Source organism: Kitasatospora sp. NPDC101108, assembly GCF_055584725.1.
Window position 1 is genome coordinate 1 of record NZ_JBVJLM010000016.1, and the last position, 45,340, is coordinate 45,340.

The following is a 45,340-nucleotide window of genomic DNA, read 5'->3' on the forward strand; positions in this document are numbered from 1 at the left end:
AGATCGGGCTCGGTCTCGACGAGCGCGGCCAGGACCTCGCGCTCGTCGACCTTCGGACTGGCCAGGGCCCAGGTGATGGGCAGCCCGGCCGGAGTACAGACCAGGTGCAGCTTCAGGCCCCAGAACCAGCGCGAGTGCGAGCGGCTGTAGCCGTAGCCGGCCCAGCCTGCCAGGGCCGAGCGCCGGACGGTGTCGCGGGAGCGGCCGCACTCCACCGGTGTCGAGTCGGTGATCCACACCGGGTCGGCCCACAGGTCGGTCGCCTTCGCCAGGTCGCGGATGGCCTGCTGGAGCAGTGGCCGGGCCGCACGCAGACGCTTGTTGTAGGCCGGCCGTTCGGGCAGGCCCGGGAACATGCCGCGCAGGTGGGCGTGGGCGAAGCGGATCCAGCGGGCCTCGGAGTGGAAGCCCAGCAGCACCTGGGCCACCGCCAGGCAGACCAGCTCGGAGTCCGTCAGCCGCGGCGGTCGGCCCAACCATCGCGTTCGGGGCAGGTGATCATCGATCTGCACGTAGAGTGCGGTCAGGAGGGTGTCCAGCTCTTCGGTCGTCACAACCCGAATGCTGGACACCCTCCCTGCATGCCCGGAGCAGAACCGGCAAACCCAGCCGACTTCGGAACTACTCGTCTAGGCCTGTCCGGCGGGGGTGTCGGACGGCGAAGAGCGCCGGGCCCCCGTCCGAGGCAGTGGACGGGGGCCCGGCGCCGGTCCGGTGCGCCGGACGGCCCGCGGAACCCTTGCACGGTGGGCGGGCCGGCCCGCGTACCGGGGTCGGACGGGTCCTACGAGCTGCTCTCCAGCGTGCCGAGCGTGACGTCGGCGGTCTTGCTGTTGCCGTCCCGGGTGTAGGTGACGGTCACCTTGCTGCCCGGGGTGAGCGAGGCGAGCGCGGTGGTGAGCGCGTTCAGCGAGTCGACCGGGGTGTCGCCGATCTTGGTGATGACGTCACCGGGCTGGAGCCCCGCCGAGGCGGCCGGACCGCCCTGGCTGACCGCCACGATCACCGCGCCGGCCGGCTGGAACTGCTGGTTGAAGCTGGTCCGGGCGGTGATGCCGAGCGCGGCCCGGCCGGAGTTGGTGACCTTGCCCTGGTTGATCAGCTGGTCGGTGATGTTGGTGATGGTGGACGCCGGGATGGCGAAGCCGATGCCGGGGGCGGCCGCGCCGTTGGTCTGCGGCTCGGTCGCGGCGAGGGTGTTGATGCCGATCACCTGGCTGTCCAGGTTGACCAGCGCGCCGCCGCTGTTGCCCGGGTTGATGGCGGCCGAGGTCTGCACCATGTTGCCGATGGTGGCGCCGGGCGAGCCGCCGCCGCGGGGCTCGGAGACGGTCCGTCCGGTGGCCGAGACGATGCCCTGGGTGACGCTGCTGGAGAGCCCGAGCGGGCTGCCCATGGCGAGGGTGATCTGACCGATCTGGACCTTGCCGGAGTCGCCGAAGGTGGCCGGTTTGAGGTTGCTCGGCGGACTGCTGAGCTTGATCACGGCGAGGTCGGAGTCGGGGTAGCTGCCGACCAGGCCGGCGTCCAGCGCCTTGGTGCTGTTGGCCAGGGTGACGGTGAAGGTGGTCGCGGAGCCCACCACGTGGGCGTTGGTGACGATGTCGCCCTTGTCGTCGTAGACGATCCCGGAGCCGAGGCTGTCGCCGGTGATGATCTGGACCACCGAGGGCAGCACGTCGGCGATCACCCTCTGGTACGCGTCCTGCAGCTGGTTGGCACCGCCCGGCTGGGCGCCGGGGGCGGAGGAGGCCTGCTTGGTGGTGCCGGACGGGGAGCCGGCCGCCGACGATGCGGCCGAGGAGGAGGAAGAGGTGGAGCCGCTGCACCCGGCCAGCGCCAGCGCGAGCGCCGCCATGACCGCGACCGCGCCCGGCGCGAGCAGCCGTCCCCGCGCCGCCCTGGGGCCGGTCGGCCGGGGGCCGGCCGGCAGCGGGCGGGTGTGTTCCTTCGTTCGGCTCACCTGGCTGCCTCCGATTCGTCACCACGCCGAGGGCGCGGGCATGAGAGCACGGGAATCTTTGTCAGCATTTCACCGATTTGTCCGAATTGCTTACCGACTCGCCCGAACCCGGTGGCCTGAATTCGAACGCCTAGGATTGCCCCATGACTTGGTTGATCACCGGCGGAGCCGGTTACATCGGTGGGCACGTCGTCCGCCAGCTGCTCGACGCCGGTGAGCGCGTCGCCGTCCTGGACGACCTGAGCACCGGCGACGCCTCCCGGGTGCCGGCCGGCGTCCCGCTGATCGAGGGCTCCACCCTGGACCGCGCCGTCCTGGACGCCGCGATCCGCGAGCACGGCATCGAGGGCGTCCTGCACTTCGCCGCCAAGAAGCAGGTCGGCGAGTCGGTCGAGCAGCCGTTCCTGTACTACCGCGAGAACGTGATCGGCCTGCAGACGGTGCTGGAGGCCGCGGCCGAGGGCGGCGTCAAGCGCTTCCTGTTCTCCTCCTCCGCCGCCGTCTACGGCATGCCGGACGTCGACCTGGTCACCGAGTCCACCCCCTGCGCGCCGATGAGCCCGTACGGCGAGACCAAGCTCGCCGGCGAGTGGCTGGTCGCCGCGGCCGGCAAGGCGTACGGGATGTCCACCGTGGCCCTGCGCTACTTCAACGTGGCCGGCGCCGCCTCGCCCGAGCTCTCCGACGCCGGGGTGTTCAACCTGATCCCGATGGTCTTCGAGCGGCTGACCGCCGGCGAGGCGCCGCGGATCTTCGGCGACGACTACGCGACCCCGGACGGCACCTGCGTCCGCGACTTCATCCACGTCTCCGACATCGCCTCGGCCCACGTGGCCGCCGCCAAGCGGCTGGCCGCCGACCCGGCCGGCGAGACCGCGCTGGTGCTCAACATCGGCCGCGGCGAGGGCGTCAGCGTCAGGGAGATGATCGAGGTGATCGGCAAGGTCACCGGCTACGACACCACCGCCGCGGTGACCCCGCGCCGCCCCGGCGACCCGGCCCGGGTGGTGGCCTCCGCCGACCTGATCCAGCGCGAGCTGGGCTGGAGCGCGAGCCACGACGTGGCCGACATGGTCTCCTCCGCCTGGGAGGGCTGGTGCAGCCGCCACCCCGGGGCCCGCAGGGCCTGACCCGACAGCACCACCGGACCGGCGGTGCCCGCCCCGCTCAACGGGCGGGCACCGCCGTGCCGTAGTAGGCGTCCAGCGCGTACACGCAGCGGTCCTTGGAGCCGACGAAGACCCGGCCGCCGACGGCCACCGGGGAGCCGGTGAGCTCGCCCTTGGTGCCGAGCTCCCAGCGCAGCTGACCGGTCGCCAGGTCCAGGGTGTGCAGGGAGTGGTCCCGGCTGCCCAGGTGCACCAGCCCGTCGGCCACCGCCGGGGAGCCCACGATCTCGCCGCGCGCCGTGTAGCGCCAGCGCTCCCGGCCGGTCGCCGCCTCGAAGGCGTACAGCACCTCGCCGCTGCCCACCAGCACCATGCCGTCCCCGACCACCACCGGCTCGGCGCCCTGGCGGCTGCCGGTGACCCCGCGCCAGCGGTCCAGGCCGGTGGCCGCGTCCAGCGCGTAGACGGTGCCCAGGTAGTCGGCCACGTAGACCGCGTCGCCGTCCAGCGCCGGCGGGGTGAACAGCACCACCGGCGCGTCGAAGCGCCAGCGCTCGGCGCCGCTGGCCGCGTCCAGCGCGTACACCCGGGTGCCCGCCGTCACGTACAGCACGCCGCCGCGCTCGACCGGGTGCGAGGGCACGTCCTCGCCGACCTGGAAGGACCAGCGCAGGCCCGTGCCGCGCGGGTCCACGCAGCGCAGCCGCCCGGCGCCGTAGTAGTAGGCGGAGCCGCCCACCAGGACCGGCCCGGACTGCGGGTTCTCGTAGTCCTGCTGGGCGTCGTCCGCGCGCCACAGCTCCGCGCCGGTGGCGGCCGCGCGCAACTGGACGCCGCCGCCGCGCACGCCGCAGCAGAGCACGCCGTCGGCGGCGGACAGCGAGTAGACCCAGCCGTCCAGCGAGGTGCGCCAGCGCTCGGTGCCGTCCGCGACGTCCACGGTGTACAGGTGCGGGCCGTCGGCGGCGTGCACCCGGCCGGCGTCCACCGCGAGTGCCCAGGCGACGTCCCGGGTCTTGTAGCGGCGCTCGCCGGAACCGATGTCCAGCGCGTGCACCTCGAAGCTGGAGACGAAGAGCGTGCCGTCGGCGACCACCGGGGTGCCCCAGACGTCGTTGGACATCCGGAACCGCCACGGGCGCCAGCGGGCGGCCGGAGCCGGGGAGGGCTGCGGGGCCGGGGCCAGCGGGGGCGCCGGCGGCGGGGTCGGGGCCGCCCGGCGGACCCAGTCGGTGGCGGCCGGGGCGGTGCTCGGACCGGGCTGCTCGTGCTCGGCCCGCGGCCCCGGGCCTATCCGCACCGAGGCACCGGACAGCTGCACCTCGACGGCCACGCCGCCGGTGGGCGCCCGGTGCTTGTTCTTGGAGGGGATCTTCGCGGTGGGGATCTCGCCGTCCCCGGCCCCGGGGTGCGACCCGGCGTGCACCGGCCCGGCCGGCGGCGCGTGGCCGGCGCCCGGGTAGGTGCGCGGGTCGTCCGTGCCGACGGGCTGCGGCGGCGCGGGCGGCTGCGGCGGCGGGGCCTGGAGCGGCGGCTGCCGCGGCGGCTCGGCCGGTCCGGAGTACGGGCGGGGCGCCGGCGCGCTCGGGCGGCGGCCGCGCTTGCGCTCGATCAGCTCCAGCGCGTGGGCGGGCAGCCAGTCGCCGGCCTCGCCGGAGGCGTCGTCCCGGGAGAACAGGTGCGGGGCCAGTTCGGCCTGGATCTGCGCCGGGGTGGGCCGGCGCTCGGGCGCCTGCTGCATGCAGGCGCGGACCAGGTCCATCAGCTCGGGCGCCATGCCGGTCAGGTCCGGCTCCTCGCGCAGCAGCTGGAACACCGTCTCGACCGGGTTGGAGCCCCGGTACGGCGGGTGCCCGGTGGCGCAGAAGACCATCAGCGAGCCGAGCGAGAAGACGTCGCTGGCGCCCCGGACCGTCCGGCTGTCCCGGGCCTGCTCCGGGGACATGTAGGCGGGGGTGCCGACCGCGACGTTGGTCATGGTCAGCCGGGTGCTGGAGACCCCGGACGCGATGCCGAAGTCGATCACCTTGGGGCCGTCCTCGACCACCAGGACGTTGGAGGGCTTGAGGTCCCGGTGGATCAGCCCGGCCGCGTGGATGGACTGCAGCGCCTCGGCGATGCCGGCGACCAGCCAGCGGGTGGCCTCCACCGGCAGCGGGCCGCACTCCTCGACCAGGTCCTCCAGCGAGGGCGCGGGGATGTACGCGGTTGCCAGCCAGGGCACCCGGGCGTCCGCGTCGGCGTCCACCACGGCCGCGGTGTAGAAGCCGCCGACCGTCTTGGCCGCCGCGATCTCGCGCGCGAAGCGGACCCGGAACAGCTCGTCCTCGGCCAGCTCCCCCCGGACGGTCTTGATGGCCACCCGGCGCCCGGAGGCGGAGCGCGCCAGGTAGACCAGCCCCATCCCACCCGCGCCGAGCCGCCCCAGCACCTCGAAGGGCCCGATCCGCCTCGGATCGTGCGCCGTCAGCTGGTCCACTCCGCAGCCACCTCCCCGTTGTCCGCACCCGCCGCGTGGTGCCGGACCCGATTCTCCAATGCCGCCCGGCGCAACTCCAACCTCCCCCACCGGGAGACGGGCGCCGGACGGCCCGCCGGCCAGCGAGGACGGAACGGCCGGATTCTGACACCCGTTCCGGCCGCGGCTTGCGCTCCGTGGCCCGGACCGTCGACTCGTCACCCCGTGCAGCCGGTCACGCTCTGTCACCCGATCACCCCTCAGCGGACTCGCCGTCACGCTATGGGGTCAAAAGCACACGGGGGGGCTTCAAGAGCGGCTTCGAGACCGGTGAATATCCGTCCGAAGTGCTTCGGAGCCCTATAGCAGCCCCCCGTGCGGAGTAATAGTCGCATCACCGAATCGCGCCAAGATCTTGCCACGGTAAGCTGACGGCATGACAGGACAAGTTCGCACCGTCGACGGTCGCGTCGCCGGGCGACGCGGACAGGAGACGCGGCAGAAGCTGCTCGACTGCCTCCGCGAGATGCTCAGCACGTCGCCCTATCGGGACGTCAAGGTCATCGACGTCGCCCGTATGGCGGGTACCTCCCCCGCGACCTTCTACCAGTACTTCCCGGATGTCGAGGGCGCAGTCCTCGAAATCGCCGAGGAAATGGCCAAGGACTCCGACACCCTCAAAGAGCTGGTGGCCGGAAAGTCCTGGGCAGGGAAGTCCGGACCGACCACTTCGGAAGAACTGGTCGACGGATTCCTCGCCTTCTGGCGCAAGAACGACGCCATTCTCCGAGTGGTCACGCTCGGTGCCGCGGAAGGGGACAAGCGGTTCTTCAAGATCCGCATGACCGTCCTCAACTCGGTCGCCAAGCCGCTCGCCGAGGCCGTCAAGGAACTCCAGGCGAAGGGTCAGGCCGACAAGTCGCTCGATCCGAACGCCGTCTCCGGGGCCCTGGTCTCGCTGCTCGCCTCGGCGGCCGAGCACCAGAAGGCCTTCACCTCGTGGGGCGTCAAGGTCAAGGACCTCAAGCCCAACCTCGCTCCCCTGGTGTACCTGGGCGTCACCGGCAAGAAGGCGCCCAAGTAGCACCGTCCGTTCGATCCACCATCCGCTCCGCGCGCAGCCCCGGCCTCCTGTCCGGGGAACGACGGACGGCGGCCGTGTCCTCGGGGGAGGTCCGCCGACGTACCGCACGCGCGCCAGACATGCCGGTGGGCGGGCACCCTGTGTGAGGGGTGCCCGCCCACCGGCATGTCCCGCCCCGGCGGCCGGGTCAGGGGCAGCGGAGGTCAGGGGCAGCGGACGACCTGGCCGGCGTAGGCGAGGCCGCCGCCGAAGCCGAAGAGCAGGACCGGGTCGCCCGGGGAGAGCTCGCCGCGCTCGACCAGCTTGGAGAAGGCGAGCGGGATGGAGGCGGCCGAGGTGTTGCCGGAGTCGATCACGTCCCGGGCCACCACCGCGTCGCCGAGGCCCAGCTTGGCGGCGATCGTGTCGATGATCCGCAGGTTGGCCTGGTGCGGGACGAAGCCCTTCAGCTCCGACGGGTCCAGCCCGGCCCGCTCGCAGGCCTCGCGGGCCAGCGGGGCGAGCTGGGTGGTGGCCCAGCGGAACACCGACTGGCCCTGCTGGCTGATCACCGGGTCCCAGCCGGTGATCACCACGGCGTCGCCCCGTTCCGGCTCGGAGCCCCAGACCACCGGCCCGATGCCCGGCTCGGCGCCCTCCTCCTGGGCCTCGACCACCGCGGCGCCCGCGCCGTCGCCGAAGATCACGCAGGTGGAGCGGTCGGTCCAGTCGAGCGTGTCGGACATCCGCTCGGCGCCGATCACCAGGGCGCGCCGGGCCGCGCCGGCCCGGATCGCGTGGTCGGCGGTGGCCAGCGCGTAGGAGAACCCGGAGCACACCGTGTTGATGTCGTACGCGGCGGGCGTGCGGACGCCCAGCCGGGCGGCCACCGCGGCGGCGGTGTTGGGGCTGCGCTCGATCGCGGTGCAGGTGGCGACGACGACCAGGTCGATCTCCGCCGCCGTCCGGCCGCTCCTGGCCAGGGCCTTCTGGGCGGCCTCGGTGGCGAGGTCGACCAGGGTCTCGCCCTCGGCGATGTGCCGGGTACGGATGCCGACGCGGGTGCGGATCCACTCGTCGTCGGTGTCGACGAGTGCCGCCAGGTCGTCGTTGGAGAGGACCTTGGGGGGCTGGTAGTGGCCGAGTGCCACAATGCGCGAACCGCTCATGCTGCCATGGAACCGGGTTACCCGCTGGTCAGCCGGGCATGACCGGCTACAGGATCCGCACCGCCGATCTGTAGGGGCTCCACAAGGGCCTTGCGGCGCCTGGGGTCAGGCGTCCGCCGAGGTCAGGCGGCCAGCGAGGCCGCGTCGCCCATCACGATCACCGGGTGGGCGGCCGGGTCCAGGGTACGGATCAGCTGGGCCATCTTGTCCTCGGGTATCGACACGCAGCCGTGGGTGGGGCCGTCGTGGTCGACGTGCAGCCAGATGCCGCCGCCCTTCTTGGCGCCCATCGGGCGGCGCATGTCGAGCGGGGAGCTGCCGGCGACCCGGTTGTAGTTGATCGCGACCACGTAGTCGAAGGAGCCGGCCAGCTGGTCGCCGAAGAAGCCCGTCCCGGAGACCACGAAGCTCGGGTCCTTGTCGTACGGGAGCTTGCTGCCGGGGTTGGCGTTGCGGCCGCCGGCGTCGGTGAGCTCGAAGACGCCGATCGGGCTGCGCAGGTCGCCCTCGTTGTGGTCGGTGGTCCAGCCGTTCTTGCCGTTGTGGCCCTGCCAGGTCTCCCCGGCGAGCCAGCGGCCCTCGGGGGTGCGGGTCCACAGCGTGACGCTGTTCTTGTCGGTGTCCTTGCCCTGGCCGCTGGCGACCACGACCTGGGTGGTGGCGGCGGGGATCTTCGCGGTGAAGGCGGCACCGAGGCCGGGTATCGCGGTCAGCGAGCCGTCCGGGCGGGTCTCGCCCCGGCCGGCGGCCGGGGCCGCGGACTGCCGGTCGGTGGCGGCCTGGACGGCGGCGGGGGCGGGCGGTGCGGGGTGGTCGGGCTTGCTGACGCCCTCCGGCCCGGGGCCGTCGGCCGCGGTGGCGACGGACTTGGCGCCGTCCTGGCCGACGGTGTACCAGCCGGCGGCGGCCGCGACCAGCAGCGCGGTGCCGGCCATCACCGCCTTGCCGTGACGTTTCTGCTTGGCCTTGCGCCGTCGGCCCCGGGCGGCGGCCCGGCCACCCGGCGCGGGGGTCGCGGCGGGGGTCACCGAGGCGAGGGGCACCGGGGCGTCGGGCACCACGGGCGCGAACTCCTCGTGGACCGGCTCCTGGAACTCGTGGACCGGCTCCTGGAACTCCTGGAACTCCTGATACGCCTGGTACGCCGGCTGGGGCTCGACGGGGTACTCCTGGAACGGCTGGTCGTACGCCTCGAAGTACCCGTCAGCGGCCCGCCCGTACTCGCCGGGGTGGCCCTGCTGGTCCTGCTGGTAGGGCTCGTACGCGCTGTACGGCGCCTCGTTCAACTGCTGCGGCACTCCGTACACCGGCTCCTGCATCGGCTCGTACGGCGGGTACTCGGTGGCGCGATGAGAACCGGACATGCCGTCGATCCTGCCAAACGCCGTACCCGTTGGTAAACCCGGGTCGCGTGGGGGGCCCGTGAAGACGCCGCCGCCCGGGCCGCGGCTGCGGTCCGGGCGGCGGGGAGTGCGCAGGTCAGAGGCGCATCGCCTGCGGCGTCTCGCGACGCGTCAGGTCCGGGCCGTCGTACTCGCGGATGACCTCGTAGCGGGTGTTGCGCTCCACCGGGCGGAAGCCGGCGTCCCGGATCAGGTCGAGCAGGTCCTCGCGGCCGAGCTTGTTCGGGGTGCCGAAGTTGTCCGCGTCGTGGGTGATCTTGTACTCGACCACCGAGCCGTCCATGTCGTCCGCGCCGTGGCTGAGCGCCAGCTGTGCGGTGGTCACTCCGTGCATCACCCAGAAGACCTTGACGTGCGGGACGTTGTCGAAGAGCAGCCGGGAGACCGCGAAGGTCTTCAGCGCCTCGGCGCCGGTCGCCATCTCGGTACGGGCCATCAGCTTGTTGCGCACGACGCCGTCCTTGGAGTCGTGGAAGTCGTGCTGGTAGCGCAGCGGGATGAAGACCTGGAAGCCGCCGGTCTCGTCCTGCAGTTCGCGCAGCCGCAGCACGTGGTCGACCCGGTGGCGGGGCTCCTCGATGTGGCCGTACAGCATCGTGCAGGGCGTCTTGAGGCCCTTGCTGTGGGCGAGGCGGTGGATCCGCGACCAGTCCTCCCAGTGGGTGTCGTGGTCGACGATGTGCTGGCGGACCTCCCAGTCGAAGATCTCCGCGCCGCCGCCGGTCAGTGACTCCAGGCCGGCGTCGATCAGCTCGTCGAGGATCTCGTCCGCGGACAGGCCGCTGATCTTCTCGAACCAGTGGATCTCGGTGGCGGTGAAGGCCTTCAGCGAGACGTTCGGCAGAGCCGCCTTCAGCTCCCGCAGCGAGCGCGGGTAGTAGCGCCACGGCAGGGTCGGGTGCAGGCCGTTGACGATGTGCAGCTCGGTGAGGGACTCGCTCTCCATCGCCTTGGCGAGGCGGACGGCCTCCTCGATGCGCATCGTGTAGGCGTCCTTCTCGCCCGGCTTGCGCTGGAACGAGCAGTACGCGCAGGAGGCGCTGCACACGTTGGTCATGTTGAGGTGGCGGTTGACGTTGAAGTGGACGACGTCGCCGTTCTTCCGCGTCCGCACGTGGTGGGCCAGTCCGCCCAGCCAGGCCAGGTCGTCGCTCTCGTAGAGCGCGATCCCGTCCTCGCGGGTCAGTCGCTCACCCGCGTAGACCTTCGCCTCCAGCTCGCGCTTGAGCCCTGCGTCCATGCGGTGACCCGCCTCCTCCGACATTCGATTCCTTGCCGGAGACGAGGTTACGCCTATGCGGAGAGCAGCTCCGCGAGCAGACCCGGGTCGATGTTGCCGCCGCTGACCACGGCCGCCACGGTCTGGCCCCCGGTCTCGGCGGCCCGGTGGAAGTAGGCGGCCGGGGCGACCGCGCCGGAGGGCTCGGCGACCAGCCGGCCGCGGCGGGCCAGCAGGGCGACGGTGGCGCGGATCTCGTCCTCGGTGACGGTGACGATGTCGTCCACGTAGGTGGTGATGTGCTCGTACGGCAGCACGCCGACCGAGGGGGTGCGCAGCCCGTCCGCGATGGTCCGGTAGGTGTCCGCGACCGGCCACTCCACCCGGCGCCCCGAGCGCAGGCTCTCCCGGGCGTCGGCGGCCAGCTCCGGCTCCACGCCGATCACCCGGACGCCCGGGCGGGTGAGCTTGAGCGCGGCCGCCGTCCCGCCGATCAGTCCGCCGCCGCTGACCGGCACCAGGACGGTGTCCAGTTCGGCCGGGGCGTCCTCGGCGATCTCCAGGCCGACGGTGCCCTGGCCCGCGACGATGAACGGGTCGTCGTACGGCGGCACCCAGACGTAGCCGTGCCGGTCGGCCAGCTCGCCGGGCAGGGCGTCCCGCTCCGCGGGCGGCACCAGGACCACCTCGGCGCCGTACGAGCGGGTGGCCTCCACCTTCACCGCGGGCGAGGTGTCCGGCATCACGATCACGGCCTTGATGCCGAGCAGCTGAGCCGCGTACGCGACCGCCTGCGCGTGGTTGCCGCTGGACTGGGCGACCACGCCGCGGGAGCGCTCGTCCGCGGTCAGCGCGGCCAGCCGGTTGTAGGCGCCGCGGGTCTTGAAGGCCCCGGTCGGCTGGAGGTTCTCGGGCTTGAGCCAGAGCCGCCGCTCGCCCTCGGACGCCCAGGGCGCGGGAACCAGCGGGGTGCGTACCGCCACCCCCGCGATCCGCTGCCGGGCAGCGCGCAGCTCCTCCAGACCGACCAGTGCCATGCGTCACTCTCCTACAGGAGGAAGCTCACTCACCCGGTTCTCCCACTTCGTGGAGAGTACGACGGTGGTGCGCGTCCTGGCCACGCCTTTCGTGCCCGAGATCCGCTTGACCACCGACTCCAGGCCGGCCACGTCGGCCACCCTGACCTTGAGCATGTAGGAGTCGTCACCCGCGATGAACCAGCAGTCCTCGACCTCGTTGAGGTCCTTCAGCCGGAACGCGACGTCCTCGTGGTCGGCCGCGTCGGTGAGCTGAAGGCCGATCAGGGCCGTGACGCCGAAGCCGAGCGAGGCCGGGTTGACCGTCGCGCGGTAGCCGGTGATCACACCGGCCTGCTCCAGGCGGTTGATGCGGTCCGTGACGCTCGGGCCGGAGAGTCCGACCAGTCGGCCCAGCTCGGCGTAGGACGCGCGGCCGTTCTCCCGGAGCGCCTGGATGAGCTGCCTGTCCACCGTGTCCATATACCGTCCGCGTCCTTCCGAACCTCACCAGACCCACAGATCATTATCCGGATTCAAAGGCGCTGTGCGCTGACCGACCCGGATATCGCAGAGAACATACTCTCCCTCCCTCGGTCTGCTTACTCCCCCTCAGCCCGATCGCCGTCCCCGCCCTCCGGCTTGCGGGCGGCCGCGCCCAACTCGCCCTCCCAGCGCAGGTACAGGGAATGCGGCACGTCGACGGCGTCCAGCACCCGGCCGGCCACGAAATCCACGAGTTCGCGCACGGTGGAGCCGCCGGCGTAGAAACCGGGTGAGGCGGGCAGCACGACCGCACCCTGCGCGTCCAGTTCCACCAAGTGCTTCAACGTCACCCCGTTGAGTGGTGTCTCGCGCACGCACACGACCAGCGGACGGCGCTCCTTGAGGGTGACGCTGGCCACCCGCTGCAGCAGGTCCTTGCTCAGGCCGAGCGCGATCCCGGCCACCGCGCCGGTGGTCGCGGGGACCACCAGCATTCCCTTGGCGGGGTACGAGCCGCTGGACGGGCCGGCCGCGAAGTCCCCGGCCGGCCAGTAGCGGACGTCGTCCAGGCCGTCCTCCGTCCCGAGCCAGCGTGCGAGGTCGGCGCGCCAGTGGGCGTCCCGGAAGGAGATGCCGGTCTCGTCCAGGATGGTGAGCCGGGCGGCCCGGCTGACGATCAGGTCCACCGCCTCACCGGCGGCGAGCAGCGCCCGGATCACCGAGGCCGCGTACGGCGTCCCCGACGCTCCCGAGACCCCGACCACCCACGGCTGACGCTTCGCAGTTCCCATGGGGCAATTCTGTCCCGCCCCACCTGCGGCTTCGGCCCGGGGACGGCCGAGCGGCCCCGCGGCGGCGCGCCCCCTGGGAGGATGGGCGCATGGCAGCGACCCTCGTCGACCTCACCCATCAGGTGACCACCGCGATGCCGGTCTATCCCGGCGATCCGGCCGTCCTGCTGGAGCCCGCGCTCACCACCGCCACCGCCGGGGTGAACGTGCTGGCCCTGCACCTCGGCTCGCAGTCCGGGACCCACGTGGACGCGCCGTACCACGTGGACGTCACCTGGCCGACCCTGGACGGGCTGCCGCTGGAGCGGTTCACCGGCCCGGCCGTGGTGGCCGACCTGCGCGGACTGGAACCCCGTACGGCCGTCACCCCCGAGCTGCTGGCGCCCGCGCTGGAGCGCTGCGGGGAGGGCTCCGTCCTGCTGCTGGCCACCGGCTGGGTCCGGCACTGGGGCACCGACGCCTACCTGGCCCACCCCAGCCTGACCCCGGCGGCCGCCGAGGCGATCGTGGCCACCGGGGTGCGGACGGTCGGCGTGGACGCGCTGAGCGTGGATCCCACCCCCGACCCGGGGCCGGACGACCGGGCGGTGGCCGCGCTGCTCGCCGACCTCACCGACGAGCACGACGGGCCCGACCCGGCGGCGGAGGAGGCGACGCTGGCGGCCCACCGGGTGCTGCTGGGGGCGGAGGGCGGCGGGGTGATCGCCGAGAACCTGACCGACCTGCGGGCGCTGCTGGAGGCGCAGGAGGCCGGCCGGCCGGTCGAGGTGTCGCTGTTCCCGTTGCGGCTGGTGGCGGCGGACGGGGCGCCGGTACGGGCGGTGGCGCGGCTGGGCTGAGGGCCGGTCCGGGCCCGCTCGGCAGCCTGCCCGCGCAAGGGACTTGGTCTAGACCATCCTCGGGTGGCGCCACTAGGCTGTCCGGCCATGGCTGAGATCATCGGAGTGGTCGAGCGGCTCTGGCGCTACCCCGTGAAGTCCACCGGCGGTGAACGGCTGGACGCCGTGGACGTCGACCTGCGCGGCCTCGCCGGCGACCGCCTCTACGCCGTCCGCGGCGCCTCCGGCAGACTCGGCTCGGGCAAGAACACCCGCCGCCTCCGCCGGATGGACGGCCTGCTCCGGCTCTCCGCCCGCCTCGGCCACCGGATCGACGGCCCCGAGCTGTTCGACCCGCTCGGCCATCCGGTCGACCACCCGACCGCCTTCCTGCGCGCCTACCTCCAGCGCGGGGACGTCGAACTCGCCCGCGAGGACGCCGTCTCGCACTTCGACCGACTGCCGGTCAGCCTGCTCACCACCGCCACCCTGGACTGGGTCCGCGAGGCCGTCCCGTTCGCCGTGGTGGACGAACGCCGCTTCCGCCCCAACATCGTGCTGCGCACCCCGCCGGGCACCCCGCCCTTCGTCGAGGACACCTGGTTCGGCCGCCGGGCCGGCGGCGAGGCCCGGGACAGCGCCCGGTTCGCCTTCGTCACCTCCAGCGAGCGCTGCGCGATGTCCGGCGCCGCGCAACCCGGGCTGCCGCACGCCCCCGAGATCCTCAAGGCGATCGTGCACGCCCACGACGGCCGGCTCGACGCCCTCGCCGAGGTCGCCGCTCCGGGGCGGCTCCGGCTCGGCGACCGCCTGGTGCTGGACTGAGCCTCCGAGTGGACTTCGGCACGAATCCGCAGGTCAGAGCTGTTTCTGAGATTCTCCCAAAAAACTTTGAACCCACCTGCAACCCCCGTGCCCCTCGCACGTCTATCTGAGTGAGCGGCGGGGAAACCCGCCGGAGCGGCCCGCAGGCGACACCGGGGCACCACCCCGGACCTCGGGTCCGACCATGACCGCGCTGATCAATCGGCAGCAGAACGCTGCCGGCGTAACACCCTGGGGGGTATTCACCATGGCCGTCGTGCGTGCACGTCGTTCCCGCTCCACCGTCCTCACCGCCGCCACCCTGGGCGTGCTGGTGGCCACCGGCGCCGTAGTGGCCTCCCCGGCCGCCTACGCCGCCGACGCCCCGACCCCGGCCGCCACCGCCACCGCCACCGCCACCGCGGAGCCGACCGCCAAGGCCACGGCCACCGCGGAGCCGACCGCCACCGCCACCGCCACCGCCACCGCCACCGCGGAGCCGACCGCCAAGGCCACGGCCGACAAGCTGTCGCTGCAGGTCGACGCGCCCGCGTCGGTCGGCCGCGGCGGGGAGCCGGTCGAGTTCACCGAGACCGTCACCAACTCCGGCACCGCCGACGCCTCGTTCAAGCTGCGGGTCAAGGCCACGACCGACGCCAGCCCCCTCGCGTACCAGGCCATCAAGGTCGACTACCGCGACGCGGACGGCACCTGGAAGCCCGTCACCGACACGGTGCCCGGTCTGACCGTCGCCGCCGGCGCCACCAGGACCGTCCAGCTGCGTCTCACCACCGGGCTCCACTCCTACTGGACCGACCGGGTGTCCACCGTGAAGCTCAGCTCCGCCGTCCTCGACGCGACCGGCAGCACCGTCCTCGCCGAGAGCACCAAGGACGTCTCGGCCGAGTACGTGACCCTGGAGGTCGGGAACGCCCCGACCACCGCCGTCATCGGCGGCGCGCCGGTCGAGTTCGACGTCACCATCAAGAACCCCAGCGCCTCCCGCTTCACCAACGTCTCCAAGGTCCTGCAGGCCGACAAGTCCAGCACGCTCCAGATGCAGAAGGCCGACGGCAGCTGGCAGACCCTCACCGGGACCTCCCTCCCCCACGCCGACGGAGACCTCCGCTACCAGCTCGCGGACGACCAGAACCTGGCGCCCGGCGAGACCTTCACCCGGCACCTGCGCCTCGGCTTCACCGGCGACGCCAAGGTCGGCACGACGTACGTCCACCCGCAGGCGCTGCTCGACCAGGGCAGCAACTACTCGCCCGTCTCGGTCGGCCCCCAGTACATCGCGATCAACCTCACCGGCTCGCCCCTGAGCCTGTCGGTGCAGGAGCCGGCGTCGATCGGCAACGGCGGCAAGCCGGTCGAGTTCACCGAGACCGTCACCAACACGGGCGGCGCCGACGCGCCGTTCAACCTGAACCTCGACGCGAGCAACCCGGCCGCCCGCAGCGACGGCCGCATCACCCTGGAGTCCCGCGACGCCGACGGCACCTGGAAGCCGGTCGGGCTCACCTTCAAGCAGCAGGCCGACGGCTTCCACTTCGTCGGCTCGCTCGGCGGCGTGACCGTCCCGGCCCACGGCACCAAGACCGTCCAGCTGCGCATCGCCGCGCCGCTCAACAACGACTGGGCCGGCCAGAGCGGCACCGTCAAGCTCTCCTCGGCCGTTCTCGACCAGGCCGGGCAGAACGTCCTCGCCGACAGCACCAAGGACATCGCGCTCAAGGCCCTCGACGTGCAGACCAAGGGCGCGCCCACCACCGCCGTCCCCGGCGGGGCCCCGGCCGAGTTCGACATCAGCTTCACCAACTCCAGCGCCTCGGCCTACGACAACGTGTCGCCCATCGTCCAGACCGACCGGCGCAGCACCCTCCAGGTGCAGAAGGCCGACGGCAGCTGGGAGGACATCACGGGCGTCCCGACCCCTCAGCCGGGCGCCGACCAGGTCGTCTACCACCTCACCGCGGACAAGAACCTGCCCGCCGACACCACCGTCACCAAGCACGTCCGCCTCGGCTTCACCGACGGCGCGCCGCTCGGCCGGACCTACGTCAACGCCGTGGCCGTCCTCGGCGAGGGCACCGACCACCCCGCCTCCGTCGGCCCCCAGGGCTTCGCCGTCGACGTCAGCACCACCCCGGCCACCGGCACCGACAAGGGCGCCACCGACGGCGGCACCAACGCCGTCAAGGCCGGCCTCACCACCACCTCCGGTGGCGGCGCCGACGCCACCGGAGCCACCACCGGCACCACCGACGACACCCAGCTGGCGGGCGGCTCGCTCGCCCACACCGGCTCGGACGGCATGCTGGCGGCCGCCGCGGCCGCGGCCGGCCTGCTCGCCAGCGGCATCGGCGCGATCTTCTTCGCGCGTCGCCGCCGCAACGCCTGATCCCCGCTCCGAAGAGCACCGAGCCCCGGCTCCCCGGCACTGTCCGGGGGCCGGGGCTCGTCGTCTCTCAGCTCCGGACGAGGCAGAAGGGATGCCCGGCCGGGTCGGCGTAGATCCGCCAGCCGCCGGCGTCGTGGAGGCGTACGGCGCCGAGGGCGAGGACTTCGGGCTCGGCGGCGTCGAGATCCGCCACGTCGATGTCCAGGTGCGCCTGCTGGGGGTGGTCCGGGGCGGGCCAGCGGGGCGGGCGGTGGTCGGCGACGGCCTGGAAGCAGAACACCGTGCCGTCGTCGAGGTGGAGCGTGGACCAGCCGGGGCCCAGGGACCACCGCCGGTCCGGGCGGTCGACCTCGCCGCCGAGGACGGCGGCGTAGAACCGGGCGAGCGCCGCCGGGTCCGGGCAGTCGAGCACCAGGCACTGCAGTCTGCCGATCACGCTTCTCCTCGGGGTGTGTCCCGGTCGGGGCCGGGCAGGGCGACCGCCCGCAGGTAGGCCTCGGTGAAGAGGTCGATGGACTCGTCCAGCGAGGGCAGGGCTGCGCCGAGGGCGGTTTCGAGCACCGGGCGCATCAGGACGCGGCTGAGCAGCGGGCCCAGCAGCAGCTGCGCCAGCACCGGGAGCGGCAGCGGCCGGATCCGGCCGGCCTCGACGTGGGGCAGCAGCAGACGGCCGAGGCCGTCGATGATCCGCGGCATGTGGACCGCCATCATCCGGGCGGCGGGCCCGTCGGGGCGGCTGAGCAGGTCGGCGAAGACCGCCGGAATGATCCGCGGCTCGTCGGAGAGGCTGGCGAGGAAGGTCCGGTGGAGCGCCCGGACGGTGTCCTCCAGGCACTCGGGCGGGTCGGCTGCCAGCGCCTCCAGGTCGGGCAGCGGGCCGTACTGCAGGAAGACGGCGGCGAGCAGGCCGTCCCGACCCTCGAAGACGGCGTGCAGGCTGGGCAGCGAGCACTCGGCGCGGTCGGCGACCGCGTCCAGGGTGATCGCGCCGAGGCCGCGTTCGGCCACCAGGTGGGCCGCCGCCTCGATCGCGCGCTCCCGTACCGGCCGTCGCCCGCCCGGGTCGACGCCGGCCCGCCGGACCGCTTCGTCCAGCGCGGCCCGGGAGCCGCCGAGCCGGCGCAGCAGCGTGCTGCGCGAGACGCCGGCCGCCGTCGCGATCGCGGTCAGCGGGACGTCCGCGACGTCCTGGCCCCGCTCCTTCGCCGCCCTGAGAGCGGCCGCCACCAGATCCTCCATGTGGAGCATCGTACTACTTGACACCTGAGACGGTTCCACAGATTCTGTATATAGGAGTTCCAAACGGAACCGGCAAGGGACCGAGGGGAGAAAGCCATGAGCGTCGTCGTCTCCGGGGGCGGACCGGCCGGAATGATGCTGGGCCTGATGCTGGCCCGGGCGGGCGTCGAGGTGACCGTGCTGGAGAAGCACGCCGACTTCCTGCGCGACTTCCGCGGCGACACCGTCCACGCCTCCACCGTGCGGCTGATGGACGAACTCGGCCTCGGCCGGAAGTTCGCCGCACTGCCGCAGAGCCGGCTCGGCAACCTGGTGCTGCCGCTGCCCGGCGTCGGCACCGTCGCGCTGAGCGCCTTCGACAGGCTGCCCGCGCCGTACAACTACATCGCGATGATGCCGCAGTGGGACCTGCTCAACTTCCTGGCCGACGAGGCCAAGCAGGAGCCCACCTTCACCGTGCGGATGAACACCGAGGCGACCGGGCTGCTGCGGGAGGGCGGCCGGGTGGTCGGTGTGCGCTACCGCACCCGGGACGGCGAGGAGGGCGAGATCCGCGCCGACCTCACCGTCGCCGCCGACGGTCGGCACTCCACCCTGCGCCGGGAGGCCGGCCTCGCCCCCCAGGAGTACCCGGTGCCCTTCGACGTCTGGTGGTTCCGCCTCCCCCGGCACGCCCACGAGCAGGCCGCGCCGCCCAACCTCGCCCCCGGTTTCGGCGACCGCGAGATGGCGCTCAGCCTCACCCGCTCCGACTTCTTCCAGATCGCGTACTTCAACTCCAAGGGCTCCGACGCCCGGCTGCGCGCCGAGGGCATCGAACGCTTCCGCGCCCGGATCGCCCGCGTCCTGCCGCAGTACGCCGACCGGGTCGACCAGTTGGCGAGCCTGGACGACGTCCACCTGCTCGACGTCAGGCTCAACCGGCTGGACCGCTGGTACGTCGACGGGCTGCTGCTGATCGGCGACGCCGCCCACGCGATGTCCCCGGCCGGCGGCGTCGGCATCAACCTCGCCATCCAGGACGCCGTCGCCGCCGCCACCCTGCTCGCCGCACCGCTCCGGCGCGGCCGTCCGACCGTCGCCGCCCTGGCCCGGGTCCAGCAGCGCCGCTGGTGGCCCACCGTGGTCATGCAGCGGCTCCAACGGGTCCTGCACGGCGTGATGTTCGCCCCGGTGCTGTCCGGGCGCCGCTCCGGCCCGCCCACCGGCTTCGCCGTGCTCTCCCGCCGGGTGCCCGCGGTCCGGCTCGCCCTCTCCCGCCTCATCGCCCTCGGGCCGCGCCCCGAACACGCCCCGGCCTTCGCCCGGCGGCCCACCGCCTGACCTCGCGGACGGCGTGTCCCGGACCGGCCGTTCGGACGGGCGGTTTCCGGGGAACGACCACCGGCATGACGATCCCTCACCGCGTGACCGGCACCGGCCACCACCACGTCCTCGTCCTGCACGACTGGTTCGGCACCAGCGCGGGCTGGGGGCCCTTCCTCGACTACCTCGACGGCAGGGCCTTCAGCTACGCCTTCCTCGACTACCGCGGCTACGGCGAGCGCAAGGACGTCACCGGCGCGTACACCCTCGCCGAGATCGCCGACGACGCCCTCGCCCTCGCCGACCAGCTCGGCTGGGACCGGTTCTCGTTGGTCGGCCACTCGATGGGCGGCAAGGCGGCCCAGCAGGTCCTCGCCGAGGCGCCGCTGCGGGTGCGCAAGCTGGTCGGCCTGGCGCCGGTCCCGGCCGGGGCCTACCCCCTGGACGAGGCCGGGGAGGCGCTGTTCTACGGCGCCGCCGAGGACCGGGAGAAGCGGTACGCGATCCTCGACCTGGTCACCGGCCAGCGGGCCGGCCGGGTCTGGCTGGAACGGATGGTCGACCAGTCGCTGCGGCTGTCGAACGCCGAGGCCTTCGGCGGGTACGTCCGGGACTGGGCGACGGCCGACCTGGAGCGCCGGATCAGCGGGAACCCGGTACCGGTCAAGGTGATCGTCGGCGAGCACGACCTCGCCCTGACCGCCGACGTCATGCGGGGCACCTGGCTGGAGCACTACCCCAACGCGGAGCTGGAGGAGCTCGGCGGCAGCGGGCACTACCCGATGTACGAGGCGCCGGTCGCCCTGGCGTCGTCGCTGGAGTCCTTCCTGCACAACTGACGCGCAGGCTTCACTCGTTCGGGTGAGTTCACGCTCGGGAGCGGGGATGTGTAGCAGGCTCCTCCCCGTACTGGTCAGCCGCCTGAGCGAAAGAGGAAGCCATGCCCGCCGACATCCCCACGGACCTCAAGTACACCAAGGACCACGAGTGGGTCCTGCTGCAGGGAAAGACAGCCCGGGTGGGCATCACCGACTACGCGCAGAAGCAGCTCGGCGACATCGTCTTCGTCGAACTCCCCAAGGAGAAGGCCAAGTTCGATCTCGGCCAACCGTTCGGCACGGTGGAGTCGGTCAAGTCGGTGAGCGAGCTCTACGCCCCGCTGTCCGGAACGGTCGCCAGGGTGAACGAGGACCTGAACGACAACCCCGAGGACATCAACGGCGATCCGTACGGCGACGGTTGGATGATCGAGCTGACGCTCGCCGGCGCCGACGAGCAGAAGGGGCTGCTCACCGCGGCCGAGTACCAGGCCTACCTCAAGGACGAGTAACCCGGCCCTCGGACGCGACGCGGCGCCCGCCGGAGTCCCGGCGGGCGCCGCCCGGGTCAGACGCCGAGGCCGCGGACGAGCAGGTCGACCAGGGCGAAGAAGAACAGCGAGATGCCGACGAAGCTGTTGGTCTGGAAGAAGGCCCGGTTGAGCCTGGACAGGTCGTTGGGGCGGACGATGGTGTGCTCGTAGACGAAGGCGCCGGCGACGACCAGCAGGCCGGTCCAGAACGCCGGGCCGGCGTGGGTGAGGACCGCGAACCAGCCGAGCAGCAGGGTGGTGAGGACGTGGCAGACCCGGGCGCCCCGGATCGCCGCCGGGACGCCGAAGCGGGCCGGCGGGGAGCCGACGCCGGTCTCCCGGTCGGACTCGACGTCCTGGCAGGCGTAGATCAGGTCGAAGCCGCCGATCCAGATGCCGACCGCGACGCCCAGCACCACGGCGTCCCAGGACCAGCTGCCGGTCACCGCGAGCCAGGCGCCCACCGGGCCCATGGCCTGGGCCAGGCCCAGGATGGCCTGCGGGAAGTTGGTGAACCGCTTGCCGTACGGGTAGACGACCATGGGCACCACGGCCACCGGGGCGAGGGCCAGGCAGAGCGGGTTGAGCATCGCCGCCGCGCCGAGGAACACCACCAGGGCGACCGCCGACCCGACGTACGCGGTCTTCAACGACACGGCACCGGTGACCAGTTCGCGCCCGGCCGTACGCGGGTTCCGGGCGTCGAGCTCGCGGTCGATGATCCGGTTGGCGGCCATCGCGAAGGTGCGCAGACCGACCATGCAGACGGTGACGATGAACAGCTCGCCCCAGTGCACCCGCCTGTCGGCCAGGAACATGGCGGTCAGCGCGGCGATGTAGGCGAAGGGCAGGGCGAAGACCGAGTGCTCGATCATCACCAGGCGCAGGAACGCTCTCGTGCGCCCGGGGGTTTCCACCGCGGCCGTGCTCACAGTCCGTACTCCTTCCAGCGACGCGAGACCAGGGCGGCCGTGGCCGGGTCCGAGGAGACCATCTCCGGCCAGCCGCCGTCCCGGGTGTAGCCCTCCTCGGGGAGCTTGCGGGTCGCGTCGATGCCCGCCTTGCCGCCCCAGAACTGCTGGTAGGAGGCGTGGTCGAGGTGGTCGACCGGGCCTTCGACCACGGTGAGGTCGCGGCTGTAGTCGACGTTCCCGAACGCCCGCCAGGCGACCTCCTGGTAGTCGTGGACGTCGCAGTCGGAGTCCACCACGATGATCAGCTTGGTGAGCGACATCATGTGGGCGCCCCAGATCGCGTGCATCGTCTTCTGGGCGTGCTTGGGGTACTTCTTGTCGATCGAGACGATCACGCAGTTGTGGAAGCCGCCGGCCTCGGGCAGGTCGTAGTCGACGATGTCCGGGATGATGATCTTCAGCAGCGGAAGGAAGAACCGCTCGGTGAACTTGCCCAGCGGGCCGTCCTCCGTCGGCGGGCGGCCGACCACGATGGACTGCAGGATCGGACGGCGGCGCATCGTCACGCAGTCGATCGTCAGCGCCGGGAAGGGCTCCTGCGGGGTGTAGAAGCCGGTGTGGTCGCCGAACGGGCCCTCGGGGAGCATCTCGCCGGGCTCCAGCCAGCCCTCCAGGACGACCTCGGCGTCGGCCGGGACCTGCAGCGGGACGGTCTTGCAGTCGACCATCCGCACCCGCTCGCCAGCGATGAACCCGGCGAACAGGTACTCGTCGATGTCGCCGGGCAGCGGCGCGGTGGCCGCGTAGGTGACGGCCGGCGGGCAGCCGAAGGCGATCGCGACCGGGAGCCGCTCGCCGCGCTTCGCCGCGACCGCGTAGTGGTTGCGGCTGTCCTTGTGGATCTGCCAGTGCATCCCGATGGTGCGGCGGTCGTGCCGCTGGAGCCGGTAGAGGCCGAGGTTGCGGATGCCGGTGTCCGGGTCCTTGGTGTGGGTCAGGCCCAGGTTGAAGAAGGAGCCGCCGTCCAGCGGCCAGGTGAAGAGGGCGGGCAGCTCGTCCAGGTTGACGTCGTCGCCGGTGAGCACGACCTCCTGGACCGGGGCGTCGCCGGACTTCACGTGCCGGGGCGGGACGTGCGCCATCGAGGCGAGCTTGCCGAAGGCGTCCCGGAAGCCGGTGAAGCCCTGCGGCAGCTCCGGCTTGAGCAGGCCGGCGATCTTCTCGGAGATGTCCTCCGGGCCCTTGAGGCCGAGCGACTTGGCGAGGCGCCGTTCGGTGCCGAAGACGTTCATCGCGAGCGGCATCGACGAGCCCTTGACGTTCTCGAACAACAGCGCCGGGCCCTTGGCCTTCTGCACGCGATCGACGATCTCGCCGATCTCCAGGTGGGGGTCCACCTCCGCCTTGATGCGCCTGAGGTCGCCCTCGCGGTCGAGGGCCCGGAGAAACGAGCGGAGATCGTCGTATGCCATGCCTGTCAGTATCCGCCACCCGATAGCCTGGCTTGCGTCAAGGGCCCGGGAAGGCGCCCGCCGCTACCGCCCTCGACGGGGGGAGATCGCAGCCGTGCTGAGGATTCTTCTGACCATCGTCCTGCCGCTCGCGCTGTGGGTGTGGGCGTTCGTCGACTGTCTGGTGACGCCCGAGGACGAGGTGAAGCACCTGCCGAAGCCGGTCTGGCTGATCGTGGTGCTGCTCTTCCCGCCGCTCGGCCCGATCGCCTGGCTGGTGGCCGGCAAGCGGCGCGGCTTCCTGCCGTCCGGCGCGCCGGACGGGCGGCCGGGGCAGTCGGCCGCCGAGGGCCGGGCGGGGTACGGCGCCGCGCGGGGCGGCCGTCCGCTCGCGCCGGACGACGATCCGGAGTTCCTCGCGTCCCTCGGGAACGGGTCGTTGAAGGGGAACGACAAGGATCACGAGGACATGCTCAAGCAGTGGGAGGCCGATCTGCGCCGCCGGGAGCGCGAGCTGCGCGGCGGGGACGAGCCCGAGGACGGGCGAAAGAGCTGATCGGAGCGGTCCTCCCGCTCCCCCGGACAGCCCACCCGGCCGATTGCGGGTGGGCTGCGGTGTTTTTGGCGCTTCCCTACGACTGGGGACCCTCCGGCACGAATCGGTCCGTTCCCGGCGTCCTGGTCGAGCGGCCCTTTAGCCGGACTCCAGACTGCCGTTCTACAGTGCGGCGAGACAGCCCTGACCTGCGCTTTTCTTGGTTCTCAGATCATCGGACCATCATCCGCCCGACCACCCGCAGTATTCGAACGGCCACCGAGCGCACCCGCCCCGACCCGGCAGCTTCTGTACAGGCCTCACAGCTAAACGAACTCGACCTTGTACGGAATCGACGCCGAAACCAGCGCACGGCCCCTCGTACAGTCATAAGTGAAGAAGTTGATTCGCAGCTGGGGGCCGAGCAGACGTTGGCTGTCGGACAGTTCCCTCACCCTTGGAGTGGTTCGAGATGACGGTTGTGCATGAGGCGCCGGTCGGCGACGAGGTCCCCGAGATCCCGGTCGACGCCAAGGGGCGGGTCGCCGAGCTCCACGAGCTCCGCGAGAAGGTGCGTCGCGGCCCCAGCGAGAAGGCCACGGAGGCCCAGCACGCGAAGGGCAAGCTGACCGCCCGCGAGCGCATCGAGCTGCTGCTGGACGAGGGCTCCTTCCGCGAGGTCGAGCCGCTGCGCCGGCACCGTGCCCAGGGCTTCGGCCTGGAGGCCAAGAAGCCGCACACCGACGGCGTGATCGTCGGCTGGGGCACCGTGCACGGGCGCACCGTGTTCACCTACGCGCACGACTTCCGGATCTTCGGCGGCGCCCTGGGCGAGGCCCACGCGCAGAAGATCCACAAGATCATGGACATGGCCATCGCGGCCGGCGCCCCGCTGGTCTCGCTGAACGACGGCGCCGGCGCCCGCATCCAGGAGGGCGTCACCGCCCTGGCCGGTTACGGCGGCATCTTCCAGCGCAACACCAAGGCCTCGGGCGTCATCCCGCAGATCTCCGTCATGCTCGGCCCGTGCGCCGGCGGCGCCGCGTACTCCCCTGCGCTGACCGACTTCGTCTTCATGGTCCGCGAGACCTCGCAGATGTTCATCACCGGCCCGGACGTGGTCCAGGCCGTGACCGGCGAGAAGATCAGCCAGAACGGCCTGGGCGGCGCCGACGTGCACGCCGGCGTCTCGGGCGTCTCGCACTTCGTCTACGACGACGAGCAGTCCTGCATCGAGGAGGTCCGCTACCTCCTGTCGCTGCTGCCGCAGAACAACCGCGAGATGCCGCCGTCCGTGGTCAGCGACGACCCGGTCGAGCGCCGCAACGACAGCCTGCTGGACCTGGTGCCCGCCGACGGCAACCGCCCGTACGACATGCGCAAGGTGATCGAGGAGATCGTCGACCACGGCGAGTACCTGGAGGTCCACGAGCGCTGGGCGACCAACGTGCTGTGCGTGCTGGCCCGGGTCGACGGCCACGTCACCGGCATCATCGCCAACCAGCCGCAGTCGCTGGCCGGTGTGCTGGACATCAACGCCAGCGAGAAGGCCGCGCGCTTCGTCCAGATGTGCGACGCCTTCAACATCCCGCTGGTCACCCTGCTGGACGTCCCCGGCTTCCTGCCCGGCGTCGACCAGGAGCACGGCGGCATCATCCGCCACGGCGCCAAGCTGCTGTACGCGTACTGCAACGCCACCGTGCCGCGCATCTCGCTGATCCTGCGCAAGGCCTACGGCGGCGCGTACATCGTGATGGACTCCCGCTCCATCGGCGCGGACCTGTCCTACGCCTGGCCGACCAACGAGATCGCGGTGATGGGTGCCGAGGGCGCCGCCAACGTCATCTTCCGCCGCGAGATCAACGCCGCCGAGGACCCTGACGCCATGCGGGCCCAGAAGATCAAGGAATACAAGAACGAGCTGATGCACCCGTACTACGCGGCCGAGCGCGGCCTCGTGGACGACGTCATCGACCCGGCCGAGACGCGCCAGGTGATCGCCTCCGCCCTGGCCATGCTCCGCACCAAGCACGCCGACCTGCCGAGCCGCAAGCACGGCAACCCGCCGATGTAACGGCGCGGTTCGCAGCAGCAGGCCGGGCCCTATCGAGCACCACCACACACCGCAGCACCATCAACCGGGGGAGAAACCAGGACATGACCGCTTCCGCCGAACCCCTCGTCCGCATCGTCCGCGGCAGCCTCTCCGACGAGGAACTCGCCGCCCTGACCGCCGTTCTGGCGGCCCGCGCGGCCGTCGCCCAGCAGACCGCGGCCACCACGCAGATCGAGCCGATCGCCAACTGGCAGCGGCTGGAGCGCCGCCCGGCCTACTACTCGCCGGTCAGCTGGCAGCAGGCCGCCTGACGGTTCCGGGCTTCCCCCGACGGCCGGTCACCCCATCCGGGTGACCGGCCGTCGGGCCGTTCCGGCCTCCGGCGCCGGTCCCGGGCGGCTGCGCACCGTTCGCACCCATCCGATCGGGCACGGAGCGGCTCGGTAGGATACCTACCGGACGGTTCGCTCCCGTCGCCCCTTCGGCCCCCATAGGATCGGCCGCTGCCGAGGTACAGAACTTTCCAGGGAGGCTGCGATGGCCAGGCAGGCCCGCGCGCTGGCTACCCGCCAGGCGGTGCTCCTCGCGGCCGCCGAGGTGTTCGACGAGCGGGGCTACGCCGCCGCCACGATGGCCGAGATCCTGGACCGGGCCGGCGTCACCAAGGGCGCGCTGTACTTCCACTTCCACTCCAAGGAGGAGCTGGCGCTCGCCGTGATCGAGGGCCAGGGCGCCTGGATCGCCTCCTGGGTGCCGTCCTCGGACAGCCCGGTGCAGACCCTGATCGACCTCGGGTACGCGTTCGCCCGCGCGCTCCAGGAGGACCCGCTGGTGCGCGGCAGCATCCGGCTGACGATCGAGCACGGCAGCTTCACCCAGCCGCAGATCGCCGCCTACCAGGGCTGGATGGACCTGGTCCGCGAGCTGCTGGAGCGCGCCCGGGAGGCCGGGGACCTCCACCCGGGGGTCGACCTGGTGGCGGCCTCCGGGGTGATCACCGGCGCGGTGACCGGGATCCAGCTGAGCTCCCAGGTGCTGGCCGACCGGCAGGACCTGATCCAGCGGATGGCCGACCTGTGGACCCTGCTGCTGCCGGGGCTGGTCCAGCCCCACGCGCTCGCCCGGCTCAGCGTCGCCGAACGCCGCTGACCGCGTCCGCCGCTCAGACCCGATAGCGCGCGCAGTCCTCCGGCCCCACCAGGGCCGGCAGCGCGGCCGTCCAGAGCCGCCGGACGGCCTCCGGGGCCGGGCGCCCGACCCGGTCCGCGGCCAGCAGCACCTGACCCGCCACCACCGTGGTGAGCAGCTCGGCGCAGGCGCGCCGGTCCGCCCCCGGACGCAGCTCGCCGGCCCCGTCGGCGCGGTCCAGCAGGCGGTGGACGACGGCGGTGAGGCCGCGCCAGGTGGTGTCCGGCCCGGAGCCGCGGCCGTCCGGTCGCGGCCCCTGGCGGCCGAGCCGGACGCCCGCCCGCACCACCACGTCCTCGCGCAGCAGCCGGGCCAGCTCGTGCGAGAGGTCGATCAGCCCCTGGACGGCCCGGCCCTCGGCGCGCAGGGCGCGCAGCGCGGCCGTGCCGATCTCCCGCCCGGCGGCGGCCCGCACTCCGTCGGCCAGGGCCTGCTTGGAGACGAAGTGGAAGTAGAGGGCGCCCTTGCTCACCCCGGCCCGGCGACTGATGTCGACCAGGCTGGCGGCCTCGAACCCGACCTGCGCGAAGGTGTCCGCCGCCGCGAGCAGCACGGCCTGCCGGGTCCGCCCCGCGCGTTCCTGCTTGACCACTGATCCCTCCGGACTCCGCCGGTCGCGCTCCCCGCCCCACCCGGCTGCTGTCGGCGCCCTCGGTCGGTGGCGGCGCCTCGCATGCGGACGGCGCCTGCCGAAACCGCATGGTTGGTATCTAATCTAGCGCCTGTGTCGACCCCGCCGTCCAGCGGGGACCGCCCCCCGTCCAAGGTCTGGCCTCGCCGTTTCGGGCATCACCGCAGACCAGGAGCCCGGTAGCGTGGCGGATCCGGGCACTGCGGCGGATCTACCCCCGGCCGCAGAACACAAACCGGGTGGTATGTATGTTTTGCTGTGGGGCGTCCGTGGCGGCCGCTCGACCGAGACCCTGGAGCTGGGGCCAGTCATGCCATTGATCGTAGAGCCGGGCGTCCACGGCCCGTACGCCCACCCCGGCTCCGGCGTACGCCCGAACACGGCCCCGGGCACCGGCTACGACTTCCACGACCGGACCGTCTCCCGGCACCTGGTGCACCGCGCCTCGGTCTCCGAGGTCTTCCTCACCGGCTGGCAGGCCACCGGCCCGTACGACTTCCTGCTCGGCGCCCAGTGGCCCCGGCTGCACGGCTTCTACCGGCTGCCCGGCGACCGCTACCACGACCCGGTGCTGATGGCCGAGACCGTCCGGCAGGCCGGGCTGCTGATCGGCCACGCCGGCTTCGGGGTGCCGCGCGACCACCACTTCGTCATGGAGGACCTCGGCTACGCGCTCGGCGAGGCGGGCCTGCCCGGCCTCGCCGTCACCGCCGGCCCGGCCTCGCTGATGCTCGCCGTCGGCTGCCAGGACGTCCGGATGCGGCACGGCCGGCTCGCCTCGCTGCGGGTGCACGCCGAGATCACCCGGGACGGCCTGACCATCGGCCACGGCTCCGGCCAGCTGCGGGTGGTCACCCCCGCCTCGTACGAGCGGCTGCGCGGCCCCGGCCGGGGCGTCGGCACCCCGCCGCTGCCGCCGGAGCCCGCCGCGCCCGAACTCGTCGGCCGGGCCCAGCCCGCGGACGTGGTGCTCGGCCCGACCCTGCGGCCGGACACCTGGCTGCTGCGCGCCGACGCCGGGCACCCGGTGCTGTTCGACCACGAGCTGGACCACGTGCCCGGGATGCTGGTGCTGGAGGCCGCCCGGCAGGCCGCCCAGCGGCTGCACCACCCCGAGCCGGTGGTGCCGGTCGAGCTGGTGACCTCCTTCGACCGCTACATCGAGCTGGACCGGCCCTGCTTCGTCCGGGCCGTCCGCGAGCGGACACCGGACGGCCGCCGCACCCCCGTCCAGGTGCGGTTGCTCCAGGACGGGCGGACGGCGGCCGAGTGCCGGCTGCTCACCGAGCCGGTCGACGGTCCGCGGGTGCCGGTCCCGCGGGACGCCTTCGAGGACCGCCCCGCCGTTCCGGGCCTGCTGCCGCTGGCCAGCTGAGCCGGCCGGAACGGTCCCCGTCAGGCGGCCACCAGGGTGGCCGGCCGACCGGCGTGCATCACGCTGAGGTTGGCCGCCAGCCGGACCGGGTCCTGGGCCAGCCAGAGCCGCAGCGCCGCGCCCAGGGCGGCGCTGGCCGACTCGATCCGGACGTCGGTGATCTGGGCGATCCGGGCCGCGCCGGGCACCAGCAGGTCGGCCAGCGCGGTCGGCAGCCAGACGGTCAGCGCGCACGGCGCCGGCGTCGCGAGGGCGCTCAGCAGCCGGTAGGCGTCCCCCGGTGCGCTGAGCGTGGGGATGATGTCCAGCAGAGCGTCGGCCACCACTTCGGACACGTCGCTCCGGTGTCCCTGGGCGAGCCGTCGGAGCAGCAGCTGCTCGGCGGCGGTGATTCGGACGGTCAGCATGACCTCGTCGCACTCCATTGCGCGATTTCCTCCTCGTTCCTCCCCGTACCGGCACGGACGGCCGGCACGAACTACCCCTGTTGCACCTCGGCCCGGCCACCTCCTGCGGAAAGCCGGGCCGGTCGGTGCGCCGCCCCGGTCAGATCCCCGCGTAGGAGTGCTTGCCGGTGACGAAGATGTTCACGCCGTAGTAGTTGAAGAGCCAGCAGGCGAAGGCTGCCAGCGCCAGGTACGCGGCCTTGCGGCCCTTCCAGCCGGCCGTCGCGCGGGCGTGCAGGTAGCAGGCGTAGGCGACCCAGGTGATGAACGACCAGGTCTCCTTCGGGTCCCACTCCCAGTACTTGCCCCAGGCGGCCTCGGCCCAGATCGCGCCCGCGATGATGGTGAACGTCCACAGCGGGAAGACCAGGGCGTTGATCCGGTAGGACAGCTTGTCGAAGGTGGACGCGGCGGGCAGCCGGCGCCAGATCGACGGCGAGGTGCCCAGCGGGCCGGTGGTCAGGCCGGCCGCCATCCGCTTGTCGAAGGAGTCCTTGCCGAGGTACAGCAGGGTGGCGATGAACGCCGCGTAGAAGGCGCCGCCGCAGAAGATCGCGGTGGAGACGTGGATCGCCAGCCAGTACGAGTGCAGCGCGGGGACGAGCTGCTCGGAGTCGGTGTACAGCACCTGGGTCGCGATGCCGAGCGTGAGCAGCACCGCGACGGTGACCGGCAGGCCGAGCCAGCGGACGTTCTTGCGCGCGGCCAGCAGGGCCACGTACGCGGCCGTCATCGCGAAGGCGAAGGCGCAGGAGAACTCGTACATGTTGCCCCACGGCCAGCGGGAGACCGAGAGGCCGCGGGCGACGATGCCGCCGCCGTGCAGCAGCAGCGCCAGGACGGTGAGCGAGATCGCGATGCGGCCGGCCAGGTCGGCCTTCTCGCTGGTGCCGGCCGCGCCCGGGCCGTCCACGTCCTCCTCGCCGCGGCCGCCGGTGACCACGGTCGCGCCCTCGCCCGCCAGGACCGTGCGGGTGAGCGTGGTGGTGCCGCCCTTCGCCCCGGCCACGGTGACGGTGACCTTCTTCGCGGCCTTGGTCTCCGCGGCGGCGACGGTCTCGGCCAGGTTGCCCGACTGCTCCTTGGAGCGGACGGCGACTGCGCCCTTGCTGCCGAACGTCCACTCGAACATGTGGGCGAACATGGCGATCGTGTAGACCGCCATCGCCGAATAGATCAGCTTGTTTGAGAGGTCGGCCAGCTGTGGGTCGACTCCCGAGGCGAGATGCACCGTCTACTCCTTGGAGTTCTGGTCGGCGGGGACTGCGGGGTCTGAGGCCTCGGCCCCGGGGTCGTCGGGTCCTGCTTCCTCGGCCCCGGCCGCAGCCCCGGCGTCGGCTTCGGTTCCGGCTTCGGCTTCGGTTCCGGCTTCGGCTTCGGCTTCCGAGGTTCCGTCCTCGTCCTCCTCCGACGCCGGGGCGTCGTCCTGGAGGTCCACCGCGAGCTCGGCCAGCTCCTCGGCGATCTTCGCCGACTCGCTGCGGGCCAGGCCGGCCAGCTCCACCTGGGTGCCGCCGCCCGGCAGGGCCACCGCCCGCACCCAGATCCGGCGGCGCTGGATGAACAGCGAGCCGATCAGGCCGAGGATCGCCAGCACGGCGCCGGTCAGCGCGATCGCGTTGCCGGGGCGGTGCGAGACGTTGAAGCTCGCCCACTGCTTGTAGCCCTCGAAGGTGACGCTGCCGTAGCCGTTCGGCAGGTCCCAGCCCTGGCCGGGCTTGAGCAGGGCCTTGGCCGGCTGGCCGTCCTGCTGCAGCTGGGTCAGCCTGGAGGTGTTCAGCTGGTAGATGTTCTGCGGCAGGCCGGAGTCGGTGCCGAGATCGCCGGAGAAGGCGTTCAGCACCAGCTCCGGGGCCGCGTCGCCGGGGAACAGCGAGATCGGGCCGGTACCGGCGAAGCTCAGCGGGGCGGTCGGCAGGAAGAAGCCGGAGAAGCCCAGCTGGGTCCTGTTGCCGTCCGGGCCGACGCCGTAGTCGGACACCTTCACCACGCCGGTCGAGGTCAGGTTGGCGTCCTGCGGCAGGAACGGCACGACGTCGTGGTAGACCACGTCGCCCTTGCCGTTCTTCACGGTGATCACCGGGGCGTAGCCGTGGCCGATCAGGTAGACCTTGCTGCCGCCGATCTCCAGCGGGTGGTTGACCTCGATCGTGCCCTTCTTCAGCTTCGAGTCGTCGCTGCCCTGGTAGTACTCGACGTTCGCGGTGAACTGGCGGGCGGCGCCCATCTGGTCACCGGTGTTCTGGAACTTCGAGGTGAAGTCGTCGAGCTTCAGGTAGAAGGGGTCGAGGTCCTGGTTCCCGTAGAACCGGGTGCCGGTGAAGTCGTCGAGCTGGGTGATGGTGTTGGAGTAGCCCTGGCCCTCGACCATCAGCTTGCCGCCGGTGCCGGAGGCCAGGCTGGCCCAGGCGAAGCCGCCGAGCAGCGCGAACAGCGACAGGTGGAACAGCAGGTTGCCGACCTCGCGCAGGTAGCCCTTCTCGGCGGCCACCGAGCCGCCGGACAGGTCGGCGCGGAAGCCGCGCTTGCGCAGCAGCCGGTGGGCGGCGGCGTTCACCTGCTCCGCGTCCGCCCCGGTGCGCCAGGCCGCGTACACCGGCATCCGGGTCAGGTTGCGCGGCGCGGCCGGCGGCTGGGAGCGCAGCACGCCGACGAACTGCCAGGTGCGCGGGACGATGCAGCCGGCCAGCGAGACGAACAGCAGGATGTAGATCGCGGAGAACCAGACCGAGCTGTAGACGTCGAACAGCTGGAGCTTCTCGTAGATCGGCGCGACCGCGGTGTGCTGCGCCTTCCAGGTCTGCACCTTGAACTGGTTCTGGCCGTTCTGCGGGATCAGCGAGCCCGGGATGGCGGCCAGCGACAGCAGGAACAGCAGGATCAGGGCGACCCGCATCGAGGTCAGCTGGCGCCACATCCAGCGCGCCCAGCCGAACGCCCCTATGCCGGTCGGCCCCTCGGACTCGACCGGCGCGGTGCTCAGCCGCTCCGCGGCGCCGTCGTCGTCAGGCGCCGGGGGCAGCTCGGTATCGGTCGTGGTCTTGCTCACGGTCAGATTCCGATCTGGGAGTCGGCGGTCCAGGACTGCAGTTCGCTCATCCAGGAATCCCAGATCCCGGTGACGAGCAGCAGACCGACCGCGACGAGCATGCCGCCACCGATCCGCATGACGAGCGGGTAGTGCCGCTTGACCCACCCGAAGGCGCCCAGCGCCCGGCGGAACGCCAGCGCGGCCACGATGAACGGTACGCCGAGGCCCAGGCAGTAGAAGGTCATCAGCAGGGCCCCGCGCGCCGCGTCCGCCTGGTTCAGGGACAGGGTCTGGACGGCGGCCAGGGTCGGGCCGATGCAGGGCGTCCAGCCCACGCCGAACACCATGCCCAGCAGCGGCGCGCCGAGCAGTCCGACGGCCGGGCGGCGGTGCGAGCGCACCTCGCGCATGCTCAGGCCGGGGACGAGGCCCATGAAGGCCAGGCCCATCACCACGGTGAGCGAGCCGAGCACGATCGAGATGACCCGCTTGTGCTCCTGGAGGGTGTTGCCGAACTGGCCGAACAGCGCCCCGCCGGAGACGAAGACCACGGTGAAGCCGAGGATGAACAGCGTCGCCCCGAGCAGCATCCGGCCGCGCCTGGTACCGCGGGCGTCGGCGAGGTCGGCGGCGGAGAAGCCGGTCACGTAGGACAGGTAGCCGGGCACCAGCGGCAGCACGCAGGGCGAGAAGAAGGAGACCAGCCCGGCCGCCAGCGCGATCGGCGCCGCGGCCAGCAGCGCACCGCTCTGCACGGTGGTGAAGGTGTCCGCCAGCGGGAGGCCGGCCGGCTGGAGCGGCGCACTCACTGCTGCTGCTCCGCCACCACCGGCTGGACGATCGACTCCAGCGCCTCCTGGGTCGTCCCGCCGACGGCTCGGGCGGCCAGCTTGCCGTCACGGTCGACGACCAGGGTGGTCGGGATGGACTGCGGGTTGAGGCTGCCCTTGGGGAACTTGAGCAGCTGGGTGCCCGCCGGGTCGAAGATGCTCGGGAAGCCGACGCCCTGCTCCTGCTCGAAGCGGACGGCGTTGGTCTTGTCGGTGTCCCGGGTGTTGATGCCCAGGAACTGGACGCCCTTGTCCTTGTACTCGTCCGCGACGGCCTGGAGGTTCTTCGCCTCGGCCCGGCACGGCCCGCACCAGGAGCCCCACACGTTCAGCACCACGACCTTGCCCCGGTAGTCCGAGAGCTTGACCTGGTTGCCCTCCAGGGTCTCCCCCGAGATGTCCGGCGCGTCCCCGCGCTTGCCCGCCTCGGCCTTGGACAGGTTGGTCCCCTTGACGGTGACGAAGCCGACCTGGCCTTCGCTGCTCGACGAGCCCGAGGAGGAACAGCCGGTGAGGACGAGCGCAGCGGCGGCGACTGTGGCGGCGGCTGCGGCGACACGGGGACGGGGGCGCGTCATGGCAGACATGTGAAAAGTTTCGCATGGAGTTCCGGACGGGTTCGGGGGGGTCCTCCCTTGCGCGTCGCACCCGCTCTGACCTGCGAAGACTTCGGGTCACCCGGCGCTCGCCAGGTGACCCGAAGTCATACTTACGCACCGCTTACGGGCCTCAGGCGCCGAAGCTCCTGCCCACCGGCTTGTCGCCCTTGCGGCCCTTGCCGATCAGGTGCGCGGGCAGCAGGTCGCGGGCCGGCTCGCGGTAGCCGACCGAGACGATCTTGTCGCCCTCGAAGGTGAAGCTGGTCAGCGAGGCCAGCGAGCACTGCCGGTTGCGCGGGTCGTGCCAGAGCCGGCGGCGCTCGACGAAGGAGCGGAGGATCCAGATCGGCAGCTGGTGGCTGACGCAGACCGCCTCGTGCCCGCGGGCGGCGTCCCGGGCGGCGCCGAGCGCGCCCATCATCCGCACCGCCTGGTCGAGGTACGGCTCCCCCCAGGAGGGCTTGAACGGGTTGGTGAGGTACTTCCAGTAGCCCGGGTTCCGCAGCGAGCCGTCGCCGACGCCGAAGGTCTTGCCCTCGAAGATGTTCTCCGCCTCGATCAGCCGCTCGTCCACCGCGACGTCCAGGCCGTGCGCCTTGGCGATCGGCGCGGCGGTCTCCTGGGCCCGCTCCAGCGGGGAGGCCACCACGTGGGTGATGTCCCGGTCGGCCAGGTCCTCGGCGACCCGGTCGGCCATCTGCCGGCCCAGTTCGGACAGGTGGTAGTCCGGCAGCCGCCCGTACAGGACGCCCTCCGGGTTGTGCACCTCACCGTGGCGCATCACGTGGACGACGGTGATCTCTTTGGCGCTCACTTCTCGACTACTCCTGGACTCAGGCCGTTGCGGCGGCAGCGGCACGGGCGGCGGCCGGCAGGGCGGCGGCGATCCGCTCGATCGCCCGCTCGTCGTGGCTCGCCGAGACGAACCAGGACTCGAAGGCGGACGGCGGCAGGTAGACGCCCTCGGCCAGCATCGCGTGGAAGAAGGCGGTGAAACGGTACGCCTCCTGAGTCCTGGCCTCGTCGTAGTTGGTGACCGCGGCCTCGGTGAAGAACACCGAGAACATGTTCCCAGCGGTCTGCAGCCGGTGCGCCACGCCCTCCTTGGTGAGCGCCTCGGAGACCAGGCCGGAGATCTCGGCGGAGACCCGGTCCACCGTCGCGTACACCTCGTCGGTGCAGCCGCGCAGCTGGGCCAGGCCGGCCGCGGTGGCGACCGGGTTCCCGGACAGGGTGCCCGCCTGGTAGACCGGGCCGGCCGGGGCCAGGTGGGCCATCACGTCGGCGCGGCCGCCGAAGGCCGCGGCCGGGAAGCCGCCGCCCATGACCTTGCCGAAGGTCAGCAGGTCCGGCGCCCAGCCCTCGTTCGCCGCCTCCAGGCCGTACCAGCCGGCCTTGGAGACGCGGAAGCCGGTCATCACCTCGTCGGAGATGAACAGCGCGCCGTTGTCCCGGCAGAGGCGGGCCAGGCCCGCGTTGAAGCCGGGCAGCGGCGGGACGACGCCCATGTTGCCGGGCGAGGCCTCGGTGATCACGCAGGCGATCTCGCCCGGGTGGGCGGCGAAGGCCTGCTCGACGGCGGCCAGGTCGTTGTACGGCAGCACGATGGTGTCGCCGGCCTGGGCGCCGGTGACGCCCGGGGTGTCCGGCAGCCCGAAGGTGGCCACGCCGGAACCGGCGGCGGCCAGCAGCGCGTCCACGTGACCGTGGTAGCAGCCGGCGAACTTGACCACCTTCGCCCGGCCGGTGAAGCCGCGGGCGAGCCGGATCGCGGACATGGTGGCCTCGGTGCCGGAGGAGACCAGGCGGACCTGCTCGACCGGGGCGACCCGGGCGACGATCTCCTCGGCGAGTTCGACCTCGCCCTGGCCGGGCGTGCCGAAGGAGGTGCCGAGGGCGACGGCCCGCTGGACGGCGTCGATCACGGCGGGGTTCGCGTGGCCGAGGATCATCGGACCCCACGAGCACACCAGGTCGACGTATTCACGGCCGTCGGCGTCGGTGAGGTAGGGGCCGGTGCCGGACACCATGAAGCGCGGCGTGCCGCCGACCGCGCGGAAGGCGCGCACCGGGGAGTTGACGCCGCCGGGCGTGACCACGGAGGCGCGATCGAACAGCGACTGGGACTGGGGGGCTTCGTAGGGGTAGCTCACGGGAGACATGGTCTCAAATCGTGTCCTTGAGCTCTGCATGTCCGGCCCGATCATCTGGAACGATGATCCGGGCACCGTTGTCTGTACGGTTGTCCGTGACGGTTGTCCGTGGCGGTCGTGCACGGCGGGGCCGCTGGCTGTTCCGGAGCACGGACCAGTCAGACTGTGTGCACAGAGTGCGCGAGCGCTCCGGTTGTGTACAGGGGTGTGGAGAGGACTGCTGTGTGCCGCGAGTGGGTACGGCCCGCGAGTAGGCACGGCGGCGCATGACGGGTAAGAGCGCGTCCGGTGGGCACCGGGCGTGCGGGGGTCTGTCGATTCCGGCGAATTCCGGTGAGGATGGTCCGAGTGTCCGAGGCGCAGGACGGCTTCGACGAGGCGGCGGGTGGCTCCCGCAGGCCCGCCGAAACCGCACGCGGGGGTACGGGAGCGGGTACGGGTCGTGGTCGTCGCGGCGGCGAGAGGCGGGGTGAGGGACGCGTGGGGGTGACCTACAAGTACTTCGGCGCACCGGACCGCGCGACCGCCGCCAGAGTCCCCACCGCCCTCGGTCCGGGCGGGCTCGGCCTGGACGCCGGTGAACTCGGCTCGCTGGGGCGGCTCGGCGACCTGATGGAGACCAGCGGCTCCCCCACCGGCCACCTCTCCACCAAGATCAAGCCGGAGACCATGAGCGCCATGGTCCTCACCGGCATCCAGGGCGTCCCGCTGCACCAGGTGCCGCCGCTGGAACTCGTCGTGCTGCACCCCGACTACGCCGTCGTCCAACTCCCCCACAACGTGGTCGAGCCGCTCCGCAAGGCGGACGAGACCGAACTCGGCGCCGCCGCCTTCATCTGGTCCACCGTCCCCGACCGCCGCGGTCCGCGCGACGCCTTCGTGATCTATACGATGCTGCACGAATGGCAGGACTTCGCGAACCGGCTGCACGAGGCCGGGCACCAGCTGTACTGCCTCGTCTGGCCGTAACAGGGGAACACCACGGGGGAAAACTTCATGCCGTACGCAGCACCGGCCGCGGGAGCACCCTCCCGCGGCCGGTTCGAGGCCGTCCTTCCACTGCTGCTCATGGGCGTCGGACTGGCCTGCACCTGGTGGTCGGCCGACGAAGTCCGCGGCGTCCAGCGCTTGTTGAGCAAGTGCCAGGACAGCGACGGCGCCCCGGGGTACATCCTGCCGCTCGGCTGGACGGGCGTGGCACTGGGCGCGCTCGCGACCTGTTGGGCCGTCTGGATCGTGGTGGCCGCGTTCCGGCGGCGGTCGTTGGTGCGCGTGGGCTTCCTGCACGGCCTGCTGGTGGCCCTGCTGCCGGTCCTGGTGGTCGTCGTCGCGCTCCAGACCGTCAGCGCGGGGGAGGACGGCGACTACACCCACCACCGCCACCACTACTGCTCCGGCTGAGGGTCAATCACCTGCGCCGCCAGTGGAGTTGACGGTCGGCCGGAGCACCGCCGCCGCGAGCACGAGCGCCACCGCGAGCAGCCCGGCGGCCACCGTGAAGGCGAGCCGGAAGCCGCCGGTGAGCGCCTCGGCCACGGGCTGCCCGGCGGCGGCCAGGGCTCCGGTACGGCCGTCGGCGAGGGTGGTGAGCACCGCGACACCGAGCGCGCCGCCGACCTGCTGGGTGGTGTTGAACAGTCCCGAGGCGGTGCCCGCGTCCTCCGGCCCGGCTCCGGACATCCCGAGCACCGCGAGCGCGGACAGCACCAGCCCGCCGCCGCCGATCAGCAGCATGGTCGGCAGCAGGTGGACGGGGTAGTCGGCGTCGGCCGGCAGCCGGGCCAGCAGACCGAGCGCGACGACCAGCATCGCGAGGCCCGCGAGCAGCACCGCCCGCTCGCCGAACCGGGCGCCCAGCCGCGCGGAGAGCAGCAGCGACACCGCGCCGATGGCGACCGCGGCGGGCAGCATCGCCAGGCCGGTGGCGGCGGCGCCGTAGCCGAGGACCTGCTGCAGGTAGAGGGCGACCAGGATCTGGAAGGCGAACATCCCGGAGATGGTCAGGAGCTGTACCGCGTTGGCGCCCGAGACGTTGCGGGAGCGGAACATCCGCAGCGGCAGCAGGGGCTGGGCGGCCCGGGTCTGGCGGAGCAGGAAGGCGGCCAGCAGGACGAGCGAGAGCACGCCGAGCCCGAGGGTGCGGGCCGAGGTCCAGCCGTGGGCGCCGGTGCCGACGATGGTGTAGATGCCGAGCATCAGGGCGGCGGTGATCAGCGCGGCGCCCAGGGCGTCGGCGCCGGCCCGCAGACCCGGGCCGTGGTCGGGCGCCAGCACCCGGACGGCCAGCAGGACGGCGGCGAGGCCGAGCGGCAGGTTGATCAGGAAGATCCAGTGCCAGCTGAGGGCCTGGGTGAGGACCCCGCCGAGGACCTGGCCGATCGAGGCGCCGGCCGCGCCGACGAAGCTGAACGCGCCGATCGCGCGGCCGCGCTCGCCGGGCTCGGGGAAGAGCGTGACGACCATGCCGAGGCTGACCGCCGAGGCCATCGCCCCGCCGACGCCCTGGAGGAAGCGGGCGGCGATCAGCATCCCCTGCCCGGTGGCGACGGCGCAGAGCAGCGAGGCGGCGGTGAAGAGGGCGAGTCCGGCGACGAAGACGCGCTTGCGGCCGATCAGGTCGCCGAGCCGGCCGGCGAGCAGCAGCAGCCCGCCGAAGGCGATCAGGTAGGCGTTGACCGTCCAGGTGAGGTCGGCGGGCGAGAAGTGCAGGTCGTCCTGGATGGCGGGCAGCGCCACGGTGACGATCGAGCCGTCCAGGACGATCATCAGCATGCTGGCGCAGAGCACCGCGAGGGCCAGTGCGCGGGGGCGGGCTGGGGCCGCCGGCGCTGTGTCCGGCGCGGCCGGGGCGTGCGTGGTCATGGCGATTCTCCCGGTTCGTCGAGTACCGGGAAGGAAGCTATCAGATTGTTTTGTTCGGGACTATCTATCTCGGGAGAACCTTGGCCCGGGGCACGGCGCGGCGTCAGCCCCGGGGACGACGGGCACGACGGACGGTGCGTTCGCTCTCGACCGGTTCCGCCAGGTGCCCGTCCACCAGTCGGGTCAGGGCGGAGACGAAGACCTCCCGCTCCGGCTGCGGCAGCGACTCCAGCAGCTCGCGGTGGACCCGGTCGGCGATCGCGGTGCCCTGTACGACGGCCCGCTCCCCCGCCTCGGTGACCGAGATGATCCGGGCCCGGCGGTCGGTGGCGGACGGGCGGCGCTCGGCCAGGCCCGCCTTCTCCAGCTCGTCGACGGTGACCACCATGGTGGTCTTGTCCAGGTCCGACAGCTCGGCCAGCTGGATCTGGGTGCGCTCGGCCTCCTGCGCGTGGAACAGCACGCAGTACGCGCGGGGGGTGATCCCGAGCTCGGTGAAGGCCGCCGCCATCCGGGTCGCCAGCACGTGGCTCGCGTGGTCCAGCAGGCCGGAGATGTCGCAGATCTGGCGCACGGGCGGGGTCGTCGTCATGCGTCCGAGGTTAGCAACGGCCCGTCTGCTGCCGGATGATCCCGTAGTCAACCAACCTGGGTTACGGGATACCCAACTCGAACAGCGCATAGCCGGCGTACCAGCCCGCCGCGATCACCGGCATCGCGAACATCCCGACCAGCGAGGAGGTCCGCACCCGGCGCAGCGCCACCGCCAGGCCGATGAACAGCGGGAAGGCCGGCAGCAGGTAGCGCGAGATGTTGCCGAAGATCTGGTTGCTGCTCAGCGCGGTGAAGATGGTCAGCGCGGTGTACACCCACAGCACCAGCGGGGGGCGGGCCTGCCGGAGCAGCACCAGCAGGCCCGGCAGGGCGATCAGCAGCGCGATGGCGATCAGGTCCGGGACGGGGTTGGACTGCCAGAAGTCCCAGTGGCCGGTGATCACGTCCATGATCGTGCGCAGCGTGGAGGCGCCGAAGTCGAAGTAGCGGTTCCAGGCGCCGCGCTGGAGCTTGAAGTAACCGCCCCAGTCACCCATCCGCCAGCCGACCCAGGCGACGTAGCCGATCAGTCCCCACGGGGTGATCAGCATCGCGGTCAGCGGGCGGGCCACCCCGTCGGTGCGGCGGACCAGCGCGACCAGCGCGGCGATCGAGACCGCGGCGATCAGCGCGGCGGCGGTCGGCCGGTTGAGGCCCGCGACCAGGGCCAGCAGGCCCGCGGCGATCCAGCGACGGGTCATCACGCAGTAGCAGGCCCAGGCGGACAGCGCGACGAACAGCGAGTCCGAGTAGACCGCCCACTCCACACCGGAGCCCGGGAACAGGCCCCAGACCACCGCGGCGATCACCCCCGCCCGGAAGCCGGCCAGCCGCTCGGCGATCGCGAAGATCCCGGCCGCGGCGACCAGCGAGGCCAGCACCGAGACGACGATCCCGGAGCCGTACGGGCCGAGTCCGGTCACCGCGCCGACCAGCCGCATCAGCCAGGGGTAGAGCGGGAAGAAGGCGGCGGAGTTCTCGTAGTAGGTGGCGAGCGGGAAGCCGTGCAGCGGGATCAGCTGCGGGTCGTACCCGTTCTCGGCGATCCGCTGGTACCAGATGCCGTCCCAGGTGCCCAGCACGTCCCAGGCGTGGGCGCCGCCGCCGCGGCCGACCTGCTTCTTCAGGTAGTCGCCGGTGTGCTCCAGCAGCACCAGGAAGACGGTCAGCCCGATCGCCTTGACCACCGCGTACGCGCCGAGCGCGGGCGCGAAGCGGTCCACCAGCACCCCGAACCGCCCGGGCGCACGGCCCGTCCGCTCCTCGGGACGCTCCCCGTCCGCCGCCACCGGCTCGGTGCTGGACGGCTCAGTGCTGGACGACTCGGTGCTCGATGCCGTGCTCATCTGCTCTGGGTACTCCCCGCCCCGCTCATGGTGCGCGCGGCTCCGGCGCAACGACGTTCCCGAGAGCCTACGGCACGGCCCTTCCGGGCCCGCCCTCCCCCGCCCGGCCCGGAAAACCCGTAGCGGGTGGACGCCGGCGGCAGCGACGATGCGGCCATGCCGCTCCAGCCGCCGAAGCATCAGATCCGGGCGCTCCACACCGCCGACACGATCACCGTCTACCAGGCCTTCGGGCCCCGGATCGCCGAACCGGCCGCGGCCGAGGGACGGTTCCCGGAGGCGTTCCAACGGGACCGGATGACGTGGATCAAGCCCTCGTTCCTCTGGATGATGCACCGCAGCGACTGGGCCCGCAGTCCCGGACAGGAGCGGGTGCTCGCGCTGGAGATCAGCCGTGAGGGTTTCGACTGGGCGCTGGAGCGGGCCGTGCTGAGCGCCTACACCCGGCGGGTGCACGAGTCCCAGGCGGCGTGGAAGCGGGAGCTGCGGCAGAGCCCGGTGCGGGTGCAGTGGGACCCGGAACGCGGGCTGAACCTCGTCGCGCTGGAGTGGCGGGCGATCCAGGTCGGGCTGCGCGGCGAGGCGGTGCGGCGCTACGCGGACGAGTGGATCCGGCGGATCACGGACGTCACCGCGTTGGCCGAGCGGATCCGGCGGGAGCGGGATCCGGGGCTGCTGCCGGTCGAGACGCCGTACCCGTTGAGTGCGGCCGTCGCCGCCCGGTTGGGGGCGGCGACGGCCTGAGTCACGTCAGCCGTGGACGTAGACGATGCCGAGCTTGGTGAGCTGCCAGAGCTGGGCGGGGGCGCCGGTGTCGGTGGCGAGTTCGACGTAGGGGTTGCCCTTGGCGTCGAGGGTGGTGCCGGTGGCCAGGACCTTGGTCGGGTCCGCCGAGTCGGCGATCTTGTAGGTGCCGTTGCCGGCCGGCTTGAACACCCAGTGCTGGTTGGCGCCGCCGTTGCAGCCCCACTGCTGGATCCGGGTGCCGGGGGCGGTGGCGGCGGCGTTGGCATCCAGGCACATGTCGCGGTTGCCGCTGAAGTCCAGCTCGTAGCTGCCGCCGGACTTGGCCTCCAGGACGAAGGACTGGTTCAGCCCGCCGCCCGCCGGGTAGCTGATGGCGGCCCGGCCGTTGGTGGAGTCGCCGTAGGCGCCGCCGCCGGAGAGGTCGAGCGCGTTTCCGGTGGCGGCGTTGGTGAGCTGGTACCAGGAGCCGTCCTCGGGGACGTCCCCGAAGGGCTTGCCGGGCGTGAGCGGCTGGATCGACGTGGTGTTCTGCTGGTTGAGTGTGCAGTACGCCTCGGTCTGGTCCGGCCTGGCGAAGAACTGGCCGAGGCAGACGCCCTCACCGCGGTAGCCGGCCACCCGCAGGTGGTACGACTGGCGGACCATGTTCATGCACAGCCCGGGGATGCCGATCTGGGAGTCGCAGCCGTTGCGGGCCCACTCGGAGAGGTTGATGACGTCCCCGTTGGAGTACTCGTACGGGGAGGTCGTCCACTCGGCGCACACCTCGTGCCCGAAGGCGACCCGCCGCTGGTCCAGGTACCGCACGCCGGGCACCTGTTCGGCCGCGCCGCGGAGCGCGTCGCTGAAGGTCGGGACCACCCAGTTGTGTCCCCAGGCGAGGTCCTCGGGGAAGGCCGGACAGCCGTCGGTGATCTTGCCGAGGTAGTCGTTGCGCCGGATGTCCGGGGTGATCGGGTTGAAGTACGACTGGTAGACCAGCTGGTACGAGGAGTCGGCGTAGCCCGCCTTGCGCATGGTCTGCCGGATGTTCTGCAGCGCGGCGACGACCTTGGGCCGGACCCGCTGGGCCCGCTGCCGGATCTCGTCGCTGCCGATGGTGTCCCGGCAGCCCTGGTCCTTGGGGATCGGGAAGTACTGCGCCAGGCAGTGCATCATGATGCCGCTGAAGTCGAAGTCGTCGTTGGCGCCGATCGTGACGACGACCATCTTGACGTCGTACTTGCCCGCCGTGTCGGCGAGTTCGACGTCCTGCTTGGGTTCGCCGAAGTCTCCGCTGCCAGGGCCGGTGATCCTGGCCAGCGCGGGGTCGCTGACCAGGTCGCCGGTCTGGGCGCCGGAGCAGGCGAGGTCGATCGGGGTGACCCCGGGGATGTCGGTGACGAAGATCTCCGACTTGGGGTGCCGGTGGCAGTAGTTGGTGGGGGTGTCGGTCTCGGGGAAGTAGCCGTCGCCGGTGTCGGTGCCGGCACCCTCCCCGGAGATGGCGCTGTCGCCGAGGGCGACGATCGCGGCCGGGCGGGTGGCGGCCGGCGCGGGGGCGCCGTCGGCGAGGGCGGCGGGGGCACCGGCCAGGCCGAGGGTGGCGACGAGGACGCCGGTGGCGAGCAGCGCGGCGGACCGGGACGAGCCCGTTCGCACCCTTCGCGCCACGGACGTGCGGAACCTGATCACACGCGACTCCTTGCGGGGGCGGGAACCGCCGGGCCGGGGGTGCCGGGCGGTGCGGAGCAGGAGAGGTGCAGAAAGGTGAGCAGGTCTCACATCGTAGGTACTGACAAGTAGTGCAACAAGGCTCGTGACAACACCGGGAACCGACGCCGCGTCCGCCGTACGGACGCGGAAAAGCCGCCGCTCCGCGCCCCAGGAGGGAAGCGCGGAACGGCGGCTCTCACCGGCCGAACCGGGTGTGGAATCAGCCCGCGTTGAGGCAGTGGTTGCCGAACGCCGGGTTGAGCAGCCCGACGATGTTGACCGAGTTGCCGCACGCGTTGATCGGAACGTGCACCGGGATCTGGATCTGGTTGCCCGAGATGACACCGGGGGAACCCGCGGCGACACCCTGGGCACCGGCGCTGGCCATCGCGGTGCCGGCGCCGGCGGCCACGATGCCCACCACGGCCGCACCGACGGCGGCGGTCTTCTTGACGCTCATGTGAGCCTCCTGACTGTTCAACAGAGATGCACGGGGAGTGCGACATCTAGAACGAGACCCGTCCGGACCGGTTGCGACGACGCCTCCACTGTCACCCGTCCGGCCTAACACGGCTCGGGTGACCGGCATTCGGGTGATCAGCCGGCCGGGCCGTTTCCCTCCGCGCTCTGCCTCGTTCTCCTTGACGAAGACGATCCACCCCGGCCCTACTCAGGAATCGAGTACCGCCCATGCGCAGCTCGCCCACGGCCTCGTCGGCACCGAGGCCACCGGCAAGTCGGTCGACGTGGCGGGCCCCCCAGAACCCGGCGTTGGGCGGCACCGCCTGAACGCCTGACCGGGAATTCCTGGTCGCGCCTCCAACCGAACCGTCCCCGGCCGTGCGGGGGCCTTTCGCGGGGCGCCGGAAAAACGCGACGGCTGCGTCGACGCCCGAGCCATGGGCGGACACGCCGGTGTGCGCCGTCGGAGTGACATTCACGGAAATCCCTGAACCCTTCGGGTGAGCATTCCTGCTCGCCCGACTCCCGACACCTCAATTCCGTCGGGCAGAAATCGGAGGAAATCATGCGCAACATCAAGAAGGCCGCAGTCCTGTCGCTGGCCGCCACCGGTCTGGTGCTCGGTGCCGCCGGCGGCGCGTTCGCCAGCGCGGGCGCCGAGGGCGTGGCCGCCGGCTCCCCCGGTGTGCTCTCCGGCAACCAGCTCCAGGTGCCGATCCACATCCCGATCAACCTGTGCGGCAACACCATCGACATCATCGGCCTGCTGAACCCGGCCTTCGGCAACGCCTGCGTCAACGCCGGCTGAACCCGCGGTCGCCGCACCGGCGACAGCTGATTCACCCGAGCCCGTGCGGCGCCCCGCAACGCCGGGGCGCCGCACGCTCCACCCGTGTGTGATCGAGGAGATCAACCCCCATGCAGAACGTGAAGAAGGTCGCCGTCCTCTCCGCCGCCGCCGCCGGCCTGGTGCTGGGTGCGGCGGGCTCCGCCGCCGCGAGCGCGGGCGCCGAGGGCGTGGCCGCCGGATCCCCCGGTGTCGTCTCCGGCAACCAGATCCAGGTGCCGATCCACATCCCGGTCAACCTGTGCGGCAACACCATCGACATCATCGGTGCGCTGAACCCGGCCTTCGGCAACACCTGCGCCAACGTGGAGGCGCACCCGAAGCCCGCGGACGACTGCTGATCCCCGATCGGCACGCATCTCGGCCGTCCTGCCCCCCGACCAGTCGGCCGGGGGGCAGTTCGGCATCCCCGGACCGGACGTCCGGGGCCTCAGGGCCCGCCTGCCGGGTTCGGCCGGACCGGGCCCCACTCCACCGAAGGGTGATCCGCATGGTTTCGAAGAAGGGCGGGGCCGGACTGGCCGCCGCCGCGGGCGCGGTGGTGCTGCTCGGCGCCGGTTCGGCGCAGGCCGCCACCGCCCCGGGCCACCAGAGCGCGACGGGCCCGGCCTCGCTGGCGAGGACCGACGTCGGGCAGGCGCTGAACGGGACGACGACCGGGCTCGGCTACGGCGTCGCGCCGCTCAAGAGCCTGCGTCTGGACCCGTGGGCCAACTCCTCGGCCGACGTGCTCAACAACGGCGCGACCATCCAGCCGGACCAGGGACTGGCACCGGTCGGCACCGGCACGCTGACCGGTCCGCTGAGCGCGGGCGGCGGGGTCAAGGACCTCCCGCTGGTCGGCGGGCTGTCCGGCGTCCTGCCGGGCTGAGCGGCCGGACGCGGCGGGGCCCCGCCCCCCCCCCCGGGGACCCGGGGGGCCGGGGCCGGCCCGGGCCGGGCCGGCCCCGAGACCGGGCCCCCCCGCCCCACCCCCCCGG

General features: G+C 72.2%; 45 protein-coding genes. 19 read left to right on the plus strand and 26 right to left on the minus strand.

The annotated features are described in order from the left end of the window. Together ACZ6Z8_RS28240 and ACZ6Z8_RS28245 are read right to left on the minus strand one after the other, a co-directional pair. Positions 1–554, minus strand: a 554-nt coding sequence (locus ACZ6Z8_RS28240; protein ID WP_465612849.1) for a transposase, incomplete at its 3' end; no start/stop codon positions are given. Between the two features lie 230 nt (positions 555–784). Further along, positions 785–1,858 carry a S1C family serine protease gene (locus ACZ6Z8_RS28245; protein ID WP_465612962.1) on the minus strand — a complete coding sequence of 358 codons (1,074 nt, stop codon included), beginning with the start codon at positions 1,856–1,858 and terminating at the stop codon, positions 785–787. A gap of 248 nt (positions 1,859–2,106) precedes the next feature. Between ACZ6Z8_RS28245 and galE the strand changes: the two genes are divergently transcribed. Beyond that, a complete protein-coding gene (gene galE / locus ACZ6Z8_RS28250; RefSeq protein ID WP_465612850.1) occupies positions 2,107–3,093 on the plus strand; it encodes a UDP-glucose 4-epimerase GalE in 987 nt (328 codons plus the stop codon). Between the two features lie 37 nt (positions 3,094–3,130). Here the strand turns inward: galE and ACZ6Z8_RS28255 are convergent, their stop codons facing one another. Beyond that, entirely contained in the window at positions 3,131–5,551 is a 2,421-nt protein-coding gene (locus ACZ6Z8_RS28255; protein WP_465612851.1) for an outer membrane protein assembly factor BamB family protein, read from the minus strand. 415 nt (positions 5,552–5,966) lie between these two features. On the opposite strand from ACZ6Z8_RS28255, the gene ACZ6Z8_RS28260 reads away from it, so the two are divergent. Beyond that, the gene (locus ACZ6Z8_RS28260; RefSeq protein WP_030284205.1) at positions 5,967–6,614 is read left to right on the plus strand and encodes a TetR family transcriptional regulator; all 648 of its coding nucleotides are present in this window, start codon (positions 5,967–5,969) and stop codon (positions 6,612–6,614) included. A gap of 203 nt (positions 6,615–6,817) precedes the next feature. On the opposite strand, the gene ACZ6Z8_RS28265 is transcribed toward ACZ6Z8_RS28260, so the two are convergent. The 6 genes from ACZ6Z8_RS28265 to ACZ6Z8_RS28290 all read right to left on the minus strand — a co-directional run bounded on the left by ACZ6Z8_RS28265 (position 6,818) and on the right by ACZ6Z8_RS28290 (position 12,677). Next, on the minus strand, positions 6,818–7,762 hold the full coding sequence (locus ACZ6Z8_RS28265; RefSeq protein WP_465612852.1) for a beta-ketoacyl-ACP synthase III: 945 nt from the start codon (positions 7,760–7,762) through the stop codon (positions 6,818–6,820). A gap of 122 nt (positions 7,763–7,884) precedes the next feature. Further along, positions 7,885–9,126 carry a L,D-transpeptidase family protein gene (locus tag ACZ6Z8_RS28270; RefSeq protein WP_465612853.1) on the minus strand — a complete coding sequence of 414 codons (1,242 nt, stop codon included), beginning with the start codon at positions 9,124–9,126 and terminating at the stop codon, positions 7,885–7,887. Positions 9,127–9,241: 115 nt separating this feature from the next. Then, complete coding sequence (mqnE, locus tag ACZ6Z8_RS28275) at positions 9,242–10,405, minus strand: aminofutalosine synthase MqnE (protein ID WP_465612854.1); 1,164 nt, start codon at positions 10,403–10,405, stop codon at positions 9,242–9,244. Between the two features lie 53 nt (positions 10,406–10,458). Continuing rightward, positions 10,459–11,421, minus strand: coding sequence for a threonine ammonia-lyase (locus ACZ6Z8_RS28280; RefSeq protein ID WP_465612855.1), 963 nt, complete (start codon positions 11,419–11,421; stop codon positions 10,459–10,461). A gap of 3 nt (positions 11,422–11,424) precedes the next feature. Next, positions 11,425–11,883: an Lrp/AsnC family transcriptional regulator gene (locus ACZ6Z8_RS28285; protein WP_030055719.1), complete on the minus strand. Its 459-nt coding sequence runs from the start codon at positions 11,881–11,883 to the stop codon at positions 11,425–11,427. 119 nt (positions 11,884–12,002) lie between these two features. Beyond that, positions 12,003–12,677 carry a UbiX family flavin prenyltransferase gene (locus ACZ6Z8_RS28290; RefSeq protein ID WP_465612856.1) on the minus strand — a complete coding sequence of 225 codons (675 nt, stop codon included), beginning with the start codon at positions 12,675–12,677 and terminating at the stop codon, positions 12,003–12,005. An 89-nt stretch (positions 12,678–12,766) separates the two neighbouring features. On the opposite strand from ACZ6Z8_RS28290, the gene ACZ6Z8_RS28295 reads away from it, so the two are divergent. The 3 genes from ACZ6Z8_RS28295 to ACZ6Z8_RS28305 all read left to right on the plus strand — a co-directional run bounded on the left by ACZ6Z8_RS28295 (position 12,767) and on the right by ACZ6Z8_RS28305 (position 16,703). Then, on the plus strand, positions 12,767–13,516 hold the full coding sequence (locus tag ACZ6Z8_RS28295; RefSeq protein ID WP_465612857.1) for a cyclase family protein: 750 nt from the start codon (positions 12,767–12,769) through the stop codon (positions 13,514–13,516). Between the two features lie 87 nt (positions 13,517–13,603). Next, entirely contained in the window at positions 13,604–14,320 is a 717-nt protein-coding gene (locus ACZ6Z8_RS28300) for an MOSC domain-containing protein (protein WP_465612858.1), read from the plus strand. Between the two features lie 256 nt (positions 14,321–14,576). Continuing rightward, positions 14,577–16,703 (plus strand): LPXTG cell wall anchor domain-containing protein, encoded by a 2,127-nt coding sequence (locus ACZ6Z8_RS28305; protein WP_465612859.1) that lies wholly within the window; start codon positions 14,577–14,579, stop codon positions 16,701–16,703. Positions 16,704–16,770: 67 nt separating this feature from the next. Here ACZ6Z8_RS28305 and ACZ6Z8_RS28310 read toward each other — a convergent pair whose 3' ends face one another. Both ACZ6Z8_RS28310 and ACZ6Z8_RS28315 read right to left on the minus strand, forming a co-directional pair. Further along, positions 16,771–17,139 carry a VOC family protein gene (locus ACZ6Z8_RS28310; RefSeq protein WP_465612860.1) on the minus strand — a complete coding sequence of 123 codons (369 nt, stop codon included), beginning with the start codon at positions 17,137–17,139 and terminating at the stop codon, positions 16,771–16,773. Further along, positions 17,136–17,942 (minus strand): TetR/AcrR family transcriptional regulator, encoded by an 807-nt coding sequence (locus ACZ6Z8_RS28315; protein ID WP_465612861.1) that lies wholly within the window; start codon positions 17,940–17,942, stop codon positions 17,136–17,138. Before ACZ6Z8_RS28315 ends, ACZ6Z8_RS28310 begins: the two co-directional genes overlap by 4 nt. A gap of 96 nt (positions 17,943–18,038) precedes the next feature. Between ACZ6Z8_RS28315 and ACZ6Z8_RS28320 the strand changes: the two genes are divergently transcribed. From ACZ6Z8_RS28320 to gcvH, 3 genes are all read left to right on the plus strand, one after another. Further along, on the plus strand, positions 18,039–19,265 hold the full coding sequence (locus ACZ6Z8_RS28320) for an FAD-dependent oxidoreductase (RefSeq protein WP_465612862.1): 1,227 nt from the start codon (positions 18,039–18,041) through the stop codon (positions 19,263–19,265). Between the two features lie 65 nt (positions 19,266–19,330). Continuing rightward, positions 19,331–20,086: an alpha/beta fold hydrolase gene (locus tag ACZ6Z8_RS28325; protein WP_465612863.1), complete on the plus strand. Its 756-nt coding sequence runs from the start codon at positions 19,331–19,333 to the stop codon at positions 20,084–20,086. A gap of 101 nt (positions 20,087–20,187) precedes the next feature. After that, on the plus strand, positions 20,188–20,577 hold the full coding sequence (gcvH, locus tag ACZ6Z8_RS28330; RefSeq protein ID WP_465612864.1) for a glycine cleavage system protein GcvH: 390 nt from the start codon (positions 20,188–20,190) through the stop codon (positions 20,575–20,577). Positions 20,578–20,633: 56 nt separating this feature from the next. Here the strand turns inward: gcvH and mqnP are convergent, their stop codons facing one another. Then, positions 20,634–21,530 (minus strand): menaquinone biosynthesis prenyltransferase MqnP, encoded by an 897-nt coding sequence (gene mqnP / locus ACZ6Z8_RS28335; protein ID WP_465612865.1) that lies wholly within the window; start codon positions 21,528–21,530, stop codon positions 20,634–20,636. After that, positions 21,527–22,984, minus strand: a complete 1,458-nt coding sequence (locus tag ACZ6Z8_RS28340; protein WP_465612866.1) for a menaquinone biosynthesis decarboxylase — start codon at positions 22,982–22,984, stop codon at positions 21,527–21,529. The genes mqnP and ACZ6Z8_RS28340 overlap by 4 nt, the downstream gene beginning before the upstream one ends. 94 nt (positions 22,985–23,078) lie before the next feature. Here ACZ6Z8_RS28340 and ACZ6Z8_RS28345 point away from each other — a divergent pair, with 94 nt between their 5' ends. From ACZ6Z8_RS28345 to ACZ6Z8_RS28360, 4 genes are all read left to right on the plus strand, one after another. After that, entirely contained in the window at positions 23,079–23,519 is a 441-nt protein-coding gene (locus ACZ6Z8_RS28345) for a PLD nuclease N-terminal domain-containing protein (protein WP_465612867.1), read from the plus strand. 451 nt (positions 23,520–23,970) lie between these two features. Further along, positions 23,971–25,572 carry an acyl-CoA carboxylase subunit beta gene (locus ACZ6Z8_RS28350; protein ID WP_465612868.1) on the plus strand — a complete coding sequence of 534 codons (1,602 nt, stop codon included), beginning with the start codon at positions 23,971–23,973 and terminating at the stop codon, positions 25,570–25,572. Positions 25,573–25,655: 83 nt separating this feature from the next. Continuing rightward, entirely contained in the window at positions 25,656–25,865 is a 210-nt protein-coding gene (locus ACZ6Z8_RS28355; RefSeq protein ID WP_465612869.1) for an acyl-CoA carboxylase epsilon subunit, read from the plus strand. Between the two features lie 226 nt (positions 25,866–26,091). Next, the gene (locus tag ACZ6Z8_RS28360) at positions 26,092–26,703 is read left to right on the plus strand and encodes a ScbR family autoregulator-binding transcription factor (RefSeq protein WP_380412682.1); all 612 of its coding nucleotides are present in this window, start codon (positions 26,092–26,094) and stop codon (positions 26,701–26,703) included. Between the two features lie 13 nt (positions 26,704–26,716). On the opposite strand, the gene ACZ6Z8_RS28365 is transcribed toward ACZ6Z8_RS28360, so the two are convergent. Then, entirely contained in the window at positions 26,717–27,334 is a 618-nt protein-coding gene (locus tag ACZ6Z8_RS28365; RefSeq protein WP_465612870.1) for a ScbR family autoregulator-binding transcription factor, read from the minus strand. Positions 27,335–27,683: 349 nt separating this feature from the next. Here ACZ6Z8_RS28365 and ACZ6Z8_RS28370 point away from each other — a divergent pair, with 349 nt between their 5' ends. Next, complete coding sequence (locus ACZ6Z8_RS28370; RefSeq protein ID WP_465612871.1) at positions 27,684–28,748, plus strand: ScbA/BarX family gamma-butyrolactone biosynthesis protein; 1,065 nt, start codon at positions 27,684–27,686, stop codon at positions 28,746–28,748. A 20-nt stretch (positions 28,749–28,768) separates the two neighbouring features. On the opposite strand, the gene ACZ6Z8_RS28375 is transcribed toward ACZ6Z8_RS28370, so the two are convergent. From ACZ6Z8_RS28375 to hemL, 7 genes are all read right to left on the minus strand, one after another. Beyond that, positions 28,769–29,173, minus strand: coding sequence for a hypothetical protein (locus tag ACZ6Z8_RS28375; RefSeq protein ID WP_030284256.1), 405 nt, complete (start codon positions 29,171–29,173; stop codon positions 28,769–28,771). A gap of 121 nt (positions 29,174–29,294) precedes the next feature. Beyond that, entirely contained in the window at positions 29,295–30,425 is a 1,131-nt protein-coding gene (ccsB, locus tag ACZ6Z8_RS28380; protein WP_465612872.1) for a c-type cytochrome biogenesis protein CcsB, read from the minus strand. 3 nt (positions 30,426–30,428) lie between these two features. Further along, complete coding sequence (gene resB / locus ACZ6Z8_RS28385) at positions 30,429–32,243, minus strand: cytochrome c biogenesis protein ResB (RefSeq protein WP_465612873.1); 1,815 nt, start codon at positions 32,241–32,243, stop codon at positions 30,429–30,431. A 2-nt stretch (positions 32,244–32,245) separates the two neighbouring features. Continuing rightward, the gene (locus ACZ6Z8_RS28390) at positions 32,246–33,034 is read right to left on the minus strand and encodes a cytochrome c biogenesis CcdA family protein (RefSeq protein WP_402824324.1); all 789 of its coding nucleotides are present in this window, start codon (positions 33,032–33,034) and stop codon (positions 32,246–32,248) included. Next, positions 33,031–33,642, minus strand: a complete 612-nt coding sequence (locus tag ACZ6Z8_RS28395) for a TlpA family protein disulfide reductase (protein WP_465612874.1) — start codon at positions 33,640–33,642, stop codon at positions 33,031–33,033. Before ACZ6Z8_RS28395 ends, ACZ6Z8_RS28390 begins: the two co-directional genes overlap by 4 nt. Before the next feature lie 142 nt (positions 33,643–33,784). Then, entirely contained in the window at positions 33,785–34,435 is a 651-nt protein-coding gene (locus ACZ6Z8_RS28400; RefSeq protein ID WP_465612963.1) for a histidine phosphatase family protein, read from the minus strand. Positions 34,436–34,487: 52 nt separating this feature from the next. After that, entirely contained in the window at positions 34,488–35,816 is a 1,329-nt protein-coding gene (gene hemL, locus ACZ6Z8_RS28405; RefSeq protein ID WP_402824318.1) for a glutamate-1-semialdehyde 2,1-aminomutase, read from the minus strand. 477 nt (positions 35,817–36,293) lie between these two features. On the opposite strand from hemL, the gene ACZ6Z8_RS28410 reads away from it, so the two are divergent. Both ACZ6Z8_RS28410 and ACZ6Z8_RS28415 read left to right on the plus strand, forming a co-directional pair. Continuing rightward, positions 36,294–36,776 carry a hypothetical protein gene (locus ACZ6Z8_RS28410; RefSeq protein ID WP_405000695.1) on the plus strand — a complete coding sequence of 161 codons (483 nt, stop codon included), beginning with the start codon at positions 36,294–36,296 and terminating at the stop codon, positions 36,774–36,776. 27 nt (positions 36,777–36,803) lie between these two features. Continuing rightward, positions 36,804–37,208: a hypothetical protein gene (locus tag ACZ6Z8_RS28415; protein WP_465612875.1), complete on the plus strand. Its 405-nt coding sequence runs from the start codon at positions 36,804–36,806 to the stop codon at positions 37,206–37,208. Between the two features lie 3 nt (positions 37,209–37,211). Here the strand turns inward: ACZ6Z8_RS28415 and ACZ6Z8_RS28420 are convergent, their stop codons facing one another. From ACZ6Z8_RS28420 to ACZ6Z8_RS28430, 3 genes are all read right to left on the minus strand, one after another. Continuing rightward, entirely contained in the window at positions 37,212–38,669 is a 1,458-nt protein-coding gene (locus ACZ6Z8_RS28420; RefSeq protein ID WP_465612876.1) for an MFS transporter, read from the minus strand. 103 nt (positions 38,670–38,772) lie between these two features. Further along, the gene (locus tag ACZ6Z8_RS28425) at positions 38,773–39,261 is read right to left on the minus strand and encodes a MarR family winged helix-turn-helix transcriptional regulator (RefSeq protein WP_465612877.1); all 489 of its coding nucleotides are present in this window, start codon (positions 39,259–39,261) and stop codon (positions 38,773–38,775) included. A gap of 61 nt (positions 39,262–39,322) precedes the next feature. Then, positions 39,323–40,609: a glycosyltransferase family 39 protein gene (locus ACZ6Z8_RS28430; protein ID WP_465612878.1), complete on the minus strand. Its 1,287-nt coding sequence runs from the start codon at positions 40,607–40,609 to the stop codon at positions 39,323–39,325. A gap of 156 nt (positions 40,610–40,765) precedes the next feature. Here ACZ6Z8_RS28430 and ACZ6Z8_RS28435 point away from each other — a divergent pair, with 156 nt between their 5' ends. Then, entirely contained in the window at positions 40,766–41,353 is a 588-nt protein-coding gene (locus ACZ6Z8_RS28435) for a DUF4291 domain-containing protein (protein ID WP_465612879.1), read from the plus strand. A gap of 6 nt (positions 41,354–41,359) precedes the next feature. On the opposite strand, the gene ACZ6Z8_RS28440 is transcribed toward ACZ6Z8_RS28435, so the two are convergent. Next, positions 41,360–43,030, minus strand: coding sequence for an RICIN domain-containing protein (locus ACZ6Z8_RS28440; protein WP_465612880.1), 1,671 nt, complete (start codon positions 43,028–43,030; stop codon positions 41,360–41,362). Between the two features lie 241 nt (positions 43,031–43,271). After that, positions 43,272–43,511, minus strand: a complete 240-nt coding sequence (locus ACZ6Z8_RS28445) for a chaplin (protein WP_465612881.1) — start codon at positions 43,509–43,511, stop codon at positions 43,272–43,274. A 567-nt stretch (positions 43,512–44,078) separates the two neighbouring features. On the opposite strand from ACZ6Z8_RS28445, the gene ACZ6Z8_RS28450 reads away from it, so the two are divergent. The 3 genes from ACZ6Z8_RS28450 to ACZ6Z8_RS28460 all read left to right on the plus strand — a co-directional run bounded on the left by ACZ6Z8_RS28450 (position 44,079) and on the right by ACZ6Z8_RS28460 (position 45,231). Further along, positions 44,079–44,321 carry a chaplin gene (locus ACZ6Z8_RS28450; protein WP_465612882.1) on the plus strand — a complete coding sequence of 81 codons (243 nt, stop codon included), beginning with the start codon at positions 44,079–44,081 and terminating at the stop codon, positions 44,319–44,321. A 110-nt stretch (positions 44,322–44,431) separates the two neighbouring features. Further along, positions 44,432–44,701: a chaplin gene (locus ACZ6Z8_RS28455; RefSeq protein ID WP_465612883.1), complete on the plus strand. Its 270-nt coding sequence runs from the start codon at positions 44,432–44,434 to the stop codon at positions 44,699–44,701. 149 nt (positions 44,702–44,850) lie between these two features. After that, positions 44,851–45,231 (plus strand): hypothetical protein, encoded by a 381-nt coding sequence (locus tag ACZ6Z8_RS28460; RefSeq protein ID WP_465612884.1) that lies wholly within the window; start codon positions 44,851–44,853, stop codon positions 45,229–45,231. The last annotated feature ends 109 nt before the right edge of the window (positions 45,232–45,340 follow it).

Coding starts and splice junctions, on each gene's coding strand:
- ACZ6Z8_RS28290 (WP_465612856.1), bottom strand. CDS start 12,677: ATGGGAACTGCGAAGCGTCAGCCGTGGGTGGTCGGGGTCTCGGGAGCG.
- ACZ6Z8_RS28315 (WP_465612861.1), bottom strand. CDS start 17,942: ATGGAGGATCTGGTGGCGGCCGCTCTCAGGGCGGCGAAGGAGCGGGGC.
- hemL (WP_402824318.1), bottom strand. CDS start 35,816: ATGTCTCCCGTGAGCTACCCCTACGAAGCCCCCCAGTCCCAGTCGCTG.
- ACZ6Z8_RS28395 (WP_465612874.1), bottom strand. CDS start 33,642: ATGTCTGCCATGACGCGCCCCCGTCCCCGTGTCGCCGCAGCCGCCGCC.
- ACZ6Z8_RS28425 (WP_465612877.1), bottom strand. CDS start 39,261: ATGACGACGACCCCGCCCGTGCGCCAGATCTGCGACATCTCCGGCCTG.
- ACZ6Z8_RS28285 (WP_030055719.1), bottom strand. CDS start 11,883: ATGGACACGGTGGACAGGCAGCTCATCCAGGCGCTCCGGGAGAACGGC.
- ACZ6Z8_RS28370 (WP_465612871.1), top strand. CDS start 27,684: ATGCCATTGATCGTAGAGCCGGGCGTCCACGGCCCGTACGCCCACCCC.
- ACZ6Z8_RS28430 (WP_465612878.1), bottom strand. CDS start 40,609: ATGAGCACGGCATCGAGCACCGAGTCGTCCAGCACTGAGCCGTCCAGC.
- ACZ6Z8_RS28435 (WP_465612879.1), top strand. CDS start 40,766: ATGCCGCTCCAGCCGCCGAAGCATCAGATCCGGGCGCTCCACACCGCC.
- mqnE (WP_465612854.1), bottom strand. CDS start 10,405: ATGGACGCAGGGCTCAAGCGCGAGCTGGAGGCGAAGGTCTACGCGGGT.
- ACZ6Z8_RS28460 (WP_465612884.1), top strand. CDS start 44,851: ATGGTTTCGAAGAAGGGCGGGGCCGGACTGGCCGCCGCCGCGGGCGCG.
- ACZ6Z8_RS28245 (WP_465612962.1), bottom strand. CDS start 1,858: ATGGCGGCGCTCGCGCTGGCGCTGGCCGGGTGCAGCGGCTCCACCTCT.
- gcvH (WP_465612864.1), top strand. CDS start 20,188: ATGCCCGCCGACATCCCCACGGACCTCAAGTACACCAAGGACCACGAG.
- ACZ6Z8_RS28445 (WP_465612881.1), bottom strand. CDS start 43,511: ATGAGCGTCAAGAAGACCGCCGCCGTCGGTGCGGCCGTGGTGGGCATC.
- ACZ6Z8_RS28280 (WP_465612855.1), bottom strand. CDS start 11,421: ATGGCACTGGTCGGTCTGGAGGAGCTGCGCGCTGCCCGGCAGCGGATC.
- ACZ6Z8_RS28340 (WP_465612866.1), bottom strand. CDS start 22,984: ATGGCATACGACGATCTCCGCTCGTTTCTCCGGGCCCTCGACCGCGAG.
- ACZ6Z8_RS28270 (WP_465612853.1), bottom strand. CDS start 9,126: ATGTCCGGTTCTCATCGCGCCACCGAGTACCCGCCGTACGAGCCGATG.
- ACZ6Z8_RS28375 (WP_030284256.1), bottom strand. CDS start 29,173: ATGGAGTGCGACGAGGTCATGCTGACCGTCCGAATCACCGCCGCCGAG.
- ACZ6Z8_RS28450 (WP_465612882.1), top strand. CDS start 44,079: ATGCGCAACATCAAGAAGGCCGCAGTCCTGTCGCTGGCCGCCACCGGT.
- ACZ6Z8_RS28325 (WP_465612863.1), top strand. CDS start 19,331: ATGACGATCCCTCACCGCGTGACCGGCACCGGCCACCACCACGTCCTC.
- ACZ6Z8_RS28300 (WP_465612858.1), top strand. CDS start 13,604: ATGGCTGAGATCATCGGAGTGGTCGAGCGGCTCTGGCGCTACCCCGTG.
- ACZ6Z8_RS28320 (WP_465612862.1), top strand. CDS start 18,039: ATGAGCGTCGTCGTCTCCGGGGGCGGACCGGCCGGAATGATGCTGGGC.
- ACZ6Z8_RS28265 (WP_465612852.1), bottom strand. CDS start 7,762: ATGAGCGGTTCGCGCATTGTGGCACTCGGCCACTACCAGCCCCCCAAG.
- ACZ6Z8_RS28400 (WP_465612963.1), bottom strand. CDS start 34,435: ATGCGCCACGGTGAGGTGCACAACCCGGAGGGCGTCCTGTACGGGCGG.
- ACZ6Z8_RS28455 (WP_465612883.1), top strand. CDS start 44,432: ATGCAGAACGTGAAGAAGGTCGCCGTCCTCTCCGCCGCCGCCGCCGGC.
- ACZ6Z8_RS28420 (WP_465612876.1), bottom strand. CDS start 38,669: ATGACCACGCACGCCCCGGCCGCGCCGGACACAGCGCCGGCGGCCCCA.
- ACZ6Z8_RS28415 (WP_465612875.1), top strand. CDS start 36,804: ATGCCGTACGCAGCACCGGCCGCGGGAGCACCCTCCCGCGGCCGGTTC.
- ACZ6Z8_RS28295 (WP_465612857.1), top strand. CDS start 12,767: ATGGCAGCGACCCTCGTCGACCTCACCCATCAGGTGACCACCGCGATG.
- ACZ6Z8_RS28355 (WP_465612869.1), top strand. CDS start 25,656: ATGACCGCTTCCGCCGAACCCCTCGTCCGCATCGTCCGCGGCAGCCTC.
- ACZ6Z8_RS28360 (WP_380412682.1), top strand. CDS start 26,092: ATGGCCAGGCAGGCCCGCGCGCTGGCTACCCGCCAGGCGGTGCTCCTC.
- ACZ6Z8_RS28260 (WP_030284205.1), top strand. CDS start 5,967: ATGACAGGACAAGTTCGCACCGTCGACGGTCGCGTCGCCGGGCGACGC.
- galE (WP_465612850.1), top strand. CDS start 2,107: ATGACTTGGTTGATCACCGGCGGAGCCGGTTACATCGGTGGGCACGTC.
- ACZ6Z8_RS28350 (WP_465612868.1), top strand. CDS start 23,971: ATGACGGTTGTGCATGAGGCGCCGGTCGGCGACGAGGTCCCCGAGATC.